Source organism: Streptomyces sp. NPDC087428, from assembly GCF_044744085.1.
GTDB lineage: Bacteria > Actinomycetota > Actinomycetes > Streptomycetales > Streptomycetaceae > Streptomyces.
In genome coordinates this window covers 115,344-172,330 of sequence record NZ_JBIUXR010000010.1, presented here as the reverse complement: position 1 = coordinate 172,330, position 56,987 = coordinate 115,344, and the positions used below count along the sequence as shown (strand labels likewise).

General features: G+C 71.7%; 45 protein-coding genes, 1 pseudogene and 2 CRISPR repeat arrays (1 of these 48 only partly in view). Of the genes and pseudogenes, 19 read left to right on the top strand and 27 right to left on the bottom strand.

Features of this window, described 5'->3' with window-relative positions:
* Positions 1-670 carry the 5' portion of an LLM class flavin-dependent oxidoreductase gene (locus tag ACIO3R_RS22370; RefSeq protein WP_363021116.1) on the bottom strand. Its footprint begins 407 nt before the window's first position, so the window shows 670 of its 1,077 coding nt (coding positions 1-670); it begins with the start codon at positions 668-670; its stop codon lies off the left edge, out of view.
* Positions 671-913: 243 nt separating this feature from the next.
* Between ACIO3R_RS22370 and ACIO3R_RS22365 the strand changes: the two are divergent.
* Positions 914-1,033 (top strand): annotated as a pseudogene (locus ACIO3R_RS22365) (DUF6126 family protein); the annotation flags it as partial.
* Between the two features lie 440 nt (positions 1,034-1,473).
* Here ACIO3R_RS22365 and ACIO3R_RS22360 read toward each other — a convergent pair.
* From ACIO3R_RS22360 to ACIO3R_RS22340, 5 genes are all read right to left on the bottom strand, one after another.
* Positions 1,474-2,325, bottom strand: a complete 852-nt coding sequence (locus ACIO3R_RS22360; protein WP_385038794.1) for a helix-turn-helix domain-containing protein — start codon at positions 2,323-2,325, stop codon at positions 1,474-1,476.
* A 16-nt stretch (positions 2,326-2,341) separates the two neighbouring features.
* Complete coding sequence (locus tag ACIO3R_RS22355) at positions 2,342-2,863, bottom strand: DUF6879 family protein (protein ID WP_385038797.1); 522 nt, start codon at positions 2,861-2,863, stop codon at positions 2,342-2,344.
* Positions 2,835-3,116: a hypothetical protein gene (locus ACIO3R_RS22350; RefSeq protein ID WP_402108084.1), complete on the bottom strand. Its 282-nt coding sequence runs from the start codon at positions 3,114-3,116 to the stop codon at positions 2,835-2,837. The genes ACIO3R_RS22355 and ACIO3R_RS22350 overlap by 29 nt, the downstream gene beginning before the upstream one ends.
* Positions 3,117-3,238: 122 nt before the next feature.
* A complete protein-coding gene (locus ACIO3R_RS22345; protein ID WP_385038800.1) occupies positions 3,239-3,445 on the bottom strand; it encodes a DUF397 domain-containing protein in 207 nt (68 codons plus the stop codon).
* On the bottom strand, positions 3,442-4,320 hold the full coding sequence (locus tag ACIO3R_RS22340; protein ID WP_385038803.1) for a DUF5753 domain-containing protein: 879 nt from the start codon (positions 4,318-4,320) through the stop codon (positions 3,442-3,444). Before ACIO3R_RS22340 ends, ACIO3R_RS22345 begins: the two co-directional genes overlap by 4 nt.
* Positions 4,321-4,837: 517 nt before the next feature.
* On the opposite strand from ACIO3R_RS22340, the gene ACIO3R_RS22335 reads away from it, so the two are divergent.
* Both ACIO3R_RS22335 and trpS read left to right on the top strand, forming a co-directional pair.
* Complete coding sequence (locus ACIO3R_RS22335; RefSeq protein ID WP_385038806.1) at positions 4,838-5,242, top strand: ATP-binding protein; 405 nt, start codon at positions 4,838-4,840, stop codon at positions 5,240-5,242.
* Positions 5,243-5,467: 225 nt separating this feature from the next.
* Positions 5,468-6,520, top strand: coding sequence for a tryptophan--tRNA ligase (gene trpS / locus ACIO3R_RS22330; RefSeq protein WP_385038809.1), 1,053 nt, complete (start codon positions 5,468-5,470; stop codon positions 6,518-6,520).
* Here trpS and ACIO3R_RS22325 read toward each other — a convergent pair.
* The 5 genes from ACIO3R_RS22325 to ACIO3R_RS22305 all read right to left on the bottom strand — a co-directional run bounded on the left by ACIO3R_RS22325 (position 6,517) and on the right by ACIO3R_RS22305 (position 17,340).
* Positions 6,517-7,095 carry an exonuclease domain-containing protein gene (locus tag ACIO3R_RS22325; RefSeq protein ID WP_385038812.1) on the bottom strand — a complete coding sequence of 193 codons (579 nt, stop codon included), beginning with the start codon at positions 7,093-7,095 and terminating at the stop codon, positions 6,517-6,519. The two genes, trpS and ACIO3R_RS22325, sit on opposite strands and share 4 nt — an antisense overlap.
* Before the next feature lie 69 nt (positions 7,096-7,164).
* On the bottom strand, positions 7,165-9,153 hold the full coding sequence (locus ACIO3R_RS22320) for an NAD-binding protein (RefSeq protein ID WP_385038815.1): 1,989 nt from the start codon (positions 9,151-9,153) through the stop codon (positions 7,165-7,167).
* Positions 9,154-9,174: 21 nt separating this feature from the next.
* Positions 9,175-14,160, bottom strand: coding sequence for a DNA repair ATPase (locus ACIO3R_RS22315; protein WP_402108077.1), 4,986 nt, complete (start codon positions 14,158-14,160; stop codon positions 9,175-9,177).
* Between the two features lie 278 nt (positions 14,161-14,438).
* Positions 14,439-16,541, bottom strand: a complete 2,103-nt coding sequence (locus ACIO3R_RS22310; RefSeq protein ID WP_385029906.1) for a flotillin family protein — start codon at positions 16,539-16,541, stop codon at positions 14,439-14,441.
* A gap of 139 nt (positions 16,542-16,680) precedes the next feature.
* A complete protein-coding gene (locus tag ACIO3R_RS22305) occupies positions 16,681-17,340 on the bottom strand; it encodes a hypothetical protein (protein ID WP_385029909.1) in 660 nt (219 codons plus the stop codon).
* Positions 17,341-17,648: 308 nt separating this feature from the next.
* On the opposite strand from ACIO3R_RS22305, the gene ACIO3R_RS22300 reads away from it, so the two are divergent.
* Positions 17,649-18,734: a PucR family transcriptional regulator gene (locus ACIO3R_RS22300; RefSeq protein ID WP_385029912.1), complete on the top strand. Its 1,086-nt coding sequence runs from the start codon at positions 17,649-17,651 to the stop codon at positions 18,732-18,734.
* Between the two features lie 147 nt (positions 18,735-18,881).
* Positions 18,882-20,378 (top strand): MFS transporter, encoded by a 1,497-nt coding sequence (locus ACIO3R_RS22295; protein WP_402108073.1) that lies wholly within the window; start codon positions 18,882-18,884, stop codon positions 20,376-20,378.
* A gap of 46 nt (positions 20,379-20,424) precedes the next feature.
* Here the strand turns inward: ACIO3R_RS22295 and ACIO3R_RS22290 are convergent, their stop codons facing one another.
* Entirely contained in the window at positions 20,425-21,045 is a 621-nt protein-coding gene (locus tag ACIO3R_RS22290; protein ID WP_402108070.1) for a nitroreductase family deazaflavin-dependent oxidoreductase, read from the bottom strand.
* Between the two features lie 130 nt (positions 21,046-21,175).
* On the opposite strand from ACIO3R_RS22290, the gene ACIO3R_RS22285 reads away from it, so the two are divergent.
* Positions 21,176-21,727: a MarR family winged helix-turn-helix transcriptional regulator gene (locus ACIO3R_RS22285; protein WP_402108066.1), complete on the top strand. Its 552-nt coding sequence runs from the start codon at positions 21,176-21,178 to the stop codon at positions 21,725-21,727.
* Positions 21,728-21,731: 4 nt separating this feature from the next.
* Here ACIO3R_RS22285 and ACIO3R_RS22280 read toward each other — a convergent pair whose 3' ends face one another.
* Together ACIO3R_RS22280 and ACIO3R_RS22275 are read right to left on the bottom strand one after the other, a co-directional pair.
* Entirely contained in the window at positions 21,732-22,985 is a 1,254-nt protein-coding gene (locus tag ACIO3R_RS22280) for a cation:proton antiporter (protein ID WP_385029924.1), read from the bottom strand.
* A 2-nt stretch (positions 22,986-22,987) separates the two neighbouring features.
* On the bottom strand, positions 22,988-23,458 hold the full coding sequence (locus tag ACIO3R_RS22275; RefSeq protein WP_123460321.1) for a cation:proton antiporter regulatory subunit: 471 nt from the start codon (positions 23,456-23,458) through the stop codon (positions 22,988-22,990).
* Positions 23,459-23,791: 333 nt separating this feature from the next.
* Positions 23,792-24,980: a CRISPR direct-repeat array (repeat unit 29 nt; unit sequence CTGCTCCCCGCGCGTGCGGGGATGAACCC).
* A 628-nt stretch (positions 24,981-25,608) separates the two neighbouring features.
* On the opposite strand from ACIO3R_RS22275, the gene ACIO3R_RS22270 reads away from it, so the two are divergent.
* The 8 genes from ACIO3R_RS22270 (at position 25,609) to cas2e (ending at position 36,867) form a co-directional block, all read left to right on the top strand.
* Positions 25,609-26,094, top strand: coding sequence for a hypothetical protein (locus tag ACIO3R_RS22270; RefSeq protein ID WP_402108062.1), 486 nt, complete (start codon positions 25,609-25,611; stop codon positions 26,092-26,094).
* Positions 26,095-27,380: 1,286 nt separating this feature from the next.
* On the top strand, positions 27,381-31,997 hold the full coding sequence (gene casA, locus ACIO3R_RS22265) for a type I-E CRISPR-associated protein Cse1/CasA (RefSeq protein WP_402108059.1): 4,617 nt from the start codon (positions 27,381-27,383) through the stop codon (positions 31,995-31,997).
* Positions 31,994-32,644, top strand: a complete 651-nt coding sequence (gene casB / locus ACIO3R_RS22260; RefSeq protein ID WP_385029936.1) for a type I-E CRISPR-associated protein Cse2/CasB — start codon at positions 31,994-31,996, stop codon at positions 32,642-32,644. Before casA ends, casB begins: the two co-directional genes overlap by 4 nt.
* 83 nt (positions 32,645-32,727) lie before the next feature.
* Positions 32,728-33,948, top strand: coding sequence for a type I-E CRISPR-associated protein Cas7/Cse4/CasC (gene cas7e, locus ACIO3R_RS22255; protein WP_402108055.1), 1,221 nt, complete (start codon positions 32,728-32,730; stop codon positions 33,946-33,948).
* The gene (gene cas5e, locus ACIO3R_RS22250) at positions 33,949-34,701 is read left to right on the top strand and encodes a type I-E CRISPR-associated protein Cas5/CasD (RefSeq protein ID WP_402108053.1); all 753 of its coding nucleotides are present in this window, start codon (positions 33,949-33,951) and stop codon (positions 34,699-34,701) included.
* Position 34,702: 1 nt separating this feature from the next.
* Positions 34,703-35,533 carry a type I-E CRISPR-associated protein Cas6/Cse3/CasE gene (gene cas6e / locus ACIO3R_RS22245; RefSeq protein WP_402108050.1) on the top strand — a complete coding sequence of 277 codons (831 nt, stop codon included), beginning with the start codon at positions 34,703-34,705 and terminating at the stop codon, positions 35,531-35,533.
* 9 nt (positions 35,534-35,542) lie between these two features.
* Positions 35,543-36,520 (top strand): type I-E CRISPR-associated endonuclease Cas1e, encoded by a 978-nt coding sequence (gene cas1e, locus ACIO3R_RS22240; protein ID WP_402108047.1) that lies wholly within the window; start codon positions 35,543-35,545, stop codon positions 36,518-36,520.
* Positions 36,517-36,867 (top strand): type I-E CRISPR-associated endoribonuclease Cas2e, encoded by a 351-nt coding sequence (gene cas2e / locus ACIO3R_RS22235; RefSeq protein ID WP_385029951.1) that lies wholly within the window; start codon positions 36,517-36,519, stop codon positions 36,865-36,867. The genes cas1e and cas2e overlap by 4 nt, the downstream gene beginning before the upstream one ends.
* A gap of 189 nt (positions 36,868-37,056) precedes the next feature.
* A CRISPR array of direct repeats spans positions 37,057-38,733; the repeat unit is 29 nt; unit sequence CTGCTCCCCGCGCGTGCGGGGATGAACCC.
* Positions 38,734-38,993: 260 nt separating this feature from the next.
* Here the strand turns inward: cas2e and ACIO3R_RS22230 are convergent.
* The 3 genes from ACIO3R_RS22230 to ACIO3R_RS22220 form a co-directional block, all read right to left on the bottom strand.
* A complete protein-coding gene (locus ACIO3R_RS22230; protein WP_385029954.1) occupies positions 38,994-40,445 on the bottom strand; it encodes a flotillin family protein in 1,452 nt (483 codons plus the stop codon).
* A gap of 76 nt (positions 40,446-40,521) precedes the next feature.
* Positions 40,522-41,031, bottom strand: coding sequence for a hypothetical protein (locus tag ACIO3R_RS22225; protein WP_363021145.1), 510 nt, complete (start codon positions 41,029-41,031; stop codon positions 40,522-40,524).
* Positions 41,032-41,137: 106 nt separating this feature from the next.
* Positions 41,138-41,623 carry a peroxiredoxin gene (locus tag ACIO3R_RS22220; protein WP_385029957.1) on the bottom strand — a complete coding sequence of 162 codons (486 nt, stop codon included), beginning with the start codon at positions 41,621-41,623 and terminating at the stop codon, positions 41,138-41,140.
* Positions 41,624-41,720: 97 nt separating this feature from the next.
* Between ACIO3R_RS22220 and ACIO3R_RS22215 the strand changes: the two genes are divergently transcribed.
* Complete coding sequence (locus ACIO3R_RS22215) at positions 41,721-42,455, top strand: alpha/beta hydrolase (RefSeq protein ID WP_385029960.1); 735 nt, start codon at positions 41,721-41,723, stop codon at positions 42,453-42,455.
* A 143-nt stretch (positions 42,456-42,598) separates the two neighbouring features.
* On the top strand, positions 42,599-44,275 hold the full coding sequence (locus ACIO3R_RS22210; protein ID WP_402108402.1) for a SpoIIE family protein phosphatase: 1,677 nt from the start codon (positions 42,599-42,601) through the stop codon (positions 44,273-44,275).
* 76 nt (positions 44,276-44,351) lie between these two features.
* Here the strand turns inward: ACIO3R_RS22210 and ACIO3R_RS22205 are convergent, their stop codons facing one another.
* Both ACIO3R_RS22205 and ACIO3R_RS22200 read right to left on the bottom strand, forming a co-directional pair.
* Positions 44,352-45,200, bottom strand: coding sequence for a GNAT family N-acetyltransferase (locus ACIO3R_RS22205; RefSeq protein ID WP_402108041.1), 849 nt, complete (start codon positions 45,198-45,200; stop codon positions 44,352-44,354).
* 49 nt (positions 45,201-45,249) lie between these two features.
* Positions 45,250-46,644, bottom strand: a complete 1,395-nt coding sequence (locus ACIO3R_RS22200; protein ID WP_402108038.1) for a hypothetical protein — start codon at positions 46,642-46,644, stop codon at positions 45,250-45,252.
* A 173-nt stretch (positions 46,645-46,817) separates the two neighbouring features.
* On the opposite strand from ACIO3R_RS22200, the gene ACIO3R_RS22195 reads away from it, so the two are divergent.
* Entirely contained in the window at positions 46,818-48,131 is a 1,314-nt protein-coding gene (locus tag ACIO3R_RS22195; RefSeq protein WP_402108035.1) for a molybdopterin-dependent oxidoreductase, read from the top strand.
* A 349-nt stretch (positions 48,132-48,480) separates the two neighbouring features.
* Here ACIO3R_RS22195 and ACIO3R_RS22190 read toward each other — a convergent pair whose 3' ends face one another.
* The 3 genes from ACIO3R_RS22190 to ACIO3R_RS22180 are packed head-to-tail and all read right to left on the bottom strand — an operon-like array spanning position 48,481 to position 50,692.
* Entirely contained in the window at positions 48,481-49,284 is an 804-nt protein-coding gene (locus ACIO3R_RS22190; RefSeq protein ID WP_402108033.1) for a class I SAM-dependent methyltransferase, read from the bottom strand.
* The gene (locus ACIO3R_RS22185) at positions 49,281-49,919 is read right to left on the bottom strand and encodes a DUF2064 domain-containing protein (protein ID WP_402108031.1); all 639 of its coding nucleotides are present in this window, start codon (positions 49,917-49,919) and stop codon (positions 49,281-49,283) included. The genes ACIO3R_RS22190 and ACIO3R_RS22185 overlap by 4 nt, the downstream gene beginning before the upstream one ends.
* 59 nt (positions 49,920-49,978) lie before the next feature.
* Positions 49,979-50,692 (bottom strand): glycosyltransferase family 2 protein, encoded by a 714-nt coding sequence (locus tag ACIO3R_RS22180; protein WP_402108029.1) that lies wholly within the window; start codon positions 50,690-50,692, stop codon positions 49,979-49,981.
* A 114-nt stretch (positions 50,693-50,806) separates the two neighbouring features.
* On the opposite strand from ACIO3R_RS22180, the gene ACIO3R_RS22175 reads away from it, so the two are divergent.
* Both ACIO3R_RS22175 and ACIO3R_RS22170 read left to right on the top strand, forming a co-directional pair.
* Positions 50,807-51,634, top strand: coding sequence for a response regulator transcription factor (locus tag ACIO3R_RS22175; protein WP_402108026.1), 828 nt, complete (start codon positions 50,807-50,809; stop codon positions 51,632-51,634).
* Positions 51,631-52,737 (top strand): sensor histidine kinase, encoded by a 1,107-nt coding sequence (locus ACIO3R_RS22170; protein WP_385029984.1) that lies wholly within the window; start codon positions 51,631-51,633, stop codon positions 52,735-52,737. The genes ACIO3R_RS22175 and ACIO3R_RS22170 overlap by 4 nt, the downstream gene beginning before the upstream one ends.
* Before the next feature lie 22 nt (positions 52,738-52,759).
* On the opposite strand, the gene ACIO3R_RS22165 is transcribed toward ACIO3R_RS22170, so the two are convergent.
* From ACIO3R_RS22165 to ACIO3R_RS22145, 5 genes are all read right to left on the bottom strand, one after another.
* Positions 52,760-53,830: an NAD-dependent epimerase/dehydratase family protein gene (locus tag ACIO3R_RS22165; protein WP_402108022.1), complete on the bottom strand. Its 1,071-nt coding sequence runs from the start codon at positions 53,828-53,830 to the stop codon at positions 52,760-52,762.
* Positions 53,831-53,947: 117 nt separating this feature from the next.
* On the bottom strand, positions 53,948-54,547 hold the full coding sequence (locus tag ACIO3R_RS22160; RefSeq protein WP_385029993.1) for a hypothetical protein: 600 nt from the start codon (positions 54,545-54,547) through the stop codon (positions 53,948-53,950).
* Positions 54,544-55,815: an MAB_1171c family putative transporter gene (locus ACIO3R_RS22155; RefSeq protein WP_402108019.1), complete on the bottom strand. Its 1,272-nt coding sequence runs from the start codon at positions 55,813-55,815 to the stop codon at positions 54,544-54,546. The genes ACIO3R_RS22160 and ACIO3R_RS22155 overlap by 4 nt, the downstream gene beginning before the upstream one ends.
* Before the next feature lie 59 nt (positions 55,816-55,874).
* Positions 55,875-56,435, bottom strand: coding sequence for a toxin (locus ACIO3R_RS22150; protein ID WP_402108017.1), 561 nt, complete (start codon positions 56,433-56,435; stop codon positions 55,875-55,877).
* A 12-nt stretch (positions 56,436-56,447) separates the two neighbouring features.
* A complete protein-coding gene (locus tag ACIO3R_RS22145; protein ID WP_385030002.1) occupies positions 56,448-56,894 on the bottom strand; it encodes a hypothetical protein in 447 nt (148 codons plus the stop codon).
* Between the last annotated feature and the right edge of the window lie 93 nt (positions 56,895-56,987).

Genomic DNA, 56,987 nt, shown 5'->3' with positions numbered 1-56,987 from the left:
CGTAGTGGGCGTAGCGCTGCCGGTACAGGCGCACCATCTTCTTGGTGTGCTCGATGGGCCAGAAGATGTTGTTGTGGAAGAAGCCGTCGCCGTAGTACGCGGCCTGCTCGGCGATCTCCGGGGAGCGGATCGAGCCGTGCCAGACGAACGGCGGGACGCCGTCCAGCGGGCGCGGGGTCGCGGTGAAGGACTGGAGCGGCGTACGGAACTTCCCCTCCCAGTCGACGACGTCCTCGCGCCACAGCTTGTGCAGCAGGGCGTAGTTCTCGATGGCGAGCGGCATGCCCTGGCGGATGTCCTTGCCGAACCACGGGTAGACCGGGCCGGTGTTGCCGCGGCCCATCATCAGGTCGACGCGGCCGTCGGCGAGGTGCTGGAGCGTGGCGTAGTCCTCGGCGATCTTCACCGGGTCGTTGGTGGTGATCAGCGTCGTGGACGTGGACAGGATCAGGTTCTCGGTGCGGGCGGCGATGTAGCCGAGGGTGGTCGTGGGCGAGGACGGGACGAACGGCGGGTTGTGGTGCTCACCGGTCGCGAAGACGTCGAGGCCGACCTCCTCCACCTTCTGCGCGATGGCGATCGTGGCCTTGATCCGCTCGTGCTCGCTCGGCGTCCGGCCGGTCGTCGGGTCGGTGGTGACGTCCCCGACGGTGAAGATCCCGAACTGCATGGCGCCCGCCTCCAATATTGTTGAACATTGAACTATGTGAACACACCCTACAACGGAGCATCCCCCTTCCCTATTCCGAGGGCCCGCCCGGAGCGGGCCCTGAGTACGCTGAACGGGTACGGAGGCCGCCCGAGCCCCGGTCAGGACGGAGGCGAAGCGGACATGAGCGGGACCGGCCCCGGGAACGACGACGCACCTCCGCCCGAGCCCGCGAGCGAGACCGACCGCGACTACGGCGGCGGCACGGAGGCCTGGAAGGAGCGCGGCGTCGCCCTGCGCGTCTTCATCTACATCTTCGCCACGCACCTGTTCGCGGGCTTCGTCTGGATTCTGTTCTATGTGGGCGAGCACGCCGAGAAGTGAGCGAAGTGCTTCCAGGTGCTCACCGCATGGCAGCACAGTGCCGAGGTCCACTCCGACCCCGAACTGCTGGCCGCGCTGACCAGGGACCACGAGGGGGACTACGGGCAGGTATCCGACCCGCGGGAGCTCGCGTTTGTGCGGATCACGGGCATGGTCGCTGCGCTCCGTGCGGGTGCCGGCGGATCTCCACGTTCGTGTCCGAGACCTTGGACATGTCGCCCTTGGCTCGGGCGGCGTGGCGTTCCCTGCCGAGTGCCTGGCATACATCGCAGCCCTTGACCGGGGCCGGTCCCGCTTCGGGGTTCAGTGGCATTCCAGTGGGAGGACCAGGAAGTGTCGTTCGGTCGGACATCGATGAACCCCTAGCGTCGCTCTGATGACGGCAACGCTAGAAGGACTGGGGTTCAACTCCCAGAAAGTTCCACGGAGTTCCACACAGGTCACTCCAGCGCGTCGATGGCCGAGGTGATCAGGGACCGTGCACCGGCGCCAAAGACGGCGAGGCGGCTGAACTCTCCGAACGCCTTGAGGTACTGCCGGACCTCGCTCGGTGCCGTGATGTTCACGCGTGCCGTCAGGAGTTCCGCTTCAGCCTGTCTCTCGTCGTACACGCTGAACGTCTCGACCATCCACATGCGGCGTTCTGCGGCGAACGGGATCACGCCCAGTGAGACGGACGGGAACGTCATGGCCGAGAGCAGGTAGCCAAGTTGCCCCGCCATCGTCCTTGTGTCGCCCACACGATGACGCAGAACGGACTCTTCGAGCACCAGGGCGAAACGGTGGTTCCCTTCGCGCACCACCCGCGCGGAGCGATCCAGCCTGGCTTCGACAGCCCCGCTCACATCGTCGGGGGTCTCGTGGAACTCATGGATCGAGCGCAGCAGAGCGGAGGCGTAGGCATGAGTCTGCAGAACCCCGGGGACAACATTGGCGCAGTAGGTGCGGAATACCTCTGTGCGCTCGTACAGGGGGAGGTAGGACTCCTGGAGCTGCTTCAGGCCGGATCGTTGGACGCGGCGCCACTCGACATACATGGTGTCAGCGGTGCGGGCGGCGGCGATCAGGTCGGCGGCCCGGTCCTCTGCCCCGCAGGCATGGCACCACGCGCGAATATCCTCGGGCGCCGGAGAGGTGACTGCGTTTTCGAGGCGGGAGACCTTGGACTTGTACCACCCGGCGCTGGTCGCCAGGGCGTGGCCGGACAGGCCTGCGTCCTTCCTGATCTCCCGCAACCGGTCCGCTACGGCCTTGCGGGCTTCCCGGACGCTTGATGACGGGGACGCGGGCATGTCTGGGTCGCGTTCCTCAGATCCGGTATTCCTCGTGGGGTGTGGCGCGCTCCCAGACGGCTTCGAACGCCGTCGCGCAGAACTTCGCCAGGTTCTCCCGATCGTCCGTCTCCGGCCCCACCGAGGCTCCCTCGCCCGTGAAGTGGTTCCACATGATCAGGTGTCCGTCGAACAGCCAGAAGTCATTTCCCGGCAGGGCGAGATCCGAAGCCCTGCGTCGTGGCAGCCACCGGACCGACTCGCCGGCGGCGATGTTCTGGTAGGTGCAGTCGTGTTCGTACCTGATGTAGGTGCTCGCAGGCTCGGAGACGATACGGGCTCGGCGGAACACGACCCCTCTGTGCGTCGCGTCGCGAACCCGCGTGTGGAAGTCGTTCCACCACGTGGCCGGATCGGGTTCAGGGCGCCACCCCTCGCACCACTTGCCGAATTCGGTAGCCTCCTCACCGATCCCGTACGAATCGCGCATTTCGAGGTGCACAGCCGAATTCCGTGTGGTGGCCAGCAGGTCAGTGAACGCCCAGTCGGTCTGCGACATCGCATGCCTTCCTCAGCGCGGGCACCATGCGAATCGGTACGCGCACCACTGCTTCGGTCGCGGGGATCGGCCCGGACTCACGGCACCGGTCCAGGAGTTCCTGCCCGGCACTCCAGCCCTGAATGACGATTTCTTCCGCTTCATCGTCCACCCATGCCGTAGGACACTGAGCCCCGTTGGTGTTGGGGTCCTTCGCAATGAACCGTAGGGCCATGATCGTCGCCGCCTTCTCATGGGTTCCGATTGGTTCCACGAGCGTATCCTCGCGGCGGCCGTGGTCAAGGGTGCCTCAGAGGCGCGACGGACGTCCGGCAACGCGGAGAGCCGGACTCCTGACGGGTCCTGAGAAGAGGCGTGTTAAGCAATGGCGTCGTGTCAGGAGTCGGCGGAGAAGGTGTCTGTCTTCACTGCTGTCAAGAACGTTGACCAAGGGCCGGATCCTATGCGGAGAACGTACCCGTCAAGGCCCTTGCTGTCCCGGATGGCATGGCTCTCGCCCGCTGTTCCGGCTATCTCCAGGCAATCGCCCTGCTGATCCGAGTAGGACGACTTGCGGAACGAGGTGATGATCTCGGAAGTCACGGTGCCTCTTTCGTGGGCTGCTCTGCGTTGCCGAGAAGCTGCCGAATGCGACCGGCGCTCTCCTGTGGCGACATGGCTGCCGAGCGTAGTTGGTCAAAGACGTTGGAGTAGAGGGCCAGGTCCTCCGGAGCCTCCACGATCGAAGTGTTGGCCACGTTACGAACGGCGACTGCTTCCACGTTCGGTTCCACCCCGAATGAGAAGGCCACGAAGGGGCCGGACATCCCGGCGATCTTGCTGGCCGATGTCGGGAGCAGCTGTACCGTCACGTTCTGCCGCCGTCCGGTGTCCAGCAGTCTCAGCCACTGGCCGGTGCAGATGTCGAGATCGTTGGAAAGTGCCGTAACGGCCGGCTCCCAGATGATCGCGGTGAAGTGTGTGCCGCCCGCTTCGATTCTCCGCTGACGCTCCTGGCGTACTTCGATCAGTTGGTCGACGCGTTCGGGAGTGATGAACGTTGGCCCGGACGTGATCACGGAGCGCGCGTATTCCGGAGTCTGCAGGAGTCCTGGGATGAGAGCAGGCTCCCAGGAGCGAATGTTGGTGGAGTCATTCTCGAGCGTGATGTGGTCTGCGTAGTCAGGTCGGACGGTCTCCTGGTAGTCGAGCCACCAGCCCCGTTCATTGCTCGCACGTGCCCAACGCTCCAGCCGTTCCCGCTCTCCGGGGTCTCGGACCTCGAACCGGTCCAGAAGCGTGCGGACTTCCAAGGCCGAGGCCGACACAAGGCCACCCTCCATACGGCTGACCTTGGTGACCGATTTCATGATCGCCTCGGCTGCGGCGGCCTGGTCGAGCCCTGCCGCCTCACGGTGGCGCTTCAGTGCCGCTCCAAGGCGCCGACTTCGGACAGTGGGCCTTCCACCTGCGGGCATCGTGACTCCTCCTGACGTTCGTTCCAGTGCGCCGTTGTTGAGTGAAGGCGTAGCCGACGACCCTCGATACTCACCGTAGTCGCAAATTTGCGGAAGTTGAGCTTGCGGAAGTGATTCGAACACGCCTAGCGTCATTGCGTAACGCTCTGCGCGCACCAGTGTGCAATGAGTGGGGTTCTTTCGTGGCAGCAAGGAGCCCCCGCGACCGTTGCACCGGTCCGGGGGCGTGGCCAACACTTTGGAGGAGCGTCGACGTGTGGAATTTTATCTCCCGGCTCCGCGGTGTGATCCGCTTCGCTTCAACCGGACGCTCAGGGGGCGGGCGGCTGGACGGCGAGCCTGTCCGTCTGTCCTTTCCAGCGCGCGCCAGACCGCAAATGAACTCTCGGCAGATCGAGTTCGCTCGTTGGGCACGCGCCGAGAACCGGTTTCGGCGGGAGCGGCGGCGGGTGTGGTGGCTGGCTCAGCACGGCATCGAGGCAGGGCCCAGCCTGGTTTACGGCGTGGTGGTGTGGTGATGGGGGAGGCACCGGACCGCACCGTCGTGTTGCGCTGGAGCCGCCATCCGCGCTGCGTCGGTCGCGCCAGGGCAGAGTTGCGGACCGTGCTCGCGCGCTGGGCGCTCTCGGGTCTTGAGGAGGCGGCGGCGCTCGTGCTCTCCGAACTGCTGACCAACGCCGGTCAGCACGCACGGGTCTCGCCGGGGCGGGAGATCGAGACCCGGTTCAGGCTGGTGGACGGCGGGGTGCGGATCGAGGTGCACGACGCCTCGGACGTGGCGCCGCAGGTGCGCGATCCGGAGCCCGGAGCGTCCGGTGGGCGGGGGCTGATCCTTGTTGCCGCGCTGGCGGACAGGTGGGGGTACGGGGCGCGGTGCGGGCCCGGGAAGGTGGTGTGGGCGGAGCTGACGCCCGACCGGTGACATCCGGAATGTGCTGTGGCGCTGGGCCGGGCCGCGTTACCATCGCCGCATGACCTCCGTACCGTGCCGGAACTGGTGGCGCTCCTCCTAGGAGCGGCTACCTCTTCTGCGCGGGACCAGGGCCGTTCGACATGGACGGCCCTTTTTCTCTGCCCTCTTCCGGTGCGGGCTCCTCGCCCGGCGGGCCGTCCTCCACGCACACACCGACGCGAGGAGAGACCACTCATGACCACGACCACCTGCGCAGACGCCGACGCCGTCCAGAACGACACTCTGGAGGGGCGGATCCGGCGCGACCCCGCCCGCTTCCGGGTCCTGACCGGCGACCGGCCCACCGGGGCGCTTCACCTCGGGCACTACTTCGGCACGCTCCACAACCGGGTGCGGCTCCAGGACCTCGGCGTGGAGGTGTTCGTGCTCATCGCCGACTACCAGGTACTGACCGACCGGGACGTCGCCGAGCGGCTCACCGCGACGATGGAGGGGCTGCTGCTGGACTACCTCGCCGTCGGCATCGACCCGGAACGCTCGGTGATCTTCAACCACAGCGCCGTGCCCGCGCTCAACCAGCTGATGCTGCCGTTCCTGAGCCTGGTCTCCGTCGCCGAGCTGGGCCGCAACCCCACGGTCAAGGACGAGATCACGCACTCCCGGCAGGCCTCCGTCAGCGGCCTGATGTTCACCTACCCGGTCCATCAGGCGGCCGACATCCTGTTCTGCAAGGGCAATCTGGTGCCGGTCGGCCGGGACCAGCTGCCCCATCTCGAAGTGGCCCGGACAGTGGCCCGGCGGTTCAACGAGCGGTACGGGCCCGTCTTCCCGGAACCCGAGGCGCTGCTCTCCGCCGCGCCGCAACTGCTCGGCACCGACGGCACCAAGATGAGCAAGAGCCGCGCCAACTCCATTGCGCTCGGCGCCGGTACGGACGAGACGGCCCGCCTGATCAAGGGCGCCACCACGGATGCCGACCGGCACATCACCTACGACCCCGAGGGGCGCCCCGGCGTGTCCGGCCTGGTGCTGCTGGCCGCGCTCTGCCTCGACCGCGAGCCGCACGCCGTGGCCGAGGAGATCGGCGGCGGGGGCGCCGCCGCCCTGAAGCGGACCGTGACCGACGCCGTCAACACCCGGCTCGCACCGATGCGCGCCCGCCGGGCCGCGTACGCACGGGAGATGGGGTACGTACGGTCCGTGCTGCGCGCCGGCAACGAGCGGGCGAACGCCATCGCCGACGCGACGCTGACGCAGGTGCGGGAGGTGATGGGGAGTTCGGTCTAGCGTGCGTTCGCCGGCGGCCAGCCGCCGCGGTCCGCGACGTCCAGGATCAGGGCCGCGATGTGCCACGCGTCGTCCGCGCCGCTGTGGTGGCGGCCCTCCAGCGGGAGCCCCGCGATCTGCAGGGCCGTCGCCATGCCGGGGCGTTTGCGCAGGCCGTGGGTGGCGGTGAAGGGGATCTTGGCGTTGGTGTGGCGGTGGCCGAACGGGTAGGGGGTGCCGGTCGCCCGGCACTGGCGGACGAACTGGTTGCGGTCGTAGTCGCCCCAGCTGGCCCACGGCCGGACACCGGCCCGGTGCTCGGCCGCCAGCAGCCGGCAGGCGTCGGCGAAGGGGATACCGGTGGCCACCTCTGGCCCGGTCAGTCCCGTCAGCTCGGTGCAGAAGGCGCTGACCGCCGACCGGTCCGGGCGGACCAGGACGCGGTGGCGGGCGAGGCGTTCGCGGGCCCCCAGGTCGACGACGGTCAGCCCGATCTCGATGATCTCGCTGATCTCGCCGGGCGGCGGCTGCCCGTCCCAGCAGGTCGCCTCGATGTCGATGACGTTGAGAAGGTCCTGCCCCGGTTCGCTGGTCATGGGGTGAGGGTAGGAGCGGCGGCGGTGCCGGGCACCCCGATTTCCGCCAGGGAGGTGCGGGCCGGGCTGTCAGCGATGCGTCAACGAGCCGCGCCTGCGCAGGAGTTCGGCCAGGCCGCGACGGGTGGCCGCGATGACCACCCGGTCGGTGGGCTGGAGCACGTAGCCGGGGTGCAGGTTCCACACGAGGCCGCCGGGGCGGTCCCCGGCGGCGGGGGCCGTTCCCGGCGCCGCCAGGTCCGGGCGCCGGCCGGCGGGCGGGGCGACGTCCAGGGCGAGGACCCGCCAGGCCCCCGAGCGGAACGCCTGCTCCACCGTCCGGCCCTCCAGCTGCGGATGCCCGGCCACCTCGATCGCGGCGAACAGCATCACCTTCCGCTCGACCGGCACCGCGCCCAGGATCTGCCGCCCCATCATGGCGACCGCGAAGGAGGGCGCGGCCAGATGGGAGACCGAGCGGGAGCGGGTCAGCGCCTGCGGGTGGGCGGTGCGCAGGGTGCGGTAGACGGCGGTGGCGAACTCGTCGTCGAACAGGCGCAGCGTCACCCGCAGATTCGGCTTGACCGAGCGGGCGTACAGCGCGGCCTCCAGATTGGTGGTGTCGATGCTGGTCAGGGCGAGCAGGGCGCGGGAGCGGCGGATCTTCGCCGCCTCCAGCACGCCCTCCTGCGTGACGTCCCCGATGACCACCGGCACGTGCAGCCGCCGGGCCACCGGGATGCCGCGGGCGTCCGGGTCGTCCTCCACGCACACGACGGGGATGCCGAGTTCGCGCAGTTGGACCAGGACACGGGTGCCGATCTTGCCGAGGCCCAGCAGCACCACGTGCCCGGACAGACCGCGCGGCGGGCGGCGCAGCGACGAGACGGTACGGAGCGAGCCGAAGGCCTCCAGCACCCCGGCGACGAGCAGCGGCAGGAGCATCAGCCCGGCGACCCCGGACAGGAGCTGGATGATCTGGCGGGCGGTGGGGTCGCCGATGGCCGGGTCGCCCATCGCGAACAGGTCGAGCAGCGTCAGATAGGCGGCGTGCAGCGGATCGTCCCCGGTGGTGAACGTGGATGCCACCGCGAGCGCGAGGACGGCCGTGCCGACACCCAGCGCGGACCAGCGCAGCCGGCGCGAGAAGATCTGGCTCAGCGGTGCGCCCCGGCCGCCCATCCGGGGTGTCGAGGAGGCCGGACCGCTCTGGCTGACGGCCTCCAGGACGATGGTTCCGCGCCCGGTCGCCGCGGCCACCTCGGCCTGGTCGGGCAGCAGCCGGGGCCCCTCGTCGCCGCTGCTGTCGGAACCCTCCGTGCCCGCCGGGTCATGGGTGGTGGAGGAGAGCAGGGCCAGGGTGCACAGGCCGGGGTCGGCGACCTGGCCGTTCCGGGGCGGGGTGCGTTCCGCGGCCCGCAGCAGCAGGCCCTCCGCCCGGATCACCTTGCTGGACCCGGCGAGCACGGTCGCCGCGAGGGCGGGGGCCGCGGTGTCGGCGTCGGACAGGACCGTGGTGGAGGCGTCCAGCGCGGTCTGGTCGAGCCCCGGCGAGGCGACGGCGGCCGCCTGGTCGAGCAGGGCCTCCAGGTGCTGGCCGAGCTTGCGGTTGTAGAGCCGGATCACCAGCCGGACGCGGGGGTTGAGCCGGCGGGCGGTCAGCGCGGCGCGGATGTTGCGCTCGTCGTCGTCGTAGACCAGGGCCAGCGCGGCGGCCGTGTCGACACCGGCCTCCTCCAGCGCCTCGTCGGACGGCTCGTGCGCCTGGAGGATACGCACCGCCTCCACACCGGCGTTGGTGTCGCTGTCGCCGCCGCCGGTGCCGTTCCCGCCGTTGCGGCTCATCGCCGACGACATCCGGCCGAACAGGGCCGCCGCTCGCCCGCGCCCGGTCAGCGCCACCTCCGGCCGCCTCGGATCGGGCCCCGGCGGCAGGACGAGGGTGACCCGCTCCCCGTAGACGTAGCGCAGTTCCACGGCGAGCCGCTGGGCGAGCGCGTCGTCGCCGCAGACCACCATGTGGCCGGAGAACGGGGAGCGTTGGGGCTGCTGAGGAAGTGGGGACACATGACCCAGCATGCCTGTTCCCTTCTCGCGGCCCTAGTGAGCGCCGCGGTCGGTGGTTCCGGGTGTTCCGGGCGTTCCAGGTGTTCCGGGCGTCCCCGGTGTCGCGGACGGTGGCCCGGCCAGGAGCCGGCGGGGGTCCGCCGCCCGGCTGATGGCCGATTCGACCGCCGCGATCCGGTCCGCGAGCAGGCCGAGCGCGGCCACCGCACGGGTCACGGGGTCGCCGTCGGGGCCGCCGAGCGCCTGGGTGCGGACGTACGCGGCGGTGACGGCGGACCAGCGGGCGGCCTGCTCCGGACCGAGGGTTCCGCGCAGCGCGGCGAGCTTCAGCAGGGCGGCCTCCGCGCCCGTGGTGAGCGTCTGGGCCTCGCCCGCGTAGTGGTCGTCGATGACGTCGGACAGCTCGGCGTCGTTCATCACGGGCACGATCCGCTCGGCGATCCGGTTCATGTTCCGGTACGAGCCCTGGAGCCGGAACGGCGGTTCGGTGCGGGTGGCGTCCGTCTGCGCCGCCGACGCGATGTACGCGGCGTTGACCGCGAGAACGGTGTCGCGGGCGGTGAGCAGATGACGGAGCACCGCGACGACGCGTTCCACCTCCGCGGGCGTGTACGGGTGCTCCAGCCGGTTCGCGCCGGACGCGGGTTCCGTGCCGGCGGCGAGCCGCAGCAGCAGCGCGAGGTCGTCGCGGGACCGGCCGGCGAGCGGGGCCAGCACCGGGTTGGCGGTCAGCGCGTTCTCCACGAAGCTCAGCGCGAAGACGTCCTCCCGGCCGCTCAGCACCTCGCCCAGGTTCCAGACGTCGGCCCGGTTGGCGAGCATGTCGGGGATCCGGAACCGCTCCCCCGACTCGGTGTAGGGGTTGCCCGCCATGCACACCGCGAACCGCTTGCCCCGCAGGTCGTAGCTGCGCGGCTCGCCGTCCCGCACCCCCTCGATCCGGCGGGTGGCGTCGCAGAGCGGGATGAACTTCTGGAGCAGTTCCGGTGAGGTGTGCTGGATGTCGTCGAGGTAGAGGAGGGTGTTGTTGCCCGCCTCCAGCGCGAAGTTGATCTTCTCGATCTCCTGGCGGGCGGTCGCGCTGCGCGCCTGCGCGGGGTCCAGCGACGTCACGTCGTGGCCGAGGCCGGGTCCGCTGATCTTGACGAGGACCATGCCGAGCCGGTCCGCGACGTACTCCATCAGCGTCGTCTTGCCGTAGCCGGGCGGAGAGACGAGCAGCAGCAGGCCCTGCGAGTCGGTGCGCCGGTCGGCGTCGGCGGTGCCGAGCTGCTTGGCGAGGCTGTCGCCGATCAGCGGCAGGTACACCTCGTCGAGCAGCCGGTTGCGGACGAACGCCGACATCACGCGCGGCCGGTGGTCGTCCAGCCGCAGCCGGGTGCGCTCGGCGGCGGCCAGCGCGGTGCGCCGGCGCTGGTAGGCGCGGAAGCCGGGCACCGTGACCGTGCGGAACTCCTCGGTACGGAAGAGGAGTTCGTCGATCCGCAGGGGCAGCCGGCCCCGGTCGATGCGCGGGTGGACGCCGAGGAGCCCCTCCACGGTCGCCGTGAGCGGCGCCTCGCCCTCGTACCGGCGGACGGCCGGCTCCGGGCAGAGCTCGACGGCGACGGCCTCCGCGAGATCACCGTCGTCGAGCTCCGAGCCGCTCGCCCGGGAGTACGGGCCGAGCCACCCCTCGACGAGCTGACGGCGGGCCGGCAGGTCGTCCCCGAGGGCCGCGAGATCCTCGTCGTACGCCGAAGTGCCCGTGGTGCGACGGAACTTTTCCAGGAACGTGCGGACCCCGGCGCTGGTGACGAACCCCTCGGGTCCGCTCGTCAGCTCCTCGAAGAGGTATACGGCGACGGCCCGCGCGCCCTCGCCCGCGATGACACCGGCCCACTCCTCCTGGAGTGCGGCGACGGCCGGGGCGAGCCCGAAGGTGTCACGGGCGCGGGCCAGCGAGCGGGCCCGGCGCGTCCAGGAGGTCCGCAGGGCGTCGTCCGCCCGGTGCGCCCAGAAGAGCTGGGCGGCTGCCCGGACGGCGGGCGGGCAGCGCAGGAGTCCGGCCCCGGCGTGCAGCCGCAGCAGTACGGCCAGGATCGCGGCGGCGTCCTCGTCGTGGACGCCGCGCTGATACCCCTCGTCGTACGCCCCGGCCGCCGACTCCCGTACCAGAAGGGCGAGTTCGTCCGGGTCCAGGGCGGCCAGCCGGTCCGCTCCCTGCTCCGCCAGGAGCCGGGCGGCCAGGTGCTCGCCGCGGTAGACGGCAGGGGACTCGGAGGGCAGCTGCTGGTCCCAGTACGGGCGGGTCTCACCGAAGTCCGGGTCACTGACCGGCATCCGGTAGTCGGTCCCGGTCACGGCGAACGCGAGCCCGTCCCCCTGGGGGACCAGCGTCAGATCGAACGGCTGGGTGTTCACCGCGAACCGGTGACGGCCCAGCCGGATGGTCGCCCCGCCGTCCGCGTACAGCTCGCTGCGGTCGCGCAGCGCCCGCCCGGCCTCCTGACGGGCCGCGAGCAACTGCCCGTCCAGCTCCTCCGCCCTCACCGCGTCCCCGAGTCCGCGCAGCTCGGCCGCGGTGCGGCGGACCTTGGCGACCATCGGGTCGGAGGCGAAGTAGGTGTGGACGGCGTCCGCGTCGGGCAGGGCGGCGCTGCGCCGGGAGACCGTGTCCAGCACCCGGGCGGCGGACTGGGCGAGGCGTTCGGTGCGGCGGGCGAGGGCGTCCTGAAGGGTCTGCCTGCGGGCCGAGAACGCCTCGTACACCTCCGTCCGCCGCTCGCCGAGCGCGGTCAGGAAGTCGTCGAACTCCGCGAACCTCGCTTCCAGGTTCTCCAGCTGGAGCAGCAGCCGCGCGAGTTGCTCGTCGCAGCTCTCGGGGGTGGCCGCGGCCGCCAGCGCGCCCGTCACCGCCTGTCCGAGCAGGGCGAACTCTGCGGCGAACTCGGCCCGGCCCTCGTGATCGAGGAGGGCGCGGCGGCGGGCGTCGAGGGTGGCGCGGACCCGGTTCACCCCGCCGAGCACCTCGGCGATCCGCTCCAGGATCGAGGTGCGGACCACGCCGTCACCGATGTCGAGCCCGGCGACGACGTCCGTGACCGTGCTCAGCCCGTCCGTCATCCCCGTCAGCCGCTCGCCGAGCGCGGCGGCGTCGGTGACGGTGGCGAGCGCGGACGCCTCCTCGGTGAGGCGGGCGATGTCCTCGTGGTAGCCGGCGAAGGCGTCGTCCCCGGCCAGGAACGCGACCGCGCGCCGGCCGGCCGAGGCCAGGTCGTCGGCGGTGGCGGCGGTGAGTTCGTCGATCCGTGCGGTGTCCGCGTACCGCATCTCGCCGAGCGTCGCCAGATGGCCGTGTGCGGCGCGGAGTTCGGTGAGCCGGGTGACCCACTCGGCGGCGGAGCGCGGGGCCTCGCCGCGGACCCGGCGCACCAGGGCGGTGATCCGGTCCGCGCTCTCGTCGAGCGCGTCGGCGGCCTGCCGGGTCAGCTCCTGGACGCCCTCGAACTCGGCCAGCACCTGTTGCGCGGTGTCGCGGAGTTCGGTCAACGGCACGGCGAGGGAGCCGAGTTCGTCGTCGGCCAGCCAGTGGTAGCGGTCGCCGGCGCGGGTGCAGTCGGCCACCAGCCGCGCGTAGACCGCGGCGGTCGGGGTGGTCCCGTCCGCGCTGTGCGCGAGCGCGAGGCAGTCGGAGATGCCGCGCACCAGGTCGGCGTTGCCGATCCGGGCCAGCGGGCCGGTGCCGGCGGGACGGGCGGCGGCGTAGGTGTCGGAGACGTACGGCGTCTGCCACCGCTGCACCGGGTGCACCCGCGCGGGTCCGGCGTCCGGGCCCTCCACCGGGTCCCGCAGGAGTACGAGGGTCCCGTCGTCGAGCAGGGCGTGGCCGCGGCCCTGGAGCGGGGTGGCCACCTCCTGGCGGATCACGTTGTAGGGGAGCAGCAGGCTGCGGCCGTCGTCCCGGGAGCGGAACGCGTAGAGCACGTCCTCCCCGTTGGGGGAGCGCACGGCCCCCTCGAAGGCGGGCTCGGTGAGCGGCCGCGCGATGTCGAAGGTCTTGGCGGTGCCGGTGGTCAGGTAGAAGCCGCCGGGGAAGATGATCCCCTGGTCCTCGGGGAGCCGGTGGCAGGCCGGGCCGATGGCGTCCAGCCGCAGCACCGTGCCGAGGAGTGCGTTGAACACGAGGTGGCGGGCGGCCTCCTCCTTGTACGGGCGGACGCGGAGCAGGACCAGCGGGCCGAGCTCCGCGTACTCGACCTCGGCGTCGGCGAGCGACTGGAGGGGCTCGGTGACCGGCTCCCGGTAGATCCCGTCCGGGGTGTCCGTGTCGTTGACGGCCTTGACGGTGAGGTGGCCGCCGAGAGTGGTGACGAAGAGCCGCGCGTCGCTTCCGTCGCCCGTTCCCCCGATGGCGATGTGCGGGTGCCGGCCCGGGACGTGGGCCTCGCGTCCGGCGGCGGTCCAGGTGAAGTCGTGCGACGGCGGGAACACGTGGTCGCGCTCGCCGCGGGCGTCGAGGAACGCGCCGGGTGTGCCGTCGGGGTCGAGGGCCCAGCGCAGGACGCGGATGTCCTCGGCGCTCTCGCCGGTCCGGAACACGGCGAGGAGCCGCCCGTCGGTACGGCGCAGCCGCAGCAGCCGGGCGTCGCGGTAGTAGCGGTGCAGCCCGTCGAACTCGCGGACGAAAGCCTCGTCGGTGAGGAGCGCACCGGTGCCGGGGGCCAGCTCGGCGTCGTACAGCGCCAGTACGTCGTCGACGGCGGGCTCGTCGCCGCGGCCGGGGCCGCGTTCGAAGCCGAACAGCAGCCGGCCGCCGATCGCGACGAGGTCGCGGGGGGTGGAGGCCTGTTCGGTACGGATCTGCTCGCTGCCGAGCAGCCGCAGTCCGGTGGAGCCGAACTCCCGCGTGCGGCGGGAGTTGAGCGCCTCGGCGCGGCGGGTCAGCTCCGCGGCCTGGGTGGCGAGCCGGCGGCGCAGCACGTCGTAGGCCCCGGCCTCCACGGGGCCGCCCGGGGGCGGCGGGGTTCCGGTGTCCATGCGGTGCGGCTCCTTACGGGTGGGCGGATGCGTGGGGTGCGGGCTGCCGGGCGGCGGCGGTGTCCTCAAGCGCCGGACGGGCTTGAGGTGGACGGGCCTGAGGTGGACGGGCCTGGAGGGACGGGCCTGGGAGGGACGGGTCCGAGAGGGGTTCGGGTGCGTTCCCGGCACCGTCCGTCCTCAAGCACCGGACGGGCTTGAACTGCCGCCCGCGTCGGGCGGACCGGGCCCGTCCGGCCGACCGGGCCCGTCCGGCTCCTTCGAGGACAACGCGCCGGTCACGACACCGGCGTGCCGTTCCGGGACGGGGCCTGGACCGCGCTCACCGGCAGGTCCGCGAGGCCCAGTTCACGTGCGTGGTCCAGGAGCCGGCGGACCTGGTCAGCCCCCGCGCCCCCCGCTCCCGGCGCGGCCATCATCCGCATCAGCAGCGCCGACACCGTCAGGTTCTGCACATCACCCGACGACACCGACCCCAGCACCTTGGTCAGGTCGTCCGTGAACGACGACGTGCCGTTCAGCCACGGCCCGGCGAGCGCCTTCGCGGTGTCCGAGTTCTCGACGAAGCCGTCGAGGCTCTTGCCCAGGGAGATGGACGAGACCAGCCGGTCGAAGAAGACCGACTCCCCGCCGACGATGTCGATGTCGGCGTTCTCCAGCCCGGCGGACACGATCGTCGCCTGCGCCTCGGCCACCTGCCGCTGCACATCGAGACCGGCGAGCCGGATCTCCTTCTCCGCCTCCAGCCGCAGCCGGTACTCCTCGTGGCCGCGCGACGCGTCGTCCAGTGCGGCCATCGCCGCCGCCTTGTCGGTGAGCCCCGCCGCCTCGGCCTTCAGCTTCTCGCCGATCACCGCCGCGTCGGCCGACGCCTGGGCCTGCGTACCCTCCGCCGCCGCCAGCGCCTTCAGCCTGGAGCCCTCCGCCTCGGCCCTGAGCCGGGCGGACGTCGCCTGGGCCTCGGCCAGGCCGGTCTTCTCGATGACCTCCGCCTCCGCGTCCCGTACCTGCACCTCCGCGAGGCCCGCCGCGGCCGACTCCGCCTGCACGCCCTCGGCCAGCCGCAGCTTCGCGCGGGCGTCCAGGTCCGCGGTCTTCAGCCGGGCCTCGGCGAGCGTGAGCTGCTCGGCCGCCCGGTGGGTGGCCGCGGCCTCAGCGGCCTCCGCGGCCTTGATGTCCTTGACCAGCTGCTCCTGGGCCTCCGCCTCAGCGGCGATGATCACGGACTTGCGGGTCCGCTCGGACTCCTCGACGGAGCGCAGCGTCTTGATGGACTCCTCCTGCTCGGCGACCGTACGGTCCACCGCGATCCGCTCCCGGATCACATCGGCGACCTCGCGGCGCTCGGCCTCGACCTCCTTCGTCGCGGCGATCCGGTTCAGCTCGGTCTGCCGCTCGCGCCCGATGACCTCGATCATCCGGTCCTTCTCGATCCGCTCGTTCTCCACCGCGATGACCCGCTCGCGGTTCTTCTGCGCGACGGCGATCTCCCGGGCCTGGTTCTCCCGCTGGATGCCGAGCTGCTCCTCCGTCCTGATGAACGCGCCCTGCGCGCCGAGGCGTTCCTCCTCCTGGACCCGGGCGGTCACCGCCTCCTCGCGGGCCCGCAGCGTCTCGACCTCGCGGCGCTGCTTGATCTCGGCCTCGGCCTGCCGGCGCTCCAGCTCCAGGATGGTCTCCCGGGCGTCGACGTCCTGCCGGGTGATCTCCTTCTGCTCGGTGCGCTGGAACTCGTTGGTCCGCACGTGCTCGATCGCGGTCAGCTCGGTGATCTTCCGGATGCCCTGCGCGTCGAGGATGTTGGCGCCGTCGAGCTGCACCATCGGGGTCTGCTCAAGGAAGTCGATCGCGGCGTCGTCCAGGTGGTAGCCGTTCAGATCGGTCCCGATGACCCGGATGATGCGGTCCCGGAACTCCTCGCGCTTGGTGTACAGATCGACGAAGTCCAGCTGCTTGCCGACGGTCTTGAGCGCCTCGGAGAACTTCGCGGCGAAGAACTCCTGGATCGCGACCTTGTCGCTGGCCCGCTCCGTCCCGATGGCCTGGGCGACCTTGATGACGTCCTCGACGGTCTTGTTGACCCGGACGAAGAACGTGATGTGGATGTCGGCGCGGATGTTGTCCTGGCAGATCAGGCCCTCGCGCCCGGTGCGCCGGATCTCGATGGTCTTCACCGAGATGTCCATCGATTCGGCCTTGTGCAGCACCGGCAGGACGACGGCACCGGTGAAGGTCACATCGACCTTCTTGGTCTTGGAGATGATCAGGGCCTTGCCCTGCTCCACCTTGCGGAAGAGCCGGGTGACGATCAGCAGCAGGGCGACGGCGACGAGCAGGACCACGGCGATGAGCAGGCCGAGGCCCAAGGAGATGGCTTCCATGACAGTCCTTGGCGGCTGGTGGTACGGAGAATGAGAGGTGGAGGGGGCACGGCTCGGGGCCCGGTCGCCGTGCCGTGTCCGGGCGCGGCGGTGCGGACCGGTGCCGCGCGCGGCGGTGCGGTGCGGGTGGGCGTGGGGCTCAGGCGGTGTGGCCGGGGGCGGCGCGCCGGTGCGTGGGCAGCGGCTGCGGCGGTCCCGGGTCGAGTGCCTTGTCGTACGGCGAGACCCAGAAGAACTCGCCCGCGTCGTCCCACGCGTACAGCAGCCCCGAGCTCCCCGAGGTCAGCTCCGCGTCGTCCGGCCGCAACTGCCTGACCTGGACGATCGCGGTGGACCCGTCAGCCGCGGCGACCTCGGCCTGCCCGAAGTCCGGACCGACCGAGCCGGTACGGATGGTGCAGACCCGGCCCAGGAAGTCCTGGCGCGATGGTGGGGGCTGGTCCGGGAAGAAGCGGCGGAAGTGGTGCACGAGCACCCGCGCCACGGCCCAGGAGACCAGCAGTGCGCCGGCGAGGATGCCGAAGGCGAGCGCGGCGCGGGCGGTGCCGGTGACGTCGGTGCGGTGCAGCAGAACCGAGCCGGCCAGCGAGGTGAACCAGGCGACGGCCACCATCAGGGACACCGAGACGGTGACCGGCACACCGCCGACCCCGGCCATGTCGGCGTCGAGGTCCGCGTCGAAGGAGTGGTGGTCGGCCGCGCCGGCCAGGACGAGCAGCCAGAAGGCGATCACGACGACGAGCGCCGCGGCGAAGAGAACGGCCGGGAAGGACAACGTCGCTGTCAGGAACTCCCGCATCGGTCCCACCCCCTGCCGTCCCGCCGACAGCACTGCCGACGTATGCGCGTGGTCCGGCGACGACCCGGGCGCCGCGGTACCGCCGTCAGCGGTAACGCGGCAGCCGGGCCTTCCCCCGTACCCCCGTTCGCACCCCCGTGTTTCCCCCGTGGTCCCCCGGTCGGTGCTGACCGGATCGTGTCATTCGGGGCCGGGGCGCCGCACTGCCGGAACACGGCAATCTTTCTCCGTCCTCGATGCCGGGCACCGGCACCGGACCGTAAGCGTTGTGCCAATGTCAGCAACGAAGCAGAACTGGAGGCGGGCGCGTGCCTGAGCCGGAGATTCCCGACAGTTTCCTGGAGGGCTACGCCCATGTCCTGGGTGAGGTCGCCGTCACCGGGCGCCGGCTCACCCGGGAGGAGCTGGAGATCCGGCGCACTCTGGGGAGGCAGGCCGCCGAGGCCGGACACCAGCTCCGCGCCCTGGTCCGGATGCACCTGGCCGAGACCCGCACCTCCTGGCCGGCCGCCGCCCCCGGCGCCACGGCGGCCACCGCCACCGCGGTCGCCGAGAGCGTGCTGGCGGCGGCGGAGCAGGCGGTCGACGCGTTCGCGGAGGGCTTCGAGCGGGCGCAGCGGCTCACCGTGCGGCGCGAGGAGGCGGCCCGCCGGGAGTTCATCGACGACCTGCTGTACGGGCGCAGCGACCTGGGCCGGCTCGCCGAGCGGGCCACGCGCTTCGGGCTGCGGCTCTCGCGCGCCCATGCGGTGGCGGTGGCGGCGGGCCCCGAGGCGTACACCGAGACGGATGCCGTGCCCCGGCAGGTGGAGTCGGCGCTGCTGGCCCGGTTCAGTGGCCGGAAGATCCTCATCACGACGAAGGACGGGCGGCTGATATGCATAGCGCCCGGCAGTCAGCCCGACGTCCTGAGGCACTTCGCCAAGCAGGCGCACGCGGCGACGGACGGCGGCCGGGTCGCCGTGGGCCGGGCCCACCGGGGCCCCGGCGGTGTCGTCCAGTCGTACGACGAGGCGCTCGACGCGCTCGATCTGGCCGACCGGATGGACCTGGACGATCCGGTGCTGTACTCCGCCGATCTGCTGGTCTACCCGGTGCTGACCCGGGACCGGCAGGCGATGTCCGACCTGGTGCGCAGCGAGCTGGGCCCGCTCCAGGAGGCGCGGGGCGGTGCGGAACCGCTGCTGAAGACGCTGTCGGTGTACTTCGAGTCGGGCTGCGTCGCGGCCGAGACGGCCCGCCGGCTGGCGCTGAGCGTGCGCGCCCTCACCTACCGGCTGGAGCGCATCCACCAGCTGACCGGCTCCGACCCGTCCGACCCGATGCACCGCTACACCCTCCAGACGGCGGTGATCGGGGCCCGGCTGCTGGACTGGCCCGCGAAGGAGGTGTGAGCCGCCCCCGCGCTGTCTCCCCGCTCCTGCCGGGTCCCGGCAGGACCGCGCCCCGACGGCGCTCCCCGCATGCGGGCCGGCCGCCCTCCGCCTAGCGTGATCACTCGGGGGATTCCGGCGGTGTGCGCAACGAGGGAGATCCGCACCATGGCCCGACACGCGCGGAAGCCACGGGAGCCGGCCGAGGGCGGGCAGGGACGCGGCTCGTCCCACCGCTGGTGGGTGCTGGGGGTCATCGGGCTCGCCCAGCTGATGGTGGTGCTCGACGCGACGATCGTGAACATCGCGCTGCCCTCCGCCCAGCAGGCCCTCGGCTTCAGCGACGGCAACCGCCAGTGGATCGTGACGGCGTACGCCCTCGCCTTCGGCTCGCTGCTGCTGCTCGGCGGCCGGATCGCCGACCTGGTCGGCCGCCGGGTGGTGTTCCTGACCGGACTGGTCGGCTTCGCGCTGGCCTCGGCGATCGGCGGTGCCGCCCCGAGCTTCGAGGTCCTGGTGCTGGCCCGCACCCTCCAGGGCATGTTCGGCGCGCTGCTGGCCCCGGCCGCGCTCTCCCTGCTCACCACGACGTTCACCGTCCCGAAGGAGCGGGCGAAGGCCTTCGGTATCTACGGGGCCATCGCGGGCGCGGGCGGTGCGGTGGGGCTGCTGCTCGGCGGGGTGCTCACGGAGTACCTGGACTGGCGCTGGTGCCTGTACGTGAACCTGCTGTTCGCGCTCGTCGCCTTCCTCGGCGGCTGGCGCCTGCTGGACGCGGGCGCGCCCGTGGACCGGCCGAAGCTCGACATCCCGGGGACCGTGCTGGTCTCGGCCGGACTCTTCTGCATCGTGTTCGGATTCTCCAGGGCCGAGACGCATCCGTGGAGTTCCCCCGACACCTGGGGGTTCCTGGCGGCCGGGGCGGTGCTCGTGGCGGCGTTCGCGTGGTGGCAGACCAGGGCCGCCCATCCGCTGCTGCCGATGCGGGTGGTGCTCGACCGGGACCGGGCCGCGTCGTTCCTCGCGATGTTCATCTCCGGCGGCGGCCTGTTCGGGGTGTTCCTGTTCCTCACGTACTTCCTGCAGAAGAGCCTTTTCTACTCGCCGGTCAGCACCGGCCTGGCCTTCCTGCCGATGATCGCCGTCATGATCGCGACGTCCGTGACGACGACGAACGTCCTGGTGCCGAGGCTCGGCGCCAAACCGATCGTGCCGCTCGGCATGGGTCTCGCGGCGGCCGGCATGGTGTGGCTGACCGCACTGGACCTGAACAGCACCTATCTCGCCCATGTGCTGCCCCCGCTGATCTGCCTGGGGCTCGGACTGGGCATGATCTTCGCCACGGCGATGAACCTGGCCACCGCCGGGGTCGCCGCCCGGGACGCCGGGGTGGCCTCCGCGATGGTCAACACCAGCCAGCAGGTGGGCGGTTCCATCGGTACGGCGCTGCTGAACACCCTCGCCACCAGCGCGGCCGCCAACTACCTGGTCGGCCGCCGCCCGACCCCGGAGGCCGTCGCCCAGGCCCAGCTGGAGAGCTACTCCACCGCGTACTGGTGGTCCGCCGGCTTCTTCGCCGTCGGGTTCCTGGTCACTGTGCTCCTCTACCGCCGGGGCGTGCCGCACCCCCACCCGGTGGAGGAACCCGCACGGACACGGGGCTGACCCCGGCCCTCAGCGGTCGCCGCTCCCGGCGGTCCGGGCGCGGCCCTCAGCGGTTACCGCTCCCGGCGGTCCGGGCGCCCTCGGTGAGACGTACGAACGTGATGGCCTCGCCCACGGTCCGGTGGTCCGCCTCGCTACCGTCGACCGTGAGCCCCGTGAGCCCCGTGAGCCCCGTGAGCCCCGTGAGCCCCGTGAGCCCCGTGAGCCCCGTGAGCCCCGTGAACCCCGTGAGCCCCGTGAGCCCCGGGTACGCGCGGAGCCGCCGTGCGATCCGGGGGTGCCGGGGCGCGTATCGCGCCATCAGCTCGCCGCCCTCCCCGGCCGGTAGATCGGCCGCCGTCACCGCGTGGAACCGGCGGCCGACCTGCACGGTGGCCTGCGGCGTCTGTTGCAGATCGCGGTACCAGTCGGCGGCGGGCCCGGATCCGGACGCCACCGTCCAGCTCCGCCGGCCGTCCACCGTCGCGGACTCGACGACCTCGACGGCCGTCCGGCGCGACTGCCCCGAGTCGCGCCCGGTGTGGACGAGGAGCAGCAGACGCCCCCGGAACAGGGGTCCGAGCCCGGCCCGGAACATATGGACCGGCAGCCGGACGGCGGCACGCCGCCAGCCCGTCGGAGGGGACGGGGGCCCGGGGTCGGGCGAGGCCGCGGATTGATGCGTCACGGTGCAAACGTTGCACAATCCAAAGGTGTACGCCACCGACGCGCTCCGTGAACCGATGGCGGGACGACACCTTTCGGTCACGGCCCCGCCCGGCTGCCGGTACTGCCGGTCAGGCACGGTACAAAGGGGCATGGCCGCGCACGAACAGGCATCTGAGAAACGACCGTCCGCTCCCGGCAGGGACGACGTCGACGCGGTGACGCGGGCCGTGCTGACCGCGTCGAGACTGCTGGTGGCGGTCTCCGCACGGTCGCTGGCGGCCGTCGAGGACCGGGTGACGCTGCCGCAGTTCCGGCTGCTGGTGGTCCTCGCCACGCACGGGGACGCCAAGCTCGTCTCGCTGGCCGAGCGCCTGGGCGTCAATCCGTCGACCGCGATGCGGATGCTGGACCGGCTGATCGTCGCGGGTCTGGCCGAACGGCAGGTCAATCCGGCCAACCGCCGGGAGACGGCACTGCGGGTGACCCCGGAGGGGCTCCAACTGGTCGAGGACGTCACGGCCGTCCGCCGCCGGGAGATCGCCTCGATCGTCGAACGCCTCGCGCCGGAGCAGCGGTCCGCGCTGATCGAGGCGCTGACGGCGTTCAGCGCGGCGGGCGGCGAGCCGGCCGTGTCCGGGGGCGGCGCGGACGCGTACCCCCTGGGCTGGATGCCCGACCTCCCCGCCGCCCAGGACGACTGACGGTTCAGTCGGCGGTCTGTGCCAGCTCCTCCTGCGGCGCGGGCACCCGGGCGGCGGGAATCGTGCCGCTGCCGGCCCCGGGAGCCGGGCCGCCGTCCTTGTCGCGCCACTTCTTGATCAGCTCGACGGCGGGCTGGGTCCAGCGCGCGGTGAGCGGGCCGACGATGACCAGGATCAGGACGTACGCGGTGGCGATGGGGCCGATGCGGGGCTCGGTCGCCACGGCCAGACCGGCGATGACGATGGAGAACTCGCCGCGGGCGACGAGCGTGCCGCCGGCCCGCCAGCGCCCGCGCGACCCGATGCCGGCCCGCCGGGCCGCGTACCAGCCGGTGGCGATCTTGGTGAAGACGGTGACGACGGCCAGCAGTGCGGCCGGGAGCAGCACCGGCGGGATGTCCGCGGGATTGGTGGAGAGCCCGAAGAACACGAAGAAGACGGCGGCGAAGAGATCCCGCAGCGGGGTCAGCAGCTTGCGTGCCCCCTCCGCGACCTCTCCGGAGAGCGCGATGCCGACGAGGAACGCCCCGACGGCCGCGGACACCTGCAACTGCTGGGCCACCCCGGCGACGAGCACGGTCAGCCCGAGCACGACGAGCAGCAGCATCTCGGGGTTGTCGGAGGACACGGCCCGGCTGATCAGCCGCCCGTGCCGCAGCGCGAGATAGAGGACGAATCCGACGGTGCCGAGCGCGACGAGGAGCGCGATGCTCCCGCCGGCCAGGCCGACGCCTGCGAGCATCGCGGTGAGCAGCGGCAGATAGACGGCCATCGACAGGTCCTCGATGACCAGCACCCCGAGGATGACGGGCGTCTCCCGGTTGCCGAGCCGCCCCAGATCGGCGAGCACCTTGGCGATCACCCCGGACGACGAGATCCAGGTGACCCCGGCCAGCGCCACCGCCCCCACGGGCCCCCACCCGAGCAGCAGCGCGGCGACGGCCCCCGGTGTCGCGTTGAGCACGAAGTCCACGGCGCCGGACGGGTACTGCGTCTTCAGACTGGTGACGAGTTCACTCGCGCTGTACTCCAACCCCAGCAGGAGCAGCAGCAGGATGACGCCGATCTCGGCGCCGACGGCGGTGAACTCCTCACTGGCCCCGAGCGGCAGCAGCCCGCCCTGGCCGAACGCGAGTCCGGCGAGCAGATAGAGGGGGATCGGCGAGAGCCCTATTCGCCCGGCGAACCGCCCGATGATGCCCAGTCCCAGAATGACGGAGCCGAGCTCCACCAGTAGTGCGGTCGTGTTGTCGTGCACGGTCAGCCCTCCGCAATGATTTCGGAGAGCGTGTCCACGCCCTCGCGCGTACCGACGGCGACGAGCGTGTCCCCGATGGCGAGCCGGAAGTCCGGCCCAGGTGACGGATGCGCACTGTGCGTACGCAGCACCGCCACGATCGAGGCCCCGGTCCGGGTCCGCGCCCGGGTGTCCCCGAGCAGCCGGCCCCCGTACGGGGAACGCGTCCCGAGCGGTATGTGCTCGGTGACCAGATCGATGCCGTCGGTCCGTACGGCGTCGATCGGCGCGGCGTCGATGAGGTGCGCGAGCCCGGTGGCCTCCTGTGGGGTCAGGGGTACGGAGAGCCGGCACGAATCAGGATCGTCCTGGTCGTAGAACCCGATGAACCGGCGCCCGTCGTGGTGCACGACGACGGAGATGTGCTGGCCCGATTCGGTGGTGTAGTCGTACTGCACTCCGACTCCGGGCAGCGTGGTGCGGTGGGTTCCCATGACTTCCTCCCGAGGAGCGCGACGCTTACTGAACGCACTTGGTGATCTCTTTAGTCCCGCATTACCCTAACCGGACCCTTGATGGGGCCTTCGGGTTTGCGTTTCGCCGGTGGGCGGACGGCTCCCTCGGTGCGCCTTGCACTGCGGGGCGGGTGGCCCTCTCCGGTACGCCTCGCTCTCCGGCGCCACGGACGAGTGGTGCGGTTTACGGGGTTCGGGCGGTGAACGGTGCGGGCTCGGGTTCAGTGATGGGCGATTTGACCATGTATGCCGGACTTCGTGAAGCTGCTTCGAAATGGCAGGATGCGTCCAGAGAACCCGAGGTCAGGCAGTCTGCTCCCCGCGCGTGCGGGGATGAACCCAGGCCCAGGCGCTCGTACACGCCCAGGCCGACTCTGCTCCCCGCGCGTGCGGGGATGAACCCAGGCTCGACGGGAGTGGGCCGCGGCCGGACAGCTGCTCCCCGCGCGTGCGGGGATGAACCCCTGTTCCCCGAGTGCGGGGTGACAACCTTGGCCTGCTCCCCGCGCGTGCGGGGATGAACCCGCCGAACTCACTGGATTTGCCGGGCGCTTGGACTGCTCCCCGCGCGTGCGGGGATGAACCCTCCCCTGTGCGCAGGGCCGGGGGCAGGCCCATCTGCTCCCCGCGCGTGCGGGGATGAACCCGCCCAAATGCTCATGACCTGTTGGTTGCATGCCTGCTCCCCGCGCGTGCGGGGATGAACCCCGGCGCATCGTCCGATGGATCGAAGACCTTGACTGCTCCCCGCGCGTGCGGGGATGAACCCGATGTGGCCAAGACGTACATCGGGTAGTCGTACTGCTCCCCGCGCGTGCGGGGATGAACCCGTTGACCACGGCGCCGATGAGGTAGTGCGGGGCTGCTCCCCGCGCGTGCGGGGATGAACCCCCCGCCGCGTCGCAAAGTGCTGCCAGCAGTCCCTGCTCCCCGCGCGTGCGGGGATGAACCCACGGTCGGCAACATCCTCATGAACACGATCTACTGCTCCCCGCGCGTGCGGGGATGAACCCTGGGTGGCGATGGGTGAGCCGTCGAACGGCCCCTGCTCCCCGCGCGTGCGGGGATGAACCCGACGGTGCCCATGGCGGGCCTCCCAACAAGGGCTGCTCCCCGCGCGTGCGGGGATGAACCCGTCAAGGTCGGAGTGCTCATCGAATCCGAGGACTGCTCCCCGCGCGTGCTGGGATGAACCCACGTCCGCCGTGGTCATCGGGGCTGCCGAGGTCTGCTCCCCGCGCGTGCGGGGATGAACCCGTCTGCTGCCCCTTCGACGGGTCGACGGCCCACTGCTCCCCGCGCGTGCGGGGATGAACCTCCGCCGGTCGACAAGGAGCACGAGACCGTGGTCTGCTCCCCGCGCGTGCGGGGATGAACCCGCAACGGCCGGCGCCAGAAACCCGGCATGCGCCTGCTCCCCGCGTGTGCGGGGATGAACCCAAGCTGAAGGACGCCTGGCAGTCGCTGCGCGCCTGCTCCCCGCGCGTGCGGGGATGAACCCTTGCCGACCTCCTTCGGGAGTATGCCCGCCCGCACCTGGACCGCTGCTGGCCTCGGGTACGGGCGGGAGATCAGCGAGCCGGGCGCTCCGGGTGCGACTGCCCGCGATGTCATGGGGCCCCGAGTCCGTGCCATGCTCCACACGCGAGAGGCGTGGGCATACGCAACCCAGGGCAGAAGCGCGGGGTTCCAGCGGGCGACGGCCCGAGCAGCCGAGGCGCTGGCAGCAGCAGGCAGCGACGAAGAGCCTTACTGGATTGCGTACTTCGACGAGGCAGAACTCGCGGACGTCACCGGGGGACGGCTTCTCGACCTCGCCCGCGCCGACACGCCGCCCAGGCAGCTGCCGAGATCCGGACCGCCCTGGCATACCGCGGCCAGGAGGCCGGGCGTTCCCACGCGCTCGACCGTATCGGCCTGGCGGAATGCCAGTTCCTCGCTGGCGATATCCGGTCGGCCGCCGCCGAAGCAACCCTCGCGGTGCAGGCCGCGCGAGGGACGCAGTCGGGGCGTGTCCGCGCGCAGCTCGGGCAGTTGTACCCCTACACCGTGGGGCACAGCGCCTCGCGTCCGGTGCGCGAGGCGCGCGATAGTATCCGCGACCTGCTGTCGAGCTGAGGGACGGGCGCATGACGACATTGGCCGTGACCGGGCATATGGACCTGACAGACGAGAGCGTGCCGCTCGTGCGCGAGGCTCTTCGCAGTCTGCTGGCCGGCTACAGCGAGGACCTGACGGGGGTCTCCTGCATTGCAGCGGGATCGGACAGCATCTTCGCCGAAGAGGTTACTGCCGTGGGCGGGCGTTTGGTGGTCGTGATCCCCTCTCAGGACTACCGCGCCCGGAAGGTCAAGCCAGAGTACGCGGCAGTTTTCGATCACCTGGTCGAGACCGCCGTCGAGGTGTTTACGCTGCCGCATGAGACTGCCGGCCGCAGCGCTTACGAGGCGGCCAACGCCGAGCTCTTGCAGCGTGCCGATCGGCTCGTCGCCGTCTGGGACGGCCTTCCTCCTTCGGGGAAGGGCGGGGGTACAGCGGACACGGTGGAGGAGGCCCGAGCCGCTGGAGTGCCGGTAGATGTGGTGTGGCCGGGTGGAGCGGCACGACGGGGCTGACCCCGGACACGACGAAGGGGCCCCGCCGCAGGCCGAAGCCGGAAGCGGGGGCGTTCTGGATCATGCGCGGCGACGGTCGAGCAGCGCATACGCGGCTGGAGACGTGGTCGGGGCGGGCACGGACGCCCGTCGCGTCGGCATACGAGCGCATCCGGGTCTCCCGGCGGGGGCTGGAGGCTGTACCCGGCCGGGCAGGGGTGCCCGCTGGTCCCATTAGCCCCGTTACGCCCGTCTGCTCTGCTTTTCCCGCCGCACCGGTTGCGCCTCAGACGCCCTTCTCACCGCGTAGCACCGACGGGCCAGGGGCCGACACCTCGGCCCGAGCGGTGAAATGCTCCACCGCGTTACCCGGATCGGGTGCGCCCTCCTTGAGCCGAGGCAACCCTCCGGAGCCAGGCAGGTGGCATGCGCGCACTCCGTTGGTTCAGTCAGTTTGACGTGCGGCTGCCTCGTAGTGAACGACCGAAAATGATCAGCACGATGATGACTACCACCACGCGAATCCCTGGGTCGACTGGGGACATGGAACCGGCACCAGCTCCAATGACTGTCAGTAAGAGCTGTCGGGTGAACGGCTGGACGAACTCAGGTTGTGCGGCTGCAGGTCCATGTGCTGCGGTCATGACTCATTCCGTTCTGCAGAGTGGCTTGGCGTGCAGGCTGACGGGCGAGGATCCTGGCGAGGCGCGACGTAGATGGCCGCCCAACTCGCAGCTTGGTGCGCCTACTTCAGGAGCATGACACACGTGGGTCATCCCCGAGCGGTCTTCCAGGAACCTGGTTGCAAGGTCATGAGTGCTCAACATGAGTTCATGCAGTTGAGGATGCTGTGGACTGAACGTATGAGATTGCAGGAGCCGACCATCCGGACCCGGTTCCCTCGCACGTGCGAGGGAACCGGGTCCGGATGGTCGGTGTAGTCCAGCCCCCGATGGGGTTCATCCCCGCGTACGCGGGGAGCAAGCGTTGGGTGACGCCCAACGGGAGTTCATGCAGGGGACATCCCCACACTTGTGGGGACTGGGGGCCGAGCCGACCTACGCCCGCGGCGCAACTCGCCAAGTTCGACGAGCCCGACGAGGGTCCAGAGTATGTCGGGACGAGGACAGTCCCAAGTTGCCGAATCGGGCAAACAGCCCTCCTCTCTCATTTACCCCCTTCGGGACGGACGCTGCCGTCTTCCCAAGCCCCGAGGGCAGCCCCGCTCATTACCGCGAACACGTCCTCCAAGGTGTGGATTCAGAAGACGAGGCACATTCGAACGCCAAGCTGTATTCAATGTCCGCATGTCCCACGCAAGCCGGATACGCCCCCTCCCCAGCTCGGCGTTGACCGCGCCCACTCGCACCGTGTGGGCCAAGCACGACCGTCCCACCGAAGGCTGGTTGCCCCTCTGGCAGCACATGTCGGACAGCGCGGCTGTCGCCGGCCTCCTCTGGGACGAGTGGGTTCCCCGCCTGATCCGGCAGCAGATTGTTGACGTCGTCCCGCACCCGGACGACGCCCGCCGCCTCGTCGTCTGGCTCGCTGCCACGCACGACATCGGGAAGGCGACGCCCGCCTTCGCCTGCCAGGTCGAAGGGCTCGCCGACGGCATGCGCGGGGCCGGGCTGGACATGCCGCACCAGAAGCAGTGGGGGGACGATCGGCGTATGGCGCCGCACGGGCTGGCCGGGCAGTTCCTGATGCAGGAATGGCTCGTGGAGCGGCACGGGTGGACGGTGCGCGCGGCCGGGCAGTTCGCAGTGGTGGCCGGCGGGCACCACGGAGTGCCACCCGGATACGCGCAGATTCACGATCTCGACAGGCACCCCGAGCTGCTGCGCACTCCGGGGCCGAGCGAGGCACTTTGGCGCGGTGTGCAGGACGAGTTGCTTGATGCCTGCGCGGAGGCTTACGGCGTACGCGAACGACTCGACGCCTGGCGCTCGGTGAAGCTGCCGCAGACCGTGCAGGTGCTGCTGACGGCCCTCGTCATCGTCTCCGACTGGATCGCGAGCAACCCCGACCTCTTTCCGTACTTTCCCGAAGACGTGCCGCGTACCCCGGACGAGCGGATTGCCGCCGCCTGGCGCGGACTTGACCTGCCCGGCCCGTGGGAGCCCGCAGAGCCGGAGGGGACGCCGGCCGAGTTGTACGCATCGCGGTTCGACCTGCCGGCCGGGGCCGGGATCCGGCCGGTGCAGGAAGCTGCCGTACGGCTCGCGCGTGCCCTTCCCGAGCCGGGGCTGATGGTGATCGAGGCACCGATGGGGGAGGGGAAGACCGAGGCGGCCCTCGCCGCCGTGGAGATATTCGCGGCCCGCAGCGGGGCCGGCGGATGCTTCGTCGCCCTGCCGACCCGGGCGACGGGCAACGCCATGTTCCCGCGCCTCCTGAAGTGGCTGGGCCACCTGCCGGGCGCCGAGCGCCACTCGGTCTTCCTCGCGCATGCCAAGGCCGCGCTGAACGACGAGTACGTGGGGCTGATGCGCGCGGGCGGAGGAGGTGGCGTCCGAGCGGTGGATGTGGACGGACCCACCGGCACCCGCCGGGCCTCGCGGGACGCCCGGCCGGGTGCGGCCGAGCTGATAGCCCACCAGTGGCTGCGAGGCCGTAAGAAGGGAATGCTCTCATCCTTCGCGGTCGGGACGATCGACCAACTCCTTTTCGCCGGGCTCAAGAGCCGCCACCTGGCGCTGCGCCATCTCGCGCTGGCGGGCAAGGTCGTCGTGATCGATGAAGCTCACGCCTCCGACGCCTACATGAACGTCTACCTGGAGCGGGTGCTGTCCTGGCTGGGCAGCTACAGGGTGCCCGTCGTCGTGCTGTCCGCGACGCTGCCCGCCGCCACGCGTCGGGCTCTGATCCGGGCATACACGGGTGACACGTCTCCGGAGGGAACCTCCGACAACGCCACCGCCGCGCAGGGATATCCGGTGCTGACGGCCGTCGCGCCGGGCAGCGCTCCACTGACCGAGTGCCCGCCGGCGGCCGCCGACCGGAGTACGGACGTCCTGCTCGAACCCCTCGACGACGATGTGTCGGTGCTCGGCGACACCTTGGCCGACGCGCTGTCCGGCGGTGGCTGCGCACTCGTCGTACGGAACACCGTCGACCGGGTGCTGGAGACGGCGGAACGGCTGCGCTCCCGCTTCGGCGGCACAGCGGACGTCACCGTCGCACACTCCCGCTTCATGGACCTGGACCGGGCCGCGCTGGATGCGAGGCTCCTGAGACTCTTCGGACCGAACGGTGATCGTCCGCGTGGGCCGAAACCGCACATCGTCGTGGCGAGCCAGGTCGCGGAGCAGTCCCTTGATGTCGATTTCGACCTCCTGGTCACCGACCTCTGTCCCGTGGACCTCATGCTCCAGCGGATGGGGCGCCTGCACCGGCACCAGCGGGGGCCCGGCCAGAACCAACGGCCGCCGGCCCTGCGCCGGGCCCGTTGCCTGGTCACGGGGGTTGACTGGAACGGCACACCGCCCGAACCGGTACGGGGTTCGGAGCGGGTGTACGGACGGCACACCCTGCTGCGGTCCCTCGCCGTGCTCCGCCCGTACCTGCACGCGCCGGGCGGCACGCTGAGCCTTCCGAAGGACATCCTCCAGCTCGTCCAGACGGCGTACGGAGAACAGCCGATCGGCCCGGCGAGCTGGGCGGAGGCGATGACCGCCGCGGATCTGGAGCACCGGACCCGCCGTGCGGAGCAACAGACCGAGGCGGAGGTCTACCGGCTGGACCGGGTCCGCAAGCCGGGGCGGCCGGTGATCGGCTGGATCGACGCGGGTGTGGGCGACGCCGACGACTCCCGGGCCGGCCGCGCCCAGGTCAGGGACAGTGAGGAGAGTCTTGAGGTATTGGTCGTCCAGCGGCAGCCGGACGGTTCGCTGACCACGGTTCCCTGGCTCGACCGGGGGCGCGGAGGGCTGGCGCTGCCCACCGACGCGATTCCGCCGCCGAGGGCGGCAAGAGCCCTTGCCGGGAGCACGATGCGGCTGCCGTTCCACTTCTCGAAGCCATGGGTCCTGGACCGGTCCATCGACGAGCTGGAGGAGCTGCTGATTCCGGCCTGGCAGGCGAAGGAGTGTCCGTGGCTGGCCGGGGAGCTGATTCTGGAGCTCGACGAGCACTGTCAGACCCAACTGGCAGGCTATGAGATCGAGTACAGCAGTACTGACGGACTCAGGGTGGGGCGCCCCGGCGCCCTCGACGTAAGGCTGGTGGAACACGTGCCGTCGTTCGATCTGGTGTCACGCCCGTGGCTGCCGGTCCAGCGGGTCGACGGCACGACTGCCGAGCTGTCCTTGCTGGACGTGTTCGCCCAGGCAAGCAGTGTGCGCAGGCTGGTGGGTGACGTCCCGACGCAGGAATTCGCCCTGTTCAGACTGTTGTTGGCGATCCTGCACGACGCGGTGGACGGGCCGGACGACGTCGAGGACTGGGCGGAGCTCTGGGAGAGCGAGGACGCCTTCGAGGCCGTACCGGCCTACCTGGAGCGGCATCGTGCACGCTTCGACCTGCTCCATCCGCACCAGCCCTTCTTCCAGGTCGCCGGGTTGCACACGGAGAAGGACGAAGTCTTCTCCCTGAACCGCATCGTGGCCGATGTCCCCAACGGCGACCCTTTCTTCAGCATGCGTATGCCCGAGGCCGAGCGCCTCGGTTTCGCCGAGGCAGCCAGATGGCTGGTCCACGCCCATGCCTTCGACACGTCGGGCATCAAGTCCGGCATGGCGGGCGACGACCGGGTCAAGGGCGGAAAGGTCTACCCGCAGGGAGTCGGCTGGGCGGGCAACCTGGGCGGGGTGATGGCGGAGGGGACGAACCTGCGTGAATCGCTGCTCCTCAATCTCGTAGCTCCCGACCACTCCACCTTGCGTTTCAGGGACGACGACGCTCCGGCCTGGTGCCGCGAGCCGAACGGACCAGGAGCGGAGTCGCCGCTGAACCTCGCCTCCCGGCCCTCCGGCCCCCGGGATCTCTACACCTGGCAGACGCGGAGGGTGCGCCTGCACCACGACGACACCGGTGTGTACGGCGTCGTGCTCGGCTACGGAGACCCCATCGCGTCAAGGAACAAGCAGCTGCTGGAGCCCATGACGGGCTGGCGGCGCAGCGAGGCGCAGGAGAAGAAGCACGGACTGCCGCGCGTCTACATGCCCCGCGAGCACGACCCCGCACGAGGTGCCTGGCGTGGCCTGGCCGGCCTTCTCCAGAACGTGCCGGGGAAGGGCGGAGCGCAGAGCGGGGAGCCGGCGGCCTTTCTCCGGCCGGGCCTGCTGAACTGGATGGCACGACTGGTCCACGAACAGGCCCTGCCTAGAGGCTTTCTCTTCAGGACGCGCATCGTCGGGGCGCGATACGGAACGCAGCAGTCGGTGATCGACGAGTTGATCGACGACGGCGTCACCATGCCCGTCGTCCTGCTGCACGCGCAGGACAAGCGGTACGCCGCTGCGGCCGTCGACGCGGTGGGAGACGCGGACCTCGCGGTGAGAGCGCTGGGTGACCTCGCTGCCGACCTCGCCCGAGCGGCCGGTTCCGACCACGACGCCCACCGCGATGCCGCACGCGAACGGGGATACGGCGAGCTGGACGGCCCCTACAGGCTCTGGCTGAGGCGGCTCGGGGAGAGCGACGACCCGGCGCGCGAGCGTGAGGCATGGCAGAAACGGGTGGGCCGGATCATCAGGGATCTGGGCGACGACCTGCTGGATTCCGTGACCACCGCCGCGTGGGAGGGCCGAGTGCTGGACCTGGGCAAGGGCCCCCAGTGGTTCGACGACACGAGCGCCGACAAGTGGTTCCGGATCCGGTTGGGCAAGGCACTGCCCAGGGCCCTTCCGATCCCCGCGCCGCGCGGCGCCACATCGCAAGGTTCAGTCGACGCACAGGATTTGGTGGAGGAGACGGCATGAGCGCGGACCGGCGAGGGAGCGGCGCGTCGACCGACGCCCCCGTACAGACAGAACCCCTGTCCGCCGCAGCCCTGATCAACGAGACGGTGCACTCCCATGTCTCACGCCTGCAGTGGGGGTACCGAGAGGATCGCTCGGAGGCTGTCGCCACCGTGGCACGCATCAGGCGGGGTGCCGGGAAGCCGGCCGGCGAGATCCCTGACCTCTGGGGCCTCATCGGGGCCGAAGCACTGTACGTACGAGGGTGGCGCGAGGAGGACGCGGGCCGCGCCGAGAGCGCGGTTCACATGGCCGTCACCCTGTGGGCACTGCATCAACAGGGCCACCATGCGGCGGACATGCACGTCAAGGACGGCCCTGGCCTCGGCAGGGCCGTGCGCAAGCTGATGCCCGACGCCGCGATGGACGAGCCCATCCGCAAGCGGTTCGTACGCGCCGGCACAGCGACGTCCATCGACGCCCTGGCCACTCGTCTGCGCGAACTCGTCGTGCTGCTGAGGCGCGACGACATCGCCATGGACTACGGGAAGCTCGCCTCGCAGCTGTACGCCTGGCAGCGGCCGGGAGGCCGGGCCGAGGTGCATCGCGCATGGGGCCGGAGCTTCCACTCGTACGGGCCGGTCAAGCCCGAGGGGGACGCCCCGTAACGAGCTCGGGGACCCCGCATCATCGCCTCTGCCTACCGGGTGCTCCACCGCCGGATCATCCGCACGACCGACAAGGACCCTTCGTGAGCCGCACCATTCTCGACGTGCACATCCTCCAGACCGTTCCGCCCAGCAACCTGAACAGGGATGACACCGGATCGCCGAAATCCGCGGTGTACGGGGGCGTCCGGCGTTCCCGTGTGTCCAGCCAGGCGTGGAAGCGGGCCACCCGGACGGCGTTCCGGGACCTCCTCGACCCCGCCGAACTGGGCGTGCGCACCCGGAAGGTGGCCGAGGCGCTGGCCGAGCGGATCATCGCCCAGGACGAGACACTGAGCGACCAGAGGGAGAAGGTGCTCGCCTTCGCCGCGGACACGGTCGTCGCGGCGACCGGCACCAAGGTCGAGGCTCCCAAGCGCAAGGAGAGTGCGGCCAAGAGCGCGGCCAGGAACGGGGAGGAAGGCCCTGAGCCGGCACCGGAGTCCTCCTACCTCCTGTTCTTGAGCGCCCGTCAGATCGACTCCCTTGCCGGCCTCGCGGTCGAAGGGCTGCGGTCGGGCGAGCAGGCCAAGGAGTTCTTCAAGAACAAGGAGAGGAAGGCCAAGGCCAAGGCTCTCGCCAACAGCAGCCACTCCGTCGACATCGCGCTCTTCGGGCGGATGGTCGCGGACACCACCGACATCAATGTGGACGCGGCCGCCCAGGTCGCTCACGCGATCGGGGTGCATGCGGTGGAGACCGAGTCCGACTACTTCACCGCTGTCGATGACCGAAATGCCTCCGGCGAGTCCGGGGCCGGAATGATCGGCACCGTCGACTTCAACTCGAGCACCCTCTACCGCTACGCCGCGGTCGATGTGGACCGGCTGTACGACAACCTCGGAGCGGGTTCGAACGACGGGAGCCGCGCGACCGAGCCGGTACGCAGGGCCGTCGAGGCGTTCCTGGAGGGCTTCATCACCTCCCTCCCCACCGGCAAGATCAACACATTCGGCAACCACACCCTCCCCGACGCCGTCGTGGTGAAGCTGCGGACGTCCCGCCCGATCAGCTTCGCCGGGGCCTTCGAGGCGCCCGTGGTCGCGAAGGGCACGGGGGGCCATGTCGAGGAGGCGTGCGCGGCGCTCGCCTCGTACGTTCCCGGTGTCGAGGCGGCGTACGGAGCCGAGAAGGACACGAGCACGTGGGTCGTGCGGGTCGGATCAGCCACGGACGCGCTGGCGGGCCTGGGTACCGAGGTCACCCTGCCTCAGCTCGTCGAGTCGGTGGGTGCGGCTGTCGGAGACCGGCTGGGAGGCGTCTGAATGAGCGTCCTGACCCTCCGGCTCGCCGGTCCGCTCCAGGCCTGGGGCTCTTCGGCCCGTTTCTCGCGCCGCACCACGGATTCGGCGCCCACCAAGAGCGGAGTGGTCGGCCTCCTGGCGGCAGCGCTCGGACGCCCCAGAGACGGTGACCTCTCCGACCTGGCCGCGTTGCGCTTCGGCGTACGCATCGACCAGCCGGGCACCCGCATCCGGGACTTCCAGACCGCGCACCACGACGACACGGGCAAGTCCATGCCGGTGTCCGAACGCTTCTACCTTGCGGACGCAGTGTTCGTCGCTGGGCTTGAGGGCGATGAGGACCTGCTCGTACGACTGCTCGCTGCCGTACGCCATCCCGTCTTCCTGCCCTTCCTCGGCCGGAGGTCATGCCCGCCGAGCCGCAACATCGATCTGGGGCTGCATCCCGGAGCGGAGCTAGCCGCGACGCTGGCCGCCCACGAGTGGCAGGCGTCCGACTGGTACTGCCGGCGACGGCGCAAGGACGAGTCCGTCGACCTCACCGTGCTCCTGGAAACCGGGCCCGACGACGACGGTGCGGAGGGGCCGGGTGATGCGGTACGGGATCAGCCGATCAGCTTCGACCCGCGTCATCGGCGGTACGGGCTGCGAGGCGTGGTCGCGCGAACGGTGACGGTGCCCAACCCCCGTGCCGACCGGAGGAACGAGCGGACAGCCCTCGCCTCGCACGATGTGGTGGGCCACCTCACTCCGCTGGACAGGGACGGTGCCTGACATGTACCTCACGCGCTTTCGCTTCAACGCGGCGAGGACCGGTGCCCGGCGGCTGCTGACGTCACCACAGATGCTGCACGCGGCGGTGATGTCCTCCTTCCCCGACGCACCCCCCACACCCGACGGGGGACCGCGGGTGCTCTGGCGGATCGACTACAACTCGGCGGCCGAGGTGCTGCTGTACGTCACCAGCCCGGCCAGGCCGGATCTGACACATCTGGTGGAGCAGGCGGGCTGGCCGACGGCGGAGCCCCAGGGCTGGTCGACGTACGACTACGCCACCTTCCTGACCGGACTGTCCGCCGACAGTGTCTGGGCGTTCCGGCTTACGGCCAACCCGGTGCACAGCATCCGTCGCAAGGAGGGTGAGCCGACGAAACGCACCGCGCACCGGACTCCCCGCTACCAGATCGAGTGGCTGCTCAAGCAGCAGGACCGCGGCGGCTTTGCCATTGTGGAGAAGGCGCCGGAGGCCCGTCGCCTGGAGCGGGGGGATGAGTACGAGCTGGCGGTGGGCGGGGCCCGGGGGCTGTCATTCAGCAAGAACAGTGCTTCGTCCGTCATGAACGGTTCCCCGTTCGGCATGAACAGTTCCCCGTTCGGCAATAGCAGTGCCTCGTCCGTTAAGGACAGTTCCGCGAATAGGGGCAGCTCCGGCAGTAGGGGCAGTTCCGCGACGGCGGGCAGGAATGCCGTACGGATCGCCGCCGTGACCTACCAGGGCCGGCTGCGGGTGACCGACCCCGAGGTCTTCCGCCTGAGGCTGGCGTCCGGACTGGGTAAGGCGAAGGCCTACGGCTGCGGGCTGATGACCCTTGCTCCCGTGGTGTGAGGACGGACCATGACCTCTTCGTCGCTGGGAGCTCGCAAGCTCTCGTCACCGCGTGAACTGAGCAGGGTGGGGGACCGGCTGTCCTTCGTCTATCTGGAGCGGTGCGTCGTGCACCGCGACGCGCACGCCATCACCGCCGAGGACGCGGAGGGCACGAGGCACATTCCGTCGGCGACCATCGGAACACTCCTCCTCGGCCCCGGAACCCGCATCACCCATCAGGCCATGAGCGTCCTCGGCGAATGCGGAGCGGGCGTGGTCTGGGTCGGTGAACACGGAGTCCGCTTCTACGCGGGCGGGCGTGCCCTCACCCGCTCCTCCGTCCTGGTGCAGGCTCAAGCCACCGCGTGGGCGAACCAACGCCGACGCCTGGCGGTCGCCCGCGACATGTACCGGCTGCGCTTCCCGGACGAGGACCCGGCCCGCCTGACCCGCCACGAACTGCTCGGGCACGAGGGCACGCGCGTCAAAGCCTGCTACCGCAAGGAGGCTGCCCGCACCGGCGTCCCCTGGCACGGCCGTCACTACACTCCGGGCGACTTCGCATCCGGCGACGCGCCCAACCAGGCGATCACCGCGGCGGCCCAGTGCATGTACGGCATCGCCCACGCCGTCGTGGCCGCTCTCGGATGCGCTCCGGGCCTCGGGTTCGTCCACTCCGGCCATGAGCTGTCCTTCGTGCTGGACATAGCCGACCTCTACAAGACAGAAATCGGCATCCCGTTCGCGTTCGACGCCGCGGCCGAGGGCCCTGAAGACATCGGCCCCCGAACCCGGCGCGCCTTGCGGGACGCCGCGAACCGTACAGGCCTGATGGACCGCGTGGTCACCGACATCAAGCACCTCCTCGGGGCCGGGAGCGGTTCTGGAACCGGTGCTGATGCAGATGCAGGCGACGAAGAATCACGAGATCAGGTGATGCTTCAGTCGGACGGTGGAACGGAGCTCAGTGCCGGGCGTAATTACGATGAGGGCGTCATCTGGTGACGGTCATTGTCCTCACCAACTGTCCGATGGCCCTGCGCGGATTCCTCACGCGCTGGCTTCTGGAGATTTCCCCGGGCGTCTTCATCGGCGGCCCCTCCACGCGTGTGCGCCAGGCACTGTGGGCGGAGGTCAGGCAGTATTCGGGCCAAGGGCGAGCGCTCCTTGCGTACAGCGACAACAGCGAGCAGGGGTACGCCTTCGAGACCCACGACCACAAGTGGCACCCGGTGGATCACGAGGGCCTCACGTTGATCCTCCGCCCGAAGGACAGACCGCCGCCCGCTCTGTCCCCACCCACCAAGGGCTGGAGCAAGGCCGCGAAGCGGCGTCGGTTCGGGGGGTCTTGAGGGCGGCGAGACGTCTGCGTCGCTGAGGTTGATCGAACCGAGTCACACCACTGCCATCCCCGCTGCCCGCGCCCGTCAATGCCCGAAGCGGTGGCGGCCCCCGAAGGTGACGTGAGAGGTGAAATGTCCGAGTTGCTGAAGCTGCTTGAGTTCAGCCAGTCCGTCGGATAAACCCGCAGGTCACGGAGTCTGCTCCCCGCGCGTGCGGGGATGAACCCGACAGGAGGCGGCCCGATGGTTGCGGACATGACTGCTCCCCGCGCGTGCGGGGATGAACCCTTCATGACCACCCCGAGTGACCCGCCCACCGTCTGCTCCCCGCGCGTGCGGGGATGAACCCCCATAGACAATGCCAAAGAGTGTCGACATAGACTGCTCCCCGCGCGTGCGGGGATGAACCTGGCGTCGCCCACGCCCTCGACAACCGAATCGACTGCTCCCCGCGCGTGCGGGGATGAACCCCGACGGGTTGGCCACCAGTGCCCAGTTGGAAGACTGCTCCCCGCGCGTGCGGGGATGAACCCGTTGCACCGCTGCCGCAGATCCCCAGCCTCATCTGCTCCCCGCGCGTGCGGGGATGAACCCCGTAGAGGCTGCGGCTCCCGGCACCCGCACCCCTGCTCCCCGCGCGTGCGGGGATGAACCCCTCTGGTCGCTTGCCCTTGCCACAGCAGCAGTCTGCTCCCCGCGCGTGCGGGGATGAACCCGAGGGCCGGAGCAACTCGGCGCCCTGGAAGGCCTGCTCCCCGCGCGTGCGGGGATGAACCCTGAGGAGGCACGGGCCGCGGAGATCTCGACTCCTGCTCCCCGCGCGTGCGGGGATGAACCCGCGGTGGGGATCGGTGTCCGGCGGCTGAGCCGCTGCTCCCCGCGCGTGCGGGGATGAACCCTCGACCGTGGCCCCGGCCGGGAGCGGGTAGCCCTGCTCCCCGCGCGTGCGGGGATGAACCCAGCCCACCGCCATGGGCCGGTTTCACGAGGCACTGCTCCCCGCGCGTGCGGGGATGAACCCCCCTCGCCATGCCGGCCGAGCTCACCGGCGACCTGCTCCCCGCGCGTGCGGGGATGAACCCCTCATCGCCGCACACCTCTGGGGCAAGTCATACTGCTCCCCGCGCGTGCGGGGATGAACCCCTTCGATCTTCGAATCGTGGGGGGCGACCCGCCTGCTCCCCGCGCGTGCGGGGATGAACCCTACGACGTCCCCGGGGACGATCTCCCCAACTACTGCTCCCCGCGCGTGCGGGGATGAACCCCCCACGACGTCGCTCCCGGCCGACGCGATCACCTGCTCCCCGCGCGTGCGGGGATGAACCCATCACCGTGGGTGCTGACACGTCCGAGGCGGACTGCTCCCCGCGCGTGCGGGGATGAACCCTCGCTCGTGATCGCAACGACGGACGGGACGCGCTGCTCCCCGCGCGTGCGGGGATGAACCCGACGTCGCCCCCGCGGGCCCGATCTTCATGGACTGCTCCCCGCGCGTGCGGGGATGAACCCTCGAGCGGCAGGCCCATGTCGTGCTGGAGGAACTGCTCCCCGCGCGTGCGGGGATGAACCCAGCCTCACCGCCCGGCAACAGCAACGGCTCCTCTGCTCCCCGCGCGTGCGGGGATGAACCCGCCTTCGAGGTGCTGGCCGCCGAGCCCGAGATCTGCTCCCCGCGCGTGCGGGGATGAACCCGAGGTGCTGCCCGTTGAGCAGGCGGTGGCGAACTGCTCCCCGCGCGTGCGGGGATGAACCCACCATCTCGGTCGTCGACCTCGAACTGAACACCTGCTCCCCGGGCGTGCGGGGATGAACCCGTCTTGCCCGACCCGCCGGCCCGCTCCACCACCTGCTCCCCGCGAACGCGGGGATGAACCAGAAGCACCAACCTGCTCAGGTGAGTAGGTTGGCTGCTCTCTCCGCGCGCGCCGGGCCACTCGGCTCGGCGCCGTCGCGTCCGTACAGGCAGGCAGACCCCCGGACCGCTCCGGCCGGCCTCGCGGTGTCGGGGGACAGACGCCCAGGTGCCCGAAGGCGAACACCCACGACGCCCACGCGCCCCAGGCAGACGCGCGCGTGTCCGGACGGTTATCCCCAACCGTCCGGACACGCGCGGGTGTTGCTGTCGGAGGCGGACGTCAGTCCGTGACCTCGATCTTGCCGTTCTGGGGGGTCGAGGCCGCGGTGGCCGTTTCCGGCTGGGCCGGGATCTCCGACTTCGGGGTGGCGCCCCTGAGGTTCTTGAGCAGGGCGGTGAGGTCGACGCCCGTGGTGGAGCTGAGGAGCTCCATGCCCTGGGCGACGTTGTCCGTGACGGTGCGGGACAGCTGGCTCGCGCCGTCCGTCGAGATCACGGTCAGCTTGTCGATGGCGCTCAGCGGCTCGGACGCCTTGGCGACGACCTGCGGGAGTACCTCGACGAGCATCTGGAGCACGGCCGCGTCGCCGTACTGGGCGAAGGCGTCCGCCTTCTTCTGCATGGCCTCGGCCTCGGCCGAACCCCTCGCGGCGATGGCGGCGCCCTCGGCCTCGCCCTCGATGCGTACGGCGTCGGCGAGTGCGGAGCGGTGCAGCTTCTCGCCCTCACCGGTCAGGCGGGAGCGCTCGGCTTCCGCCTCGGCCTCCTTGACCTGGGCGATACGGCGGGCCTCGGCCTCCTGCTCGGCCTGGTAGCGGGCGGCGTCGGCGGGCTTGCGGACCTTGGTGTCGAGTTCGCGGTCCGTCAGCGCGGCCTGGCGCTCGGCGACCTTCTCCTGCTCCTGGAGGACTTCCTGCTGGCGGGCGGCCTCGGCGAGGGGACCGGCGGCGTTCGCCTTGGCGGCGGCGGCCTCCGTCTCGGCCTTGATCTCGGCCTGCTTGAGGTAGAACGTCCGCTCGGCGATGGCGATCTCCTCGGCCGCCTTCAGCCGGGCCTGCTCGGAGGCGCGGCGGGCGATCGCCTCGGCGATGTCCGCCTCCTGCTTGGCGCGGGCGGCCTCGGGGCGGCCGAGGTCCTCCAGGTAGGAGCCCTCGGTGGTGATGTCCTGGATCTGGAAGGCGTCCAGGATCAGGCCCTGGCCGGACAGGCTGGCCTCGGCCTCCTCCGCCACCTGGCCGGCGAACGCGGCCCGGTCGCGGATGATGTCCTCGACCGACATCCGGCCGACGATGGCACGCAGTGCGCCGGAGAGCACTTCCTGGGTGAAGCCGACGATGCCGTTCTGCTGTTGCAGGAAGCGCTGGGCGGCGGCCCGGATCGCGTCCTCGCTGCCGCCGACCTTGACGATCGCGACGCCTTCCAGGTTGGACTTCACACCGCGCAGCGTGACGGCTCCGCGCACGGCGATCGGGATGTGCCGGCTGGACAGGTCCAGGGTGAACTTCTGCTGGACGAACGGGACGACGAAGACGCCGCCGCCGACGACGACCTTCTGGCCGCTGTTGTCGATGCTGGCGCGTCCGGTCACCGGGTCGACGGACTTCTTGCCGCGACGGCCGGTGATGATGAACGCCTCGCTGGGCCCGGCCACCTTGTAGCGGGTGATGACCACGAGGGCCAGCAGGACGAGGAGTACGACGACTCCGACGATGGCGATCAGTACTGGACTCATAAGGGTGTCCCCCTCTGCCTCCCGTCGGGGACGGCAGTTCTGTTGCGAGCGGTGGTGGGGCGGCCGGTGTGCCGGCTCAGCGTTCGACGGGGCGGACCGAGACCGAGGTGGTCGAGAGCGTGGCCTCGACCCAGATCTCGGTGCCGCGTGCGACCGGCACCGGGCTCTTGGCCGACAGCTTCACGACATGACCCCCCAGCCGCAGCAGTACCTCTCCGTAGCCGTCGGCCGGGATGGCCGTGACCACGGAGCCGGCCGAGCCGACGAGATCCGAGTCCCGCGGCGTGGCGCTGGTCTGGTCCCGCATCAGCGCCTGGCTGAACTTCCAGGTCAGCCAGGCGGCGACCAGGCCGGCGAGGACGCCGGCCCCGACGGCTGCGAACGTACCGACGCCGGTCGTGCCGAGCACGATGGCGCCGCCGAAACCGAGCATCGAGACGAATCCGGCGATCACCGGCAGGGAGAGCAGACCGTCGAAGAGGCCGTCCAGCACGCCTCCGAAGAGGCCTTCGAGTATTCCGTCGAAGATCAGGGACAGTGCGAGCAGCACGATTCCCGCAATGCCGAGACCGAGAAACAAGGTCACGTGATCACCCCTCCCGGTCTGCGGAATCCCCCGAACATTTCCGTCGAACTGGCTGGATGGTCCCATACATACCGGTCCGGCGACACTGCCGGGTTCCGGCAGTGTTCTAGGCGCTCTGGATGCCGGAGAGGTGGCCCGCCAGTGTGTCCAGTGACTGGAACGTGGCCCCGAGGAGCGCCACGTGCTTCCAGCGCAGCACTCCTTCGGCGTCGATGAGGAACACGGCCCGGCGTACGCCGATGCCCGGCGCCGCGACCCCGTACGCCCGGGCGATCTCGCGGCCGGTGTCCGCCAGCAGCGGCATCCGCAGGCTGTGGGCGCGGGCGAAGGACTCGTGGCTGTCCACATCCTGGGGGCTGATCCCCCAGACCTCGGCGTCGAGGCCCTCGAAGGTCTCCATGCCGGAGGAGTACGAGCAGAGCTGCTTGGTGCACACGGCCGTGTTGTCGCCGGGGTAGAAGGCCAGGACCACGGCCCGGCCGCGGGCGGCGGAGAGCGTGTAGTCGCGGCGTTCGAACGTGTCACCGTCGAGCGCCCCGCCCGCGAGGGTGAAGTCCTGGACGGTACTGCCGAGTTGCGGTGAAGATCCCATGACGTGTCCTTCGGTGTCCGGCGCTGCGACGGTGGTGGTGCCCCTGCTCCGTACAGCATGCTCGGTACCGCTCCACCCATCCGCACCGGAGGTACGCATGACACGACGACGACCGCCCGAGTCGGCGGTACTCCTGCTGCACGGCGGACGGGAGACGGGGGCCGGGGCGCCGCCGCCCGGACCGTTCAACCTGCCCGCGGTGCGGATGCGTCCGTTCGCGCACGCGCTGGGGCGGGCGCTGCCGGGGGACGTCCTGGTGCGCGCCGTGCGGTACGGGCACCGGGGCTGGAACGGGTCCCGCGCGGACCCGCTGCACGACGCCGTGCGCGCCCTGGACGAGCTGAGGCGGGAGGCGGGGGAGATTCCGGTGGTGCTGGTGGGGCACTCGATGGGCGGCCGCGCCGCACTGAACGCCGCCGGGCACCCGCTGGTACGGGGTGTGGTCGGCCTCGCCCCGTGGTGCCCGGACGGGGACCCGGTCGAGCAGCTCGCCGGGCGCGACGTCGTCCTCGTGCACAGCACCCGCGACCGTGTCACCAGCCCGGAGGCCTCCCGCACGCTCACCGCACGGGCGCGCCGGGCCGGGGCCCGTACCTGTCTGGTCACCGTGCACGGCAGCGGCCACGCGATGCTCCGCCGCGCCCCCGCCTGGCACCGGCTGACCACGGCCCTGGTCACCGGGCTGCTGGGGCGGGCCCCGCTCCCCGGCCCCGTCGCCGACGCCCTGCTGCTGCCGCCGGGGGCCCCGGCCGGGGACGGGACCGTCGATCTGGACCGGCTGCGGGCCGACGGCGTGGCGAGCGGGGCGGCGCCTCCGGTCCGTCCGCGCTGATCGGCGGCGGGCCGTCTGGGGATGCGGGGGCGGTGCGGGCAGCCGACGATGAAGGGCCGGGCAGTCGGGCGGCCCGCGCCCCGCTCCAGGAGGTTGCCTTGCAGGCCGATGAGTACGCCGGCGGTCCGCCGCCGCTCGACACCATGGCGCTCGCGGCCCTGATCGGCGGCACCACGGCCGGGGTGGGGGTCCTCGACACCAAGCTGCGCTACCTCTACGTGAACCCGGCCCTCGAACGGCTCAACGGCATCCCGGCCGCCGAGCACCTGGGCCGTACGGTCGCCGAGGTGCTCCCCGAGATCGACGCCCGCGAGGACCTGATGCTGGCGGTGCTCTCCGACGGCCGGTCCCGCGAGATCACCTCCAGCGGCCGGACCCCCGCCGCGTCCGGCGCCGCCCGGCGCTACTGGCACGGCGCGTACCACCGGCTGGAGGTGGACGGCCGGGTGGTGGGCGTCGCGGGCATCCTGCTGGAGGTCATGGCCTCCGACGAGGAGCAGCGCCAGCTGGCCCAGGCCCGCCGCCATCTGAGCCTCCTGGACAGCGCGAACACCCGCATCGGCACCACGCTCGACATGGACACGACCTGCGCCGAGCTGGTCGGCCTCGTCGTACCGGGGCTCGCCGACCTCGCCACGGTCGAGGTCTTCCCGCCGGACGTCGCCCCGCCGGTGCGTCCCGCCCCGCCCGGGGTGACCCGGCTGAGACGGGCGGCGCTCACGGCGGTGCCGGGGCTGCGCGAGCGACTCGCGCCCTTCGGAGTGGCCGGCGACTACGTCGACTACCAGGAGGACGCGGCCGCGACGCGCTGTCTGGCCACCAACCAGCCGGTCGTCGAGAACCTCACGGGCGACGAGCGGCTGGGCCGGCTGGCGCCCTCCCCCGAACGGGTCGCCGTCTACCGGTCCCTCGGGATGCACTCGGCGGTCGTCGTGCCGGTCTCCGTGCGCGGCGGGCCGATCGGTGTCCTGGGCCTGGTCAGGGCGGGGAACTCGCCGACCTTCACGGAGCAGGACGTGGTGGTGGCCCGGGAGCTCGCCGGACGGGCCGCCGTCGACCTCGACCACGCCCGCCGATTCACCCATGAGCACACCATCGCCCTGGAGCTCCAGCGCTCCCTGCTCTCCGAACCGCACCCGCCGCACCCGCACATCGAGGTCGCCACCCGCTATCTGCCGGCCGACCGGAGCGTGCTGGTGGGCGGTGACTGGTTCGACATCATCCCGCTGCGCGACGGACGGCACCTGAAGGCGATGGGCGATGTGATGGGGCACGGGGTGGAGGCGGCCGTCGCGATGAGCCACTACCGCTCGCTGCTGCGGCTGCTCGCCGACGAGGAGCTGCCGCCGCACCGCATCCTGCGACAGCTCGACCGGATGGTGGAGCGGTCCGGTCTCGACCGGGCGGCGACGTGTCTGCTCGCGGTGGTCGACCGGGCCGGCGGGATGTGCCAGGTGTCGAGCGCGGGTCACCTGCCGCCGGTCTTCATCGAGCCCGGGGCGGGGGGCACCCGGCTGGCGGAGGTGGCGGCGGGGCCGCCGCTCGGCACCGGGTTCGGCGGCTACCGGACGACGCGGGTGCGGTGCGCCCCGGGCACCGTGCTGTTCATGTACACCGACGGCCTGGTGGAGCGACGCGGCGAGGACATCGACGTGTCCGTCGGCCGGCTCCGGGACCTGAGGCTGCCGGCGAGCGGGAATCTGGAGGAGCTGCTCGACGAGGTGCTCGACCGTTTCGGTCCGGGTGCGGAGGACGACATCGCGGTGATGGCCTCGCGGGCTCTTTCCGGGCCCGCCGTGGGTGGGCCCGGAAAGGGGTGAGGCCGGGGGCGCCGACGACCCGGCAGGGTGTCAGCCAGTGGCGGAGCCACGGCCACCGGAACCCGCTACGAGGCGGTCAGCCCAGTTCGAGGCTGGTGATACCGAACAGCCCGGTGTGATCGACGTCCGGCGCCGGCCCGGTGTACATGCGGGCCGTCTCGAACGACGGGGTGAGCCCGAGCTGTCCGGCGAGCCGTACCGCGGCCGGGTTGACGTCGGGTACGTCCACCGCGACCGGGGCCGACGGATCGGTGGCCGCGAGCGCGCTCACCAGGGCGGCGGCCGTCTCCGGCGTGGCCGCGTACAGCGGGCCGATGCGCGAGGACGTACGGCAGGCGCGCATGACGGCGAGCCCCTCCACCTCCCCCTCGCGCAGCGCGACGAGCGCGGTGCGGCCGGGAGCGGTGGTCCAGGCCGCCAGGAAGCCGTCGCGCTCCGCCGGGAAGAACCGGCGGTCGTACGCGGTGACCTGGCCGAAGGGCAGGGTGCGGGCGTCGGCCAGGGTGACGCCGGGCGGCGGTGCGAGGTCCACCGGCACCAGTCCCTCGTACCGCATGTTCGTCCAGACCGGGCGGAAGCCGGATCTGCGGTAGTTGGCCTGCTGCTCGACCACCCCGTCGAGGCCGGTGTTCCGCCCGTCCAGCCGGGCCGTCCCGGTGGCCCAGAGCCGGCTGCCGTAGCCCTGGCCGCGCAGTTCCGGGCGGGTGAGGTAGAAGCCCAGGAAGCCGTGGTCCGCGCCGTAGCGGATCACGGAGACGCAGGAGACGGGCACACCGTCGAGCCTGCCGATCAGGAAGCCGCAGGGGTCGGCGGCGAAGAAGGCCTGGCCGTCGGTCAGGCCCGGGTTCCAGCCCTCTGCGTGGGCCCAGTCCGCCATCATCCTGATGTCGTCCGCGCTTGCTGTGGTGATCTCGAATGTCGGCACGGAACCACCCATACCCGGGCGCCGGCCGTTCCACGACAGTCCGCCGCGTTCACCACCCGGTCCAGAGCAGACTGTTGACGAGCAGGGCGACGGCGGCCTGGGCGGTCAGCCAGCCGCGGCGGCCGGGGGTGGGCAGCAGCGCGGCGGCGGGCAGCAGCCAGAGCATGAAGGGCTGCCAGATCCGTTCGGTCTCCGCCTTGCTCATCCCGGACAGGTCGGCGGCCAGCAGGGCGAGGAACGCCGCGAGTACGAGCAGGACCAGCCGTTGCGGCGCGGCCGCCGTCTCGGTCCGCAGCGCGCCCATCGCCCCGGGCACGGCCGCCGCGCTCCGGCGCAGGCCCGCGACCGTCGCCGGTCCGACGGCGATCACGGTGCACGCGAGGTTGGCCCAGACCCAGTACCAGTAGGGGCGGAATCCGCCCGCCGCCTGGTAGTAGCGCTCGACCAGCAGGTGGTACGCCTCCCACCAGTTGAACCCGGCCAGGGTGAAGGCGAGCGGTGCGGCCAGGGCCCCCAGGACGAAGAGCGGGACCGGCCGGGCGGTCCGGGCGATCAGGAGAACCGCCAGGAGCGGCAGTGCGACGAGTGCCAGACCGTAGCTGAGGTAGCAGGTCAGCCCGTACAGCAGCCCCGAGCCGAGGGCGGCCGCCGCGGGGCTGCGGACCTTGCCGGTCGCGGCGAGGGCCAGCAGGGCGACGGACCAGGCGGCGACGGCGGCGAAGTAGCCGTCCGCCGAGGTGCCGGCCCAGACCGCGACCGGTGCGAGGACGAGGAAGGGCGCGGCGCGGCGGGCGGTGCGCTCGTCGGCCAGCACGCGGACGGCGACGAGCGCGGCCAGCGCGGCGGTGGTGCCGGTCACGATGCACCAGGCCCCGGCCCAGGCGCCGCCGCCGAGCCCGACGCGGTCCAGCAGGACGAAGGTGAGGGTGGCGCCCGGCGGGTGTCCGGCGACATGGGTGGGCCAGTTGCCCGGCGGGCCGATCAGGATGTGGTCGTTGAAGCCGCGCAGGGCGGCGCCGATGTCGTCGAAGCGGCCGATGGCCCTGAGGTACTCGTGCTTGGTGGTGAGGCGTTCGGCGATGCCGCGTCCCCAGCCGTCGATCAGCGCCAGTGAGAAGACCCAGGCGAGCGAGGCGCCCCAGCAGACCGGCAGCAGGGCCCGCCAGCGCAGCCGGTCGGCCAGGACCGGACCGTACGCGACGACGGCCACGGCGACGGCGGGCGCGGCGGCGGTGCCGGGCCCGATGTGCGGGTACCAGGTCGCGAGCAGCGGCGGCCAGTGGACGTACAGGACGCGGTCGAAGTCCTTGACGGCCCGGCCGACGAGCACGGCGGCGACGACGAGCAGTACGCCCGCACCGGCCGCGGCCAGGTCGAGGCGGTGGCCGGTGCGGCGGTCGCTCTCCGGTTCGGTGCGCCGCTCCGTGCGGTCCTTGGTCTTCACCCACGCACGGTATGCACGCCGGGGCCGCGTGGTCGGGTGCCGGCGGGGCGCGTCACCGAACCGTCAGATTCCGCACCCGACCGGGGCCGTCGCGGACCGCAGTCGGATGACGTCAGCGTTTCGTCAGGAGTCGTGGAAGCCCTGCCCCGGTACCCCGGGCATAGCGTCGGGGCATGGGCGACAGACGTCGGTTCCGACGCTTCAGACTTCCCGCTTCCCTGCCCGGCCTCTCCTCCGGCCGCGCCGCCGAACTCCTGGAACGGACCCCCTCCGCGCCCGGCTTCTGGCGCAGCCCGGTGCGCGGGGTCCGGTTCACCGCGGTGCTCGGGCTCGTCCTGCTCGGCGGGATCACGCTGCTGTTCGTGACCGGTCTGCTGTCGTACGCCGCGTACAACCCGGACCTGAACCCGGTCAACGACAAGACCCCGGACAAGGGCCTGCTGGGGTTCTACCTCTTCGCCTGGCCGACCGGTCCGCACTGGCTGTACCGGCTGACGCAGGGGCTGCACGTCACCGTCGGGATCGTGCTCTTTCCGGTCCTGCTGGCCAAGCTCTGGTCGGTGGTGCCGAAGCTCTTCGCGCTGCCGCCGGCCCGGTCGGTGGGCCATGCGCTGGAGCGGCTGTCGCTGCTGCTCCTGGTGGGCGGGGCGCTGTTCGAGTTCGTCACCGGGCTCCTCAACATCCAGCTGGAGTACCTGTTCCCGGGCTCCTTCTACCCGCTGCACTTCTACGGGGCGTGGGTGTTCTTCGCCGCGTTCCTCGCCCACGCCGGGCTGCGGACGCCGCAGGCCGTACGGGTGCTGAGGTCGGGCGCGCTGAGCGGGAACGTGCCGGGGGACCCGCTGGCCTCCCCGGCCCCGGCCGCGCCGACGCTCTCCCGGCGCGGGGCGCTGGCCATGGTGGGCGCCGGTTCGCTGGTCCTGCTGGTCACGTCGGCGGGCCGGAGCTTCGACGGGCCGCTGCGGCAGGTCGCCCTGCTCACGCCGCGCGGAGCCGCCGAACCCGGCTCCGGCCCCAACGGGTTCCAGATCAACAAGACCGCCGCCGCTGTCGGGATCACCACCGCGGAGACGGGGGAGGGCTGGTGGCTGACCGTCAGCGGGACCGCCGGTGACCTCCGGTTCACCCGGGAGCAGCTGCTGGCCATGGACCAGTACAGCGCGGCGCTCCCGATCGCCTGCGTGGAGGGCTGGTCCACCTCGGACCAGTGGTGGCGCGGCGTACGGCTGAGGGACCTCGCGGAGCTCGCCGGGTACCCGCGCAACCCGCCGGGGGTGCTGGTGGAGTCCGTGCAGCGCAGCGGGCCGTTCCGCCGGGCGGCGCTCCGCGACAACCAGGTCCGCGATCCCCGCTCGCTGCTGGCGTTGCAGGTCAACGGAGAGGACCTGTCCCCCGACCACGGCTATCCGGCCCGGATCATCGTCCCGGCCGCGCCCGGCGTGCTCAACACCAAATGGGTGTCCCGGCTGACCTTCGGAGAGCTGTGAGGAGAGCTGTGAGGAGCGCTGTGAACAGGCTGAACCCCCGTGACCTGGTGCGGCGCTGGTACGGGGAGGGCCCGCTGCACCTCCTGCTGATGGCCGCCTCCTTCGCGCTGGCGGGATACGCGGGGGTGCGGCTGCTGGCCGGGGACACGTTCGGTGTCGTCGTCTGGTTCGTCGGCGTGGCCCTCGTGCACGACCTGGTGCTGGTGCCGCTGTACGCGAGCGCGGACCTGCTGCTGCGGCGCTCGCTCGGGCCGCGCCCCGGCCTGGTCAACTTCGTCCGGGTGCCGGTCTTCCTGTCCGGCCTGCTGCTGCTGATGTGGTGGCCGCTGATCACCCGGCACGCGACGCGCTACGAGTCGGCGAGCGGGCTCTCCCCCGATGTGTTCCTGGGGAACTGGCTGCTGATCACGGCCGCGCTGTTCGTGCTGTCGGCGCTCTGGCTGGTCGTCAGGACGCTGCGGCTGCGGCGCAGGGAGACGAAGGTGCGGCCGTCCGCCTCCCACTGATCGACGGTCGGCCAGCCGAGGAGCCCGGCGTACCGCAGCAGCGCCGGTGTGCCGAGCCGGGCCCAGGGGAAGGGCGCGACGGGCGCGGCCCGGTCGGCGCGCCCGTCGTCCAGCTGGACCCGGACCCGCTCGTCGATGTCCTGCGGCGCGGTCTCCGCGATGAGCAGCCCGCCGGGGGCGAGCACGGCCGCCGTCCGGTGCAGGAGCCTGCGCGGGTCGCCGCCGATGCCGATGTTGCCGTCGACGAGCAGGACGGTGCCCCAACGGCCCTCGCCCGGAAGGGGTTCGAAGACCGAGCGGTGCAGGGCGGAGCCGCCGAGCCGCAGGGTGCGGGCCACCGCCGCCTCGCTCACGTCGATGCCGAGCGCACGGTGGCCGCGGGCCGCGAGCGCCGCGACGAGCCGGCCGGGCCCGCACCCGATGTCCAGGACGGGCCCCTCGCAGCGGTGCAGCGCGGACAGGTCCGCGGCGTCCGCGCCCGCGCACCAGCGCTCCACGTCCAGCGGCAGCAGCCAGCCGTCCGTGCGGCGCAGGAACAGCGGGCCGTGGCCGTTGCGCAGGGCGTTGGCGTACGGGTCGGTGCTCCAGGAGGTGGTGTCCGGGTGCGGCGGGCGGACCGTTCCGTGCCGGGGAACCGTCTGGCTCATCGGGCCACCTCCCCGGTCAGTCCGGCGAGTACGGAGGCGAACCGGCCGTGCGGCGCCAGGGCGGCGACGTCCACGGCGTCGGCAGCCGTGTCCACGTCCCGCAGCCTGGGCAGATCACGCACCGTCAGTCCGGCGCCGACCAGCCGCCGCCGCTGCACCGCGCCGGTCTCCGGCACGGACATCGGCACCCCGCGCAGCAGCTCCGGGTCCGGCTCTGCCAGGCCCAGCGCCCAGAAGCCGCCGTCCTCCGCCGGGCCGAACCAGGCGTCGCAGCCGTCCCAGGAACCGGCGGAGAGCGCGGGCGCCAGATCGGCGGCGGTGAGCTGCGGGGTGTCCATGCCGATGAGGAGCGTCGGCCCCGTGCTGCCGGCGAACGCGGCGGCCAGCCGTTCGTCGAGGCCGCCCGCGCACTGGCCCACCACCTCGATGCCCGGCGGCAGCCAGGGCCCCGGCGCCCCGTCGAGGACGAGCACCCGCCGCGCGGCGGGCAGCGCGAGGACGGTGCGCAGGGTGTCGGTGAGCGAGGCCTCGGCGAGCCGCGCGGCCTCCCGCGGGGTGAAGGGCGGCGTCAGCCGGGTCTTGACCCGGCCGGGCAGCGGTTCCTTCGCGATGACCAGCAGGGTCACCGGCCCCACGGGCGGGCTCTCGCCGACGGTTCCGGGGCGCTCTGTCGTCCCCGTACAGGCCGCCGGCTTCACCGGGACACCCCCACCGCGACCGGCGCCTCGCCCAGCACCGCGCGCATGTCGCGCACCGCGTGCCAGGTGCCCCGCCAGGTGCCGGTGACCTTCGACTTCCCGGTGCGCGAGAGGTAGGGGACATCCGTCTCGGCGACCCGCAGTCCCGCGTCCGCCGCCCGCACCACCATCTGCAACGGGTACCCGCTGCGCCGGTCGGTGAGGCTGAGCGCCAGCAGGTCCGCCCGGCGCCCGGCGCGCATCGGGCCCAGGTCGTGCAGCCGCAGCCCGGTACGTCTGCGCAGCAGCCGGGACAGCGCCAGGTTCCCGGCACGGGCGTGCAGGGGCCAGGCGCCGAGCCGGTCGGGGCGACGGCGGCCGAGCAGCAGATCGCTCTCGCCGTCCGCGATCCGGCGGACGAAGCCGGGGAGCAGCCCCGGGTCCAGGGACCCGTCGCAGTCGCAGAAGCAGACGAACTCCGCCTCGGCGGCGAGCAGCCCGGCGTGGCAGGCGGAGCCGAAGCCGCGCCGCGGCTCGTGCACCACCGTCGCGCCGAGCGACCGGGCGAGTTCGGCCGAGCCGTCGGTGGAGCCGTTGTCGACGACGATGGCGCGCCAGCCGCGCGGGATCGCGCCGAGCACCCCGGGGAGGGCGGCGGCCTCGTCCAGGCAGGGGAGCACGACGTCGGCGCGGGGGCCGGAGTTATCGGAGGAGTCGGTCACCCGGCTCACCCTACGGAGCGCAATCCGACATTTCGGGCCATGGATTCTTACGAAACGTGGACATCGACCGTGTGGCGGTGTCCACGCGCCCGGCGCGCGGGGAGCGGGTGCCAGGGTGGGGGCATGCAGCCCGCCCTTCCCGCCCGTCCGGCCTCCGGGGACCGGGGAGCCGGGGCCGAGGCCTCCGTCCCCGGCCCCGCTCCCGCCCGTGACCCGGCCACCGCCCCCGGCCATGTCCTCGTCGTGGACGACGACCCGACCGTCTCCGAGGTCGTCGCCGGATACCTGACCGGTGCCGGTTACGACGTGGCCCGCGCGGCGGACGGCCCGGCCGCGCTGGAGTGCTTCGCCCGCCGCCGCCCCGACCTGGTCGTGCTGGACCTGATGCTGCCCGGCATGGACGGCTTCGAGGTCTGCCGCCGGATGCGGGCACACGGCCGGGTGCCCGTCATCATGCTGACCGCGCGCGGCGACGAGGACGACCGCGTCCTCGGCCTGGAGACGGGGGCGGACGACTACGTCACCAAGCCGTTCAGCCCGCGCGAACTCGTCCTGCGCGTCGATTCCGTGCTGCGCCGCGCCGGTCCGGCCGCCCTGCCCGCCGGGCGCTCGGCGCTGATCGAGGGCGCGGGCCTCGTCCTCGACCCGGCGGCCAGGCGGGCGGCCAGGGACGGCCGGGTACTGGCCCTCACCCTGCGCGAGTTCGACCTGCTCGCCTTCCTGCTGCGCCACCCGGGCCGGGCCTTCACCCGGGAGGAGCTGATGAGCGAGGTGTGGGGCTGGGACTTCGGTGACCTGTCGACGGTGACGGTCCACGTGCGCCGGCTGCGCGGCAAGGTCGAGGCGGACCCGGCCCGGCCGGAACTCATCCGTACGGTCTGGGGTGTGGGCTACCGCCTGGACCTGACGTCCGGTCCGCTGGCGGACGCCGCCCCGGAGGAGCCGGCATGACCGACATACTCCTCATCGCGCTGTTCGCTTTCCTCGGCGCGGCCGCGGCCGGGCTGCTGGGCGCGCTCGTCCTGCGGCTCTTCCGGCACCGCTCGCTCGTCGTCTCGCTGACCGTGGTCGCCGCGGTCGCCGTGACCGCGATGCTCGCCGGGACGCTGGCCGTCGCCTGGGCGATGTTCCTGTCGCCGCACGACCTGTCCGTGGTCACGACCGTCGTCGCGATGGCCGCCGTCGTCTCGCTCGTCACCGCGATGCTGCTGGGCCGCTGGGTGGCGGCGCGCAGCCGCGATCTGACCCTCGCCGCCCGCTCCTTCGGTGACGGCGGGACCTTCGCGGCGCCCGCCGCCCCGGCCACCGCCGAACTCGCCGCCCTCACCAGGGAGCTGGCCGCCACCAGTGCCAAGCTCGACAGTTCACGGGAGCGCGAGCGCGCCCTGGAGACCTCGCGGCGGGAGCTCGTCGCCTGGATCTCGCACGACCTGCGCACCCCGCTCGCCGGGCTGCGGGCCATGTCGGAGGCGCTGGAGGACGGCATGGCCGTCGACTCGCGGCGCTATCTGCGGCAGATACGCACCGAGGTGGAGCGCATGAACGACATGGTCGGCGACCTCTTCGAGCTCTCCCGCATCCACGCCGGTTCGCTCACCCTCAGCCCCACCCGGATCTCCGTGTACGACCTGGTGGGCGACGCGCTCGCCGGCGCGGACCCGCTGGCCCGCGAGCACGGTGTACGGCTGGTCGGTGACCGGATCGAGGCGGTGCCCGTCGAGGTCGACGGCAAGGAGATGAGCCGGGTCCTGGGCAACCTCCTGATCAACGCGATCCGCCGCACCCCCGCCGACGGCACCGTGGCGGTGGCCGCGCAACGCACCGGCGGCGGTGTGGTCCTGTCGGTGACCGACGGCTGCGGCGGCATCCCGGAAGAGGACCTGGCCAGGGTCTTCGACACCGGATGGCGCGGCACCCACGCCCGTACGCCCCCGGCCGGCGCGGGCCTCGGGCTCGCCATCGTCCGCGGGATCGTCGAGGCGCACGCGGGCCGGGCCGAGGTCCGCAACGTCACCGGCGGCTGCTGCTTCGAGGTCACCCTGCCGGTGGCGTGAGCGCGGGGCGGCGGACGCCGCGTCAGTGGGCCGGGCTCGCGGCCATGTCCCGCTGCGGGGCCGCCGCGAACTCCGCCATCCCCTCCGCGAAGCCCACCGCGGGCTTCCAGCCCAGCTCGTCGCGGAGCCGCCGGGAGTCGGCCGTGACATGGCGTACGTCCCCGAGCCGGTACTCACCGGTGACCGCCGGGGCCGGGCCGCCGTGGGCGGAGGCCAGGGCCTGGGCCATCTCGCCGATGGTGTGCGGCTCCCCGCTCCCGGTGTTGTAGGCGGTGAAGCCGCCCGGCGGGAGCCCGGAGACGGCCTCCAGCGCCACCGCGTTCGCGGACGCCACGTCCCGCACATGGACGAAGTCCCGCCGCTGCGCGCCGTCCTCGAAGACCCGCGGCGACTCGCCCCGGGCCAGCGACGAGCGGAAGAAGGAGGCGACCCCGGCATACGGGGTGTCGCGCGGCATCCCCGGCCCGTACACGTTGTGGTAGCGCAGCGACAGTGCCCGCCCGCCGGTGGCGCGCGCCCAGGAGGAGGCGAGGTGTTCCTGGGCGAGCTTGGTGCTCGCGTACACATTGCGCGGGTCCACCGGCGCGTCCTCGCCGACGAGCCCCGGGGTCAGCTCCGTACCGCAGGAGGGGCAGAGCGGCTCGAACCGGCCCGCGGCCAGATCGGTCTCCGCCCTGGGCCCCGGCCGGACCGGGCCGTGGAGCCGGCACGCGTAGCGGCCCTCGCCGTAGACCACCATCGATCCGGCGAGCACCAGGCTCCGCACCCCGGCCCCGGCCGCGGCGGCGAGCAGCACGGCCGTCCCGAGGTCGTTGCACCCGACGTACTGCGGGGCGTCCGCGAAGTCCTTGCCGAGGCCGACCATCGCCGCCTGGTGGCACACGGCGTCGATGCCGCGCAGCGCGCGGTCCACGGCCTCGCGGTCGCGGACGTCCGCGACGATCAGCCGGCTGTCGGCCCGCCGGTCCGCTCCCTCGCCGTGTGCCGAGGGGAGCAGGGCGTCGAGCACCACCGCCTCGTGCCCGGCAGAGGTGAGGGTCCGGACGATCTCCGACCCGATGAACCCGGCTCCGCCGGTGACCAGTACGCGCATGGCGGCCACGCTAGGACGCCGCGGCCGGCGGGCGGGGTTGCGCGGTCGGCACGTCACGGGACCGTAAGAACCGGACCCGTTCGGCGGGACGGCTTCCGGCCGCCCCGTGACGACGGCTCAGCCGAACAGGAACGCGCCGGCCGTGGCCGCGCCCAGCGCGGTCCCCGCGGTCACCTGGCCGACCGTGTGGTAGCCGAGCGCGACCCGGGACCAGCACACGGCGGCCGTCATCAGGTACCCGCACAGCCACCACGGCGAATGGACCACGGCGAGCAGGGCGACGACGGCCGAGGCGACCGAGGCGTCCACCGAGATCTTCCAGACCGTGTTCACGGCCAGCAGGACGACCGTCATCGCCCAGAGCGCGAGCATCGCGGTCAGGATGCCGGTGGGGGCGCCGCCCAGCACCATGACCGCGGAACCGGTGCCGATGGAGCCGAGGATGACGAGGAAGATCGGGGCCCGCTTGGTGCGGTCGACGACGTGGCGGTCGCCCCAGGTGCCGCGTCCGCGTTCCCACTCGATGTAGCCGGCCGGGACGATCCCGGCGCACAGGGCGCCGAGCAGTCCCCACAGCAGTCCCGTCCACTCGCCCGCCGCCGCGAACCCGGTCGCGGGCATCCCGGCGAGCAGGAGGTTACGTGGCTGGAAGACGTCGGTCACCGTACGGGCGGTGGAGGTGGTGCGGGAGGTCTCCGCGATGCCGGTGCCGCTCATGCCGTCTGCTCCTTTGCCGCTGCTGTTGTCGCTGTGGAGGAGTCCAGGACCTGCCGGGCCCGGTCCGCCGTGACCGTCCGGTAGGCGGCGGCGACCCGGACCAGCCAGGCGACCTCGCCGTCCTGGTCGGTCGCGTGCTGGGTGCCGACGGCCGCCGCGTCCCCGGGGGCCGTGCCGTCGGCGTGGGCCGCGAGGGCCGCCTTGATCCAGTACGCGTCGGTGAGCGGTCCCGTCCGCTCCCGGTCGGTGGTGCCGGCCCCGGCGGCGGCCCCTGCGGCCGCGAGGAGGGTGTCGGGGGCGTAGTGGCGCAGCTTCTCCACCGCGTCGGCGATGTCCGCCGTCCAGCGGTCGATCCGCAGGTCCGCCGGGGTGCCGAACCGGGTCAGCTCGCGGACCAGCGAGGCCGGGGGGTCGAAGGGCTGGTCGGGGAAGGCCGCCATCAACTCGTACCAGAGCGCGTGCAGTCGGACCTGGGCGCGCCAGAGCTTCGCCCGGCGGCGGAGGTTGCTCAGGGCGGGGATGGAGGCGCCGACCGCGAAGAAGGCGAACAGCACCACCTGGGAGGCCTCGGTGATCTCGTCGAAGTCCAGCGCGAAGGCCTCGCTCGGCGGGTCGATCACGCTCACCCAGAGGAACAGCGTCCGGCTGACGGTGTATCCGACCCCGATGAACATCGCGAACGTCATCATGCCGAGGCCGATCCGCAGCCGGCGGAGCCCGGCGCTCGCGGTGGCCAGCGCCCACTGGTAGGCGCAGACGGCGGACGCGGTGCCGAGGTAGAGGTAGAACACGCTCATGTAGAGCGTCGCGCCCCACTGCCCGGCGTGGTCGGCGACGAAGCGGTCCGAGGGGACGGAACGGTCGACGACCGTGAAGAACAGCACCGTCAGCAGCACCAGCGTGGCGACCGACGCCTTCGCGGCCACCTGCTGGATCAGCCGGGCGAACCGTACGTGCCGCGGGACGTCCCCGGCCTCCGGGTACCGGCCGTAGATGGCGACGATGTAGCTGAGGATGGCCAGGATCGCGACGGTCGCCGTGTAGTGCTTGATCAGCACCGAGAGGTCGGTGACCGAGCTGTCGTTGAGCCCGATGCGCACGACCCGGGTCTTGGTCCACAGGGCGGCGGCGAATCCCGCGTAGCAGCCCCACAGGGCCCGGCGGCGGCGGTCGTCCTCGTCGCCCCAGAGGGCGGCCGGCATGCGCCACAGGGCGACGGCTGTCATCAGGCCGGCTATCAGGTAGCCGGCGAGGTCGAGCGGTGTCACGGCGGAAGTCCTCGGGGTGGGGGAAGGGGTTCGGCTGCGGAGCGGGGGCCGGGCCGGTGCTACGTACGGCGGAACAGGCCGCGGCGGCGGTGGGCGGCAGGGACGGAGAGCGAGTCGGCGAGCCGCCCCACCATGTCATCGCTCGTCACCTCCCTGGCCATCCGCGGGATGAGCGAGGCACCGAATTCGGCCATGCGTTCGTCGTGGGTGTCGTACTGGGCGCGGGCCTGCACGGCGTCGGGGGTCCGGAGCGCGTCGGGGCCGATGACCCGGGAGATCAGCGAGGTGTCGAAGACGGGCAGCAGCCGCTGGAGCTGCTCGGCGTCCAGCGAGGTGCCGTGGTCGAACCACTCGTGGCACAGCTCGTGCAGGATGACGTGCTGGGTCTGGTACGCGGTGGGGCGCCGGCGGTAGAGGACGAAGCTGGTCCCGCCGGCCTTCAGCCGCAGCCCGCAGGCGCCGTTGACGCGCGCCAGCCGGTCGGGCATCTCGTGCAGCACGATGGTGCGGTCGCCCGCCTCCTCCATGTTCGCCACCAGCCCGGCGATCGAGAAGGGCGCGGGCAGGGGGAGCCCGGCGAGCCCGGCCTCGCACTCTCTCCGCAGTCTGCGCAGGGACATGTGACCGAGGCCCTAACTCCGTGGTCCGCCGTCGGCGGGACGCTGCCGGTTCTTCGCGTCCTCCAGCAGGGCGAGCGCGAACTGCAGCAGCTCCGGGGGCAGCCCCTCCTCGTCCAGTCCCCGTCCGGCCAGCCCGCTGATGTCCCCGGTGCGCCGCTTGGCCAGGAACTGCAGACCGTCGACGACGTCGTCGACGACCTCGGACTCCTCCTTGAAGAAGCGCCAGTCCACGCCGAAGCCGAGGCCGAGCGCCTTGAGGATGTCCTCGGAGGGCTGGGTGACCTTGCCGGCCAGGATGTTGGAGAAGTAGCTGTGCGAGAGCGATCCGCCGCGTTCCTTGACCAGGTCCGCGAAGACCCGCCCCGAGATCTTCCGGCCGGGGAAGGTCTTCTCGACCATGTACTCGACCTTCTGCCGCAACGTCCGCAGTTCCGGCGCGCGTTCCTCGCCGCTGTCCATCCGGCCCCCCACGTGTCCGGGCCCCGCCCGGGTTCTGTCCGGTGCCGTGCGGTGTCCGATTCGGTCAACGGGCTCGTACTGTAACGAACCGTT

Bases quoted from the DNA above. Each gene is read 5' to 3' on its own strand.
- ACIO3R_RS22360 (WP_385038794.1), bottom strand. From the start codon at position 2,325: ATGCCCGCGTCCCCGTCATCAAGCGTCCGGGAAGCCCGCAAGGCCGTA.
- ACIO3R_RS22355 (WP_385038797.1), bottom strand. From the start codon at position 2,863: ATGTCGCAGACCGACTGGGCGTTCACTGACCTGCTGGCCACCACACGG.
- ACIO3R_RS22340 (WP_385038803.1), bottom strand. From the start codon at position 4,320: ATGCCCGCAGGTGGAAGGCCCACTGTCCGAAGTCGGCGCCTTGGAGCG.
- ACIO3R_RS22335 (WP_385038806.1), top strand. From the start codon at position 4,838: ATGGGGGAGGCACCGGACCGCACCGTCGTGTTGCGCTGGAGCCGCCAT.
- trpS (WP_385038809.1), top strand. From the start codon at position 5,468: ATGACCACGACCACCTGCGCAGACGCCGACGCCGTCCAGAACGACACT.
- ACIO3R_RS22325 (WP_385038812.1), bottom strand. From the start codon at position 7,095: ATGACCAGCGAACCGGGGCAGGACCTTCTCAACGTCATCGACATCGAG.
- ACIO3R_RS22320 (WP_385038815.1), bottom strand. From the start codon at position 9,153: ATGCTGGGTCATGTGTCCCCACTTCCTCAGCAGCCCCAACGCTCCCCG.
- ACIO3R_RS22315 (WP_402108077.1), bottom strand. From the start codon at position 14,160: ATGGACACCGGAACCCCGCCGCCCCCGGGCGGCCCCGTGGAGGCCGGG.
- ACIO3R_RS22310 (WP_385029906.1), bottom strand. From the start codon at position 16,541: ATGGAAGCCATCTCCTTGGGCCTCGGCCTGCTCATCGCCGTGGTCCTG.
- ACIO3R_RS22305 (WP_385029909.1), bottom strand. From the start codon at position 17,340: ATGCGGGAGTTCCTGACAGCGACGTTGTCCTTCCCGGCCGTTCTCTTC.
- ACIO3R_RS22295 (WP_402108073.1), top strand. From the start codon at position 18,882: ATGGCCCGACACGCGCGGAAGCCACGGGAGCCGGCCGAGGGCGGGCAG.
- ACIO3R_RS22285 (WP_402108066.1), top strand. From the start codon at position 21,176: ATGGCCGCGCACGAACAGGCATCTGAGAAACGACCGTCCGCTCCCGGC.
- ACIO3R_RS22275 (WP_123460321.1), bottom strand. From the start codon at position 23,458: ATGGGAACCCACCGCACCACGCTGCCCGGAGTCGGAGTGCAGTACGAC.
- ACIO3R_RS22270 (WP_402108062.1), top strand. From the start codon at position 25,609: ATGACGACATTGGCCGTGACCGGGCATATGGACCTGACAGACGAGAGC.
- casA (WP_402108059.1), top strand. From the start codon at position 27,381: ATGTCCCACGCAAGCCGGATACGCCCCCTCCCCAGCTCGGCGTTGACC.
- casB (WP_385029936.1), top strand. From the start codon at position 31,994: ATGAGCGCGGACCGGCGAGGGAGCGGCGCGTCGACCGACGCCCCCGTA.
- cas5e (WP_402108053.1), top strand. From the start codon at position 33,949: ATGAGCGTCCTGACCCTCCGGCTCGCCGGTCCGCTCCAGGCCTGGGGC.
- cas6e (WP_402108050.1), top strand. From the start codon at position 34,703: ATGTACCTCACGCGCTTTCGCTTCAACGCGGCGAGGACCGGTGCCCGG.
- cas1e (WP_402108047.1), top strand. From the start codon at position 35,543: ATGACCTCTTCGTCGCTGGGAGCTCGCAAGCTCTCGTCACCGCGTGAA.
- ACIO3R_RS22230 (WP_385029954.1), bottom strand. From the start codon at position 40,445: ATGAGTCCAGTACTGATCGCCATCGTCGGAGTCGTCGTACTCCTCGTC.
- ACIO3R_RS22220 (WP_385029957.1), bottom strand. From the start codon at position 41,623: ATGGGATCTTCACCGCAACTCGGCAGTACCGTCCAGGACTTCACCCTC.
- ACIO3R_RS22215 (WP_385029960.1), top strand. From the start codon at position 41,721: ATGACACGACGACGACCGCCCGAGTCGGCGGTACTCCTGCTGCACGGC.
- ACIO3R_RS22210 (WP_402108402.1), top strand. From the start codon at position 42,599: ATGGCGCTCGCGGCCCTGATCGGCGGCACCACGGCCGGGGTGGGGGTC.
- ACIO3R_RS22195 (WP_402108035.1), top strand. From the start codon at position 46,818: ATGGGCGACAGACGTCGGTTCCGACGCTTCAGACTTCCCGCTTCCCTG.
- ACIO3R_RS22190 (WP_402108033.1), bottom strand. From the start codon at position 49,284: ATGAGCCAGACGGTTCCCCGGCACGGAACGGTCCGCCCGCCGCACCCG.
- ACIO3R_RS22175 (WP_402108026.1), top strand. From the start codon at position 50,807: ATGCAGCCCGCCCTTCCCGCCCGTCCGGCCTCCGGGGACCGGGGAGCC.
- ACIO3R_RS22170 (WP_385029984.1), top strand. From the start codon at position 51,631: ATGACCGACATACTCCTCATCGCGCTGTTCGCTTTCCTCGGCGCGGCC.
- ACIO3R_RS22165 (WP_402108022.1), bottom strand. From the start codon at position 53,830: ATGCGCGTACTGGTCACCGGCGGAGCCGGGTTCATCGGGTCGGAGATC.
- ACIO3R_RS22160 (WP_385029993.1), bottom strand. From the start codon at position 54,547: ATGAGCGGCACCGGCATCGCGGAGACCTCCCGCACCACCTCCACCGCC.
- ACIO3R_RS22150 (WP_402108017.1), bottom strand. From the start codon at position 56,435: ATGTCCCTGCGCAGACTGCGGAGAGAGTGCGAGGCCGGGCTCGCCGGG.
- ACIO3R_RS22145 (WP_385030002.1), bottom strand. From the start codon at position 56,894: ATGGACAGCGGCGAGGAACGCGCGCCGGAACTGCGGACGTTGCGGCAG.